At 69.6% G+C, this 55,804-nt stretch carries 57 protein-coding genes and 1 riboswitch (1 of these 58 cut by a window edge); of the genes, 23 read left to right on the forward strand and 34 right to left on the reverse strand.

Features of this window, described 5'->3' with window-relative positions:
• Positions 1–96 precede the first annotated feature (96 nt).
• Positions 97–360 (reverse strand): YciI family protein, encoded by a 264-nt coding sequence (locus KLK06_RS23900; protein ID WP_214637788.1) that lies wholly within the window; start codon positions 358–360, stop codon positions 97–99.
• A 72-nt stretch (positions 361–432) separates the two neighbouring features.
• On the opposite strand from KLK06_RS23900, the gene KLK06_RS23905 reads away from it, so the two are divergent.
• The 3 genes from KLK06_RS23905 to mmuM all read left to right on the forward strand — a co-directional run bounded on the left by KLK06_RS23905 (position 433) and on the right by mmuM (position 2,944).
• Positions 433–1,128, forward strand: a complete 696-nt coding sequence (locus KLK06_RS23905) for a Crp/Fnr family transcriptional regulator (protein ID WP_214637789.1) — start codon at positions 433–435, stop codon at positions 1,126–1,128.
• A gap of 42 nt (positions 1,129–1,170) precedes the next feature.
• Positions 1,171–1,989 (forward strand): trehalose-phosphatase, encoded by an 819-nt coding sequence (gene otsB / locus KLK06_RS23910; RefSeq protein WP_214637790.1) that lies wholly within the window; start codon positions 1,171–1,173, stop codon positions 1,987–1,989.
• An 88-nt stretch (positions 1,990–2,077) separates the two neighbouring features.
• The gene (gene mmuM / locus KLK06_RS23915) at positions 2,078–2,944 is read left to right on the forward strand and encodes a homocysteine S-methyltransferase (protein WP_214637791.1); all 867 of its coding nucleotides are present in this window, start codon (positions 2,078–2,080) and stop codon (positions 2,942–2,944) included.
• Positions 2,945–3,029: 85 nt separating this feature from the next.
• Here the strand turns inward: mmuM and KLK06_RS23920 are convergent, their stop codons facing one another.
• Complete coding sequence (locus KLK06_RS23920) at positions 3,030–3,458, reverse strand: DoxX family protein (RefSeq protein ID WP_214637792.1); 429 nt, start codon at positions 3,456–3,458, stop codon at positions 3,030–3,032.
• Between the two features lie 85 nt (positions 3,459–3,543).
• Here KLK06_RS23920 and KLK06_RS23925 point away from each other — a divergent pair, with 85 nt between their 5' ends.
• A complete protein-coding gene (locus tag KLK06_RS23925; protein ID WP_214637793.1) occupies positions 3,544–3,999 on the forward strand; it encodes a MarR family transcriptional regulator in 456 nt (151 codons plus the stop codon).
• Positions 4,000–4,003: 4 nt separating this feature from the next.
• On the opposite strand, the gene KLK06_RS23930 is transcribed toward KLK06_RS23925, so the two are convergent.
• Positions 4,004–4,705: a 1-acyl-sn-glycerol-3-phosphate acyltransferase gene (locus tag KLK06_RS23930; RefSeq protein WP_214637794.1), complete on the reverse strand. Its 702-nt coding sequence runs from the start codon at positions 4,703–4,705 to the stop codon at positions 4,004–4,006.
• 147 nt (positions 4,706–4,852) lie between these two features.
• Here KLK06_RS23930 and KLK06_RS23935 point away from each other — a divergent pair, with 147 nt between their 5' ends.
• Both KLK06_RS23935 and KLK06_RS23940 read left to right on the forward strand, forming a co-directional pair.
• Positions 4,853–5,611: a carboxylesterase gene (locus KLK06_RS23935; RefSeq protein WP_214637795.1), complete on the forward strand. Its 759-nt coding sequence runs from the start codon at positions 4,853–4,855 to the stop codon at positions 5,609–5,611.
• Between the two features lie 46 nt (positions 5,612–5,657).
• Positions 5,658–6,119, forward strand: a complete 462-nt coding sequence (locus KLK06_RS23940; protein WP_214637796.1) for a hypothetical protein — start codon at positions 5,658–5,660, stop codon at positions 6,117–6,119.
• 25 nt (positions 6,120–6,144) lie between these two features.
• Here KLK06_RS23940 and KLK06_RS23945 read toward each other — a convergent pair whose 3' ends face one another.
• Genes KLK06_RS23945 through KLK06_RS23975 form a run of 7 tightly spaced genes read right to left on the reverse strand, consistent with a single transcriptional unit; the run spans position 6,145 to position 11,732 of the window.
• Complete coding sequence (locus tag KLK06_RS23945) at positions 6,145–7,254, reverse strand: hypothetical protein (protein ID WP_250905888.1); 1,110 nt, start codon at positions 7,252–7,254, stop codon at positions 6,145–6,147.
• A gap of 38 nt (positions 7,255–7,292) precedes the next feature.
• Positions 7,293–7,985: an endonuclease/exonuclease/phosphatase family protein gene (locus KLK06_RS23950; RefSeq protein ID WP_214637797.1), complete on the reverse strand. Its 693-nt coding sequence runs from the start codon at positions 7,983–7,985 to the stop codon at positions 7,293–7,295.
• 13 nt (positions 7,986–7,998) lie between these two features.
• Positions 7,999–8,931, reverse strand: a complete 933-nt coding sequence (locus KLK06_RS23955; RefSeq protein WP_214637798.1) for an ROK family glucokinase — start codon at positions 8,929–8,931, stop codon at positions 7,999–8,001.
• 15 nt (positions 8,932–8,946) lie between these two features.
• On the reverse strand, positions 8,947–9,354 hold the full coding sequence (locus tag KLK06_RS23960; protein WP_214637799.1) for a DUF5304 domain-containing protein: 408 nt from the start codon (positions 9,352–9,354) through the stop codon (positions 8,947–8,949).
• A complete protein-coding gene (locus KLK06_RS23965; protein WP_214637800.1) occupies positions 9,347–10,504 on the reverse strand; it encodes an ArsA family ATPase in 1,158 nt (385 codons plus the stop codon). Before KLK06_RS23965 ends, KLK06_RS23960 begins: the two co-directional genes overlap by 8 nt.
• A gap of 1 nt (position 10,505) precedes the next feature.
• Entirely contained in the window at positions 10,506–10,943 is a 438-nt protein-coding gene (locus KLK06_RS23970; protein ID WP_214637801.1) for an SRPBCC family protein, read from the reverse strand.
• 21 nt (positions 10,944–10,964) lie between these two features.
• Positions 10,965–11,732: a metallophosphoesterase gene (locus tag KLK06_RS23975; protein WP_214637802.1), complete on the reverse strand. Its 768-nt coding sequence runs from the start codon at positions 11,730–11,732 to the stop codon at positions 10,965–10,967.
• A gap of 104 nt (positions 11,733–11,836) precedes the next feature.
• On the opposite strand from KLK06_RS23975, the gene KLK06_RS23980 reads away from it, so the two are divergent.
• Both KLK06_RS23980 and KLK06_RS23985 read left to right on the forward strand, forming a co-directional pair.
• On the forward strand, positions 11,837–13,603 hold the full coding sequence (locus tag KLK06_RS23980; protein WP_214637803.1) for a long-chain fatty acid--CoA ligase: 1,767 nt from the start codon (positions 11,837–11,839) through the stop codon (positions 13,601–13,603).
• Between the two features lie 143 nt (positions 13,604–13,746).
• Positions 13,747–14,298, forward strand: coding sequence for a methyl-accepting chemotaxis protein (locus KLK06_RS23985; RefSeq protein WP_214637804.1), 552 nt, complete (start codon positions 13,747–13,749; stop codon positions 14,296–14,298).
• 57 nt (positions 14,299–14,355) lie between these two features.
• Here the strand turns inward: KLK06_RS23985 and KLK06_RS23990 are convergent, their stop codons facing one another.
• From KLK06_RS23990 to KLK06_RS24005, 4 genes are all read right to left on the reverse strand, one after another.
• Positions 14,356–15,183 carry a carbohydrate ABC transporter permease gene (locus KLK06_RS23990; RefSeq protein ID WP_214637805.1) on the reverse strand — a complete coding sequence of 276 codons (828 nt, stop codon included), beginning with the start codon at positions 15,181–15,183 and terminating at the stop codon, positions 14,356–14,358.
• On the reverse strand, positions 15,183–16,133 hold the full coding sequence (locus KLK06_RS23995; RefSeq protein ID WP_214637806.1) for a carbohydrate ABC transporter permease: 951 nt from the start codon (positions 16,131–16,133) through the stop codon (positions 15,183–15,185). Before KLK06_RS23995 ends, KLK06_RS23990 begins: the two co-directional genes overlap by 1 nt.
• A gap of 63 nt (positions 16,134–16,196) precedes the next feature.
• Positions 16,197–17,489: an extracellular solute-binding protein gene (locus tag KLK06_RS24000; RefSeq protein ID WP_214637807.1), complete on the reverse strand. Its 1,293-nt coding sequence runs from the start codon at positions 17,487–17,489 to the stop codon at positions 16,197–16,199.
• Positions 17,490–17,674: 185 nt separating this feature from the next.
• Positions 17,675–18,442, reverse strand: coding sequence for a DeoR/GlpR family DNA-binding transcription regulator (locus tag KLK06_RS24005; protein ID WP_214637808.1), 768 nt, complete (start codon positions 18,440–18,442; stop codon positions 17,675–17,677).
• A 211-nt stretch (positions 18,443–18,653) separates the two neighbouring features.
• Between KLK06_RS24005 and KLK06_RS24010 the strand changes: the two genes are divergently transcribed.
• From KLK06_RS24010 to KLK06_RS24020, 3 genes are read left to right on the forward strand one after another with little or no spacing between them, the layout of a single operon-like run.
• On the forward strand, positions 18,654–19,946 hold the full coding sequence (locus tag KLK06_RS24010; protein ID WP_250905889.1) for an ABC transporter substrate-binding protein: 1,293 nt from the start codon (positions 18,654–18,656) through the stop codon (positions 19,944–19,946).
• Positions 19,946–20,818, forward strand: a complete 873-nt coding sequence (locus KLK06_RS24015; protein ID WP_214637809.1) for a carbohydrate ABC transporter permease — start codon at positions 19,946–19,948, stop codon at positions 20,816–20,818. Before KLK06_RS24010 ends, KLK06_RS24015 begins: the two co-directional genes overlap by 1 nt.
• A complete protein-coding gene (locus KLK06_RS24020; RefSeq protein WP_214637810.1) occupies positions 20,815–21,732 on the forward strand; it encodes a carbohydrate ABC transporter permease in 918 nt (305 codons plus the stop codon). Before KLK06_RS24015 ends, KLK06_RS24020 begins: the two co-directional genes overlap by 4 nt.
• Here the strand turns inward: KLK06_RS24020 and KLK06_RS24025 are convergent.
• The 6 genes from KLK06_RS24025 to KLK06_RS24050 form a co-directional block, all read right to left on the reverse strand.
• Positions 21,729–22,814: a glycosyltransferase family 4 protein gene (locus KLK06_RS24025; RefSeq protein WP_214637811.1), complete on the reverse strand. Its 1,086-nt coding sequence runs from the start codon at positions 22,812–22,814 to the stop codon at positions 21,729–21,731. The two genes, KLK06_RS24020 and KLK06_RS24025, sit on opposite strands and share 4 nt — an antisense overlap.
• Positions 22,811–24,025 (reverse strand): M48 family metallopeptidase, encoded by a 1,215-nt coding sequence (locus KLK06_RS24030; RefSeq protein WP_308168433.1) that lies wholly within the window; start codon positions 24,023–24,025, stop codon positions 22,811–22,813. The genes KLK06_RS24025 and KLK06_RS24030 overlap by 4 nt, the downstream gene beginning before the upstream one ends.
• A 227-nt stretch (positions 24,026–24,252) precedes the next feature.
• On the reverse strand, positions 24,253–25,164 hold the full coding sequence (locus KLK06_RS24035; protein ID WP_214637813.1) for a hypothetical protein: 912 nt from the start codon (positions 25,162–25,164) through the stop codon (positions 24,253–24,255).
• A 152-nt stretch (positions 25,165–25,316) separates the two neighbouring features.
• Complete coding sequence (locus KLK06_RS24040; protein WP_214637814.1) at positions 25,317–25,832, reverse strand: C40 family peptidase; 516 nt, start codon at positions 25,830–25,832, stop codon at positions 25,317–25,319.
• Positions 25,833–25,905: 73 nt separating this feature from the next.
• Positions 25,906–26,063, reverse strand: a riboswitch (cyclic di-AMP (ydaO/yuaA leader).
• 763 nt (positions 26,064–26,826) lie between these two features.
• A complete protein-coding gene (locus KLK06_RS24045; RefSeq protein ID WP_214637815.1) occupies positions 26,827–27,786 on the reverse strand; it encodes a C40 family peptidase in 960 nt (319 codons plus the stop codon).
• A gap of 99 nt (positions 27,787–27,885) precedes the next feature.
• Positions 27,886–29,208: an NYN domain-containing protein gene (locus KLK06_RS24050; RefSeq protein WP_214637816.1), complete on the reverse strand. Its 1,323-nt coding sequence runs from the start codon at positions 29,206–29,208 to the stop codon at positions 27,886–27,888.
• Between the two features lie 153 nt (positions 29,209–29,361).
• Here KLK06_RS24050 and KLK06_RS24055 point away from each other — a divergent pair, with 153 nt between their 5' ends.
• Entirely contained in the window at positions 29,362–30,438 is a 1,077-nt protein-coding gene (locus KLK06_RS24055; RefSeq protein ID WP_214637817.1) for a phosphotransferase family protein, read from the forward strand.
• On the opposite strand, the gene KLK06_RS24060 is transcribed toward KLK06_RS24055, so the two are convergent.
• Positions 30,413–31,069, reverse strand: coding sequence for a response regulator transcription factor (locus KLK06_RS24060; protein ID WP_214637818.1), 657 nt, complete (start codon positions 31,067–31,069; stop codon positions 30,413–30,415). The genes KLK06_RS24055 and KLK06_RS24060 overlap by 26 nt on opposite strands.
• Positions 31,066–32,262 (reverse strand): histidine kinase, encoded by a 1,197-nt coding sequence (locus KLK06_RS24065; protein ID WP_308168415.1) that lies wholly within the window; start codon positions 32,260–32,262, stop codon positions 31,066–31,068. Before KLK06_RS24065 ends, KLK06_RS24060 begins: the two co-directional genes overlap by 4 nt.
• A gap of 110 nt (positions 32,263–32,372) precedes the next feature.
• On the opposite strand from KLK06_RS24065, the gene KLK06_RS24070 reads away from it, so the two are divergent.
• Genes KLK06_RS24070 through KLK06_RS24080 form a run of 3 tightly spaced genes read left to right on the forward strand, consistent with a single transcriptional unit; the run spans position 32,373 to position 34,617 of the window.
• The gene (locus KLK06_RS24070) at positions 32,373–32,600 is read left to right on the forward strand and encodes a hypothetical protein (protein WP_214637819.1); all 228 of its coding nucleotides are present in this window, start codon (positions 32,373–32,375) and stop codon (positions 32,598–32,600) included.
• Positions 32,597–33,085 (forward strand): PH domain-containing protein, encoded by a 489-nt coding sequence (locus tag KLK06_RS24075; RefSeq protein WP_308168416.1) that lies wholly within the window; start codon positions 32,597–32,599, stop codon positions 33,083–33,085. The genes KLK06_RS24070 and KLK06_RS24075 overlap by 4 nt, the downstream gene beginning before the upstream one ends.
• Positions 33,082–34,617 (forward strand): PH domain-containing protein, encoded by a 1,536-nt coding sequence (locus tag KLK06_RS24080; RefSeq protein ID WP_214637820.1) that lies wholly within the window; start codon positions 33,082–33,084, stop codon positions 34,615–34,617. Before KLK06_RS24075 ends, KLK06_RS24080 begins: the two co-directional genes overlap by 4 nt.
• A gap of 298 nt (positions 34,618–34,915) precedes the next feature.
• Here KLK06_RS24080 and KLK06_RS24085 read toward each other — a convergent pair whose 3' ends face one another.
• The 3 genes from KLK06_RS24085 to KLK06_RS24095 all read right to left on the reverse strand — a co-directional run bounded on the left by KLK06_RS24085 (position 34,916) and on the right by KLK06_RS24095 (position 39,433).
• Positions 34,916–36,427 (reverse strand): hypothetical protein, encoded by a 1,512-nt coding sequence (locus tag KLK06_RS24085; RefSeq protein ID WP_214637821.1) that lies wholly within the window; start codon positions 36,425–36,427, stop codon positions 34,916–34,918.
• A gap of 74 nt (positions 36,428–36,501) precedes the next feature.
• The gene (locus tag KLK06_RS24090) at positions 36,502–37,935 is read right to left on the reverse strand and encodes a serine/threonine-protein kinase (RefSeq protein WP_214637822.1); all 1,434 of its coding nucleotides are present in this window, start codon (positions 37,933–37,935) and stop codon (positions 36,502–36,504) included.
• On the reverse strand, positions 37,925–39,433 hold the full coding sequence (locus KLK06_RS24095; RefSeq protein ID WP_214637823.1) for a serine/threonine-protein kinase: 1,509 nt from the start codon (positions 39,431–39,433) through the stop codon (positions 37,925–37,927). The genes KLK06_RS24090 and KLK06_RS24095 overlap by 11 nt, the downstream gene beginning before the upstream one ends.
• Positions 39,434–39,519: 86 nt before the next feature.
• Between KLK06_RS24095 and KLK06_RS24100 the strand changes: the two genes are divergently transcribed.
• Both KLK06_RS24100 and KLK06_RS24105 read left to right on the forward strand, forming a co-directional pair.
• Positions 39,520–41,220: a DEDD exonuclease domain-containing protein gene (locus KLK06_RS24100; RefSeq protein ID WP_214637824.1), complete on the forward strand. Its 1,701-nt coding sequence runs from the start codon at positions 39,520–39,522 to the stop codon at positions 41,218–41,220.
• Positions 41,221–41,229: 9 nt separating this feature from the next.
• On the forward strand, positions 41,230–41,517 hold the full coding sequence (locus KLK06_RS24105) for an Lrp/AsnC family transcriptional regulator (protein ID WP_214637825.1): 288 nt from the start codon (positions 41,230–41,232) through the stop codon (positions 41,515–41,517).
• A 464-nt stretch (positions 41,518–41,981) separates the two neighbouring features.
• Here KLK06_RS24105 and KLK06_RS24110 read toward each other — a convergent pair whose 3' ends face one another.
• Positions 41,982–42,542, reverse strand: coding sequence for a TIGR03086 family metal-binding protein (locus KLK06_RS24110; RefSeq protein WP_214637826.1), 561 nt, complete (start codon positions 42,540–42,542; stop codon positions 41,982–41,984).
• Positions 42,543–42,610: 68 nt separating this feature from the next.
• Here KLK06_RS24110 and KLK06_RS24115 point away from each other — a divergent pair, with 68 nt between their 5' ends.
• Positions 42,611–43,444 (forward strand): TetR/AcrR family transcriptional regulator, encoded by an 834-nt coding sequence (locus KLK06_RS24115; RefSeq protein WP_214637827.1) that lies wholly within the window; start codon positions 42,611–42,613, stop codon positions 43,442–43,444.
• 132 nt (positions 43,445–43,576) lie between these two features.
• Here KLK06_RS24115 and KLK06_RS24120 read toward each other — a convergent pair whose 3' ends face one another.
• The 4 genes from KLK06_RS24120 to KLK06_RS24135 are packed head-to-tail and all read right to left on the reverse strand — an operon-like array spanning position 43,577 to position 47,818.
• A complete protein-coding gene (locus tag KLK06_RS24120; RefSeq protein WP_214637828.1) occupies positions 43,577–45,235 on the reverse strand; it encodes a ubiquinol-cytochrome c reductase cytochrome b subunit in 1,659 nt (552 codons plus the stop codon).
• Positions 45,232–46,344 carry a ubiquinol-cytochrome c reductase iron-sulfur subunit gene (locus tag KLK06_RS24125; RefSeq protein ID WP_214637829.1) on the reverse strand — a complete coding sequence of 371 codons (1,113 nt, stop codon included), beginning with the start codon at positions 46,342–46,344 and terminating at the stop codon, positions 45,232–45,234. The genes KLK06_RS24120 and KLK06_RS24125 overlap by 4 nt, the downstream gene beginning before the upstream one ends.
• Entirely contained in the window at positions 46,341–47,153 is an 813-nt protein-coding gene (locus KLK06_RS24130; protein WP_214637830.1) for a cytochrome c, read from the reverse strand. Before KLK06_RS24130 ends, KLK06_RS24125 begins: the two co-directional genes overlap by 4 nt.
• A 14-nt stretch (positions 47,154–47,167) precedes the next feature.
• Complete coding sequence (locus tag KLK06_RS24135; RefSeq protein ID WP_214637831.1) at positions 47,168–47,818, reverse strand: heme-copper oxidase subunit III; 651 nt, start codon at positions 47,816–47,818, stop codon at positions 47,168–47,170.
• A gap of 196 nt (positions 47,819–48,014) precedes the next feature.
• Between KLK06_RS24135 and KLK06_RS24140 the strand changes: the two genes are divergently transcribed.
• Positions 48,015–48,413 (forward strand): hypothetical protein, encoded by a 399-nt coding sequence (locus tag KLK06_RS24140; protein WP_214638065.1) that lies wholly within the window; start codon positions 48,015–48,017, stop codon positions 48,411–48,413.
• Positions 48,414–48,422: 9 nt separating this feature from the next.
• On the forward strand, positions 48,423–49,469 hold the full coding sequence (trpD, locus tag KLK06_RS24145) for an anthranilate phosphoribosyltransferase (protein ID WP_214637832.1): 1,047 nt from the start codon (positions 48,423–48,425) through the stop codon (positions 49,467–49,469).
• A gap of 200 nt (positions 49,470–49,669) precedes the next feature.
• Here trpD and KLK06_RS24150 read toward each other — a convergent pair whose 3' ends face one another.
• The 4 genes from KLK06_RS24150 to KLK06_RS24165 form a co-directional block, all read right to left on the reverse strand.
• Positions 49,670–50,911 (reverse strand): Ig-like domain-containing protein, encoded by a 1,242-nt coding sequence (locus tag KLK06_RS24150; RefSeq protein WP_214637833.1) that lies wholly within the window; start codon positions 50,909–50,911, stop codon positions 49,670–49,672.
• A 141-nt stretch (positions 50,912–51,052) separates the two neighbouring features.
• Positions 51,053–51,466 (reverse strand): cytochrome c oxidase subunit 4, encoded by a 414-nt coding sequence (locus KLK06_RS24155; protein WP_214637834.1) that lies wholly within the window; start codon positions 51,464–51,466, stop codon positions 51,053–51,055.
• A complete protein-coding gene (gene ctaD / locus KLK06_RS24160) occupies positions 51,466–53,127 on the reverse strand; it encodes a cytochrome c oxidase subunit I (RefSeq protein WP_214637835.1) in 1,662 nt (553 codons plus the stop codon). The genes KLK06_RS24155 and ctaD overlap by 1 nt, the downstream gene beginning before the upstream one ends.
• On the reverse strand, positions 53,124–53,918 hold the full coding sequence (locus tag KLK06_RS24165; RefSeq protein ID WP_250905892.1) for a cytochrome c oxidase subunit II: 795 nt from the start codon (positions 53,916–53,918) through the stop codon (positions 53,124–53,126). The genes ctaD and KLK06_RS24165 overlap by 4 nt, the downstream gene beginning before the upstream one ends.
• A gap of 174 nt (positions 53,919–54,092) precedes the next feature.
• Between KLK06_RS24165 and KLK06_RS24170 the strand changes: the two genes are divergently transcribed.
• From KLK06_RS24170 to KLK06_RS24180, 3 genes are all read left to right on the forward strand, one after another.
• Complete coding sequence (locus KLK06_RS24170) at positions 54,093–55,235, forward strand: cysteine desulfurase family protein (protein ID WP_214637837.1); 1,143 nt, start codon at positions 54,093–54,095, stop codon at positions 55,233–55,235.
• A complete protein-coding gene (locus KLK06_RS24175; protein ID WP_214637838.1) occupies positions 55,232–55,477 on the forward strand; it encodes a sulfurtransferase TusA family protein in 246 nt (81 codons plus the stop codon). The genes KLK06_RS24170 and KLK06_RS24175 overlap by 4 nt, the downstream gene beginning before the upstream one ends.
• 93 nt (positions 55,478–55,570) lie before the next feature.
• On the forward strand, positions 55,571–55,804 hold the 5' portion of the coding sequence (locus tag KLK06_RS24180; protein ID WP_214637839.1) for a CBS domain-containing protein. 198 nt of this gene lie beyond the right edge of the window; 234 of the gene's 432 nt are visible here — the first part of the coding sequence; the start codon lies at positions 55,571–55,573; the stop codon falls past the right edge of the window.

Raw genomic sequence — 55,804 nt, forward strand, 5'->3', positions numbered from 1 at the left:
CCACTATCTGGCCCGGCTGTGTACCCTGTGGCGGTGTCCGGAAATTTCCGGACACCGCCACCACCGGACACCGCCGCCACCGAGCACCGGACGCGACTACAAGATCGGCGTCCACTCCTTGAGCAGCACCACCACATACCCGTCCACCGCCGTATACGGATCACGCCGCAGGATCTCCCGCAACTCCTCCTCATCGGCCACCTCGTACACATGCAACGCCCCGCTGTCATCCGCCCATGGCCCCGCCGTCACCAACCGCCCCTCATCACGAAGCACCCGCAGATGCTCCCGATGCGCGGGCCGGGCCGCCAGCCGCCTGGGGTCGCCGTCGAACGCCATCTGCACCACATATCTCGCCATGCCCGCACGTTAGGCCCGCCATCGAGACGGCCGCCGCATCACCCGGCACAGCCGTGGTGTATCACCTGATACATGACGCACACGCTGGCCGCCCTCCCGATGTTCCGCGAGCTGGGCGAGGAGGGCCTGCGCAGGCTGGAGTCCGTGGCGCGGCTGCGGCGCTACCCGGCGGGGCAGGTGCTCTGCACCGAGGGCGACCCGGCCGACCAGCTGATCGTCCTGCTCGACGGCCGGGTCAAGGCCGGGCGGGTGAGCGTGGACGGCCGGGAGGTGGTGCTGGCCGTGGACGCCGCGCCCGTGGCGTTCGACAAGACGACGCTCCTGGTGGAGGGCACGCACCGGGCCACGCTGACGGCCGTCACGCCGGTGGAGGTGGCCTACCTGCCGCGCGTGGCCGTACTGGAGGCGATCGCCACCGAGCCGTCGGTGGCGGCCCGGCTGATGCGTACGCTGGCCGAGACCGTGCGCGACCTCGACGAGCGGCTCACCGACGCGGTGGTGCTGGACGTCTCCGCGCGGGTGGCCAAGTGGCTGGTACGGCGCAGCGAGGGCGGCCGGGTGTGGCTGCATGCCGGGCAGGCCGGGCTGGGCGCCGAGATCGGCGCGACCAGGGTGAGCGTCAACCGGGCCCTGCGCTCCTTCGAGCGTCGCGAGCTCGTCGAGATCGGCGACGGCGAGGTGACGGTGAAGGACGTCGAAGCGCTCGCCCGCATCGCGAAGACCACCCCGGCCGACGCCGGCGATAAAGCCCGCCGGAAATACGAATAGGCGTCTATCGGAGTCCGGCGGCCTGTTCTATCGTCACCGTACATGGCGACCTCTCGCGCACCGCTGCGCTTCGCCGAGGCGGTCTCCGCCACCGTTTCCGCGGCTCGGGAATCGGGTTTCTTCTTCGATTTCGACGGCACTGTCGCCCCCGTCATGAACGACCCGGACGCGGTACTCCCCGTCCCCGGGGCGGTGGAACGGCTGGGCGCGCTGTCGGAGCTGTTCGCGCGCGTCGCCGTCGTCTCCGCGCGCCCCGCCGCGTTCCTGCGCGACCGCTTCTCGGCCGCCCCTGGCGTGCGGCTCTTCGGCCTGTACGGCCTGCAGACGGTGATCGGCGGCGAGATCAGGAACGCCGGGGAGGCCGAGCCATGGGCGCCGGTCATCCGCCGCCTGGTCGCCGACGCCGCCCGCGAACTGCCGGGGAAGGTGCTGGTGGAGGACAAGGCGCTGATGGTGGCGCTGCACTACAGAGCGGATCCGGCGCTGCGCGGCGTGGTGGAGAGGTGGTCGTCGGCGAAGGCCGCCGAACTGGGCCTGGCCGAGCAACTGGGCCGGATGGTGGTCGAGCTGAAGCCGCCCGTACCTGGCGACAAGGGCACGGTCGTCGCAACGGAGACCACCGCCCTGACCAGGGCCTGGTACTTCGGCGACGACCTGTCCGACGCCCGCGCCTTCGAGGCCCTGCGTACGCGCGAGGAAGGCGATCCCGAGTTCATCGGAGTCAGAGTGGCGGTGACCAACCCGGAAACAGGAGACGACCTGGCGCGGCAGGCGGATTTCACCGTCTCCGGCCCGGCGGACGTCCCGGCCATGCTCGACGAGATAATCCGCGCTTTCCATGACAAGCGGGATTCCCCATAAAAGTTATGTGGTTCATTAGAGCCGTTCACCTGGCGGTCACCGACCGGGAAAGTCCTGTCCGGTACGCGGGGCACCATACTCTGGACGGGTGAGCACCCTTGTCCTGGACGGCGGCCTGGCCACCCGTCTCGAAATGCTCGGCGCCGACCTGAGCGACGAGCTGTGGTCCGCGCGGCTGCTGCTGGAGGATCCGGCGCTCATCCGGCGCGCGCACGCCGACTACTACGCCGCGGGCGCCGACGTGGGCACGACCGCGAGCTATCAGGCGTCGATCCCGGGGTTCGTCCGGCGCGGGCTCGACGTGGCGCAGGCCGAGCGGCTGATGAGGCTCTCGGTCGAGCTGGCCGGACAGGCCCGCGACGAGGCCGGGGGCGGGCTGGTGGCCGCCTCGATCGGTCCCTACGGGGCCTACCTGGCCAACGGCGCCGAATACACCGGCGACTACGACCTCGACGAGCTGGGCCTGCTCTCGTGGCACCGGCCGCGCTGGGAGATCCTCGCCTCGGTCGGGCCCGACCTGCTCGCCTGCGAGACCATCCCGTCCTACCCGGAGGCGCGGGCGCTGGCCAGGCTGCTCGCCGAGACGCCGTCGGTCAAGGCGTGGGTGAGCTTCTCCTGCCGCGACGCCGGGCACCTCAACGACGGCACCCCGATCGGCGAGGCCGCCGCGCTGTTCGCCGGCAGCTCGCAGGTGGTGGCCGTCGGGGTCAACTGCACCGCGCCGCGCCACATCTCCGGCCTCATCGGCGCGCTCTCCGGCGGCCTGCCGGTGATCGTCTACCCCAACTCCGGCGAACGCTGGGACTCCGGGCAGGGCCGGTGGCTCGGCACCGCCGACCCCGTCGAGTACGGCCAGGCGGCCGAGGAGTGGCAACGGGCCGGCGCCTCGCTCATCGGCGGCTGCTGCCGTACCACTCCCGAGCACATCAAGCAGATCCGCGCCCACGTGTCCTGAGCGCCCCGCCGCGGCGAGCGGCGGGGCGGCAGAACGGGGACCACGACACCGCACAGATCAAGCCGCGCAGGTCAGGCCGCGCAGGTCAGGCCGCGACGTTCTCAGGGGTGCGGCCGCGGGACCGCAGGCGGTCGAGGGCGAGCGCGCCGCCGCCGCTGAAGCCGACGGCCAGCGCGCCCGCGGCCAGCGACAGGACGAACTCGTAGCCGCCCTTGTCCACCCCGAACCCGTTGGCCCCGTGCACGAACAGGATCGCGCCCACCATGTCGAGCGCCAGCAGCGTCCCCACCACGGGCAGCGCCACGCCGAGGATCAGCGCCAGGCCGCCCGCGAGCTCCAACACCGCCACCGCCGGAGCGGCGGCCGCGGCCAGCGGGATCCCGGCCGACTCGAAGAACTTGGTGGTCCCGGCGATCCCCATCGTGGCGAACTTCTGGTAGCCGTGCACCAGGAAGATCCCCCCGACGACCACCCGGGCGATCAGGAGCGCTACGGAACGTGACTGGTCAAGCATGCGATCTCCAAAAGACAGTTGTTCAGATTTGAACCAGCACTCTAGCCGAGAAGTTCAAATCTGAACAACAAGTACACTGGACGGTGTGACGCACCCCCGCTGGCTCGACGAGACGGAGATGGCCGCCTGGCGTGCCTTCCTGTCCACCTCCCACCTGCTCGAGCGGCGCATCGAAGAGCAGCTCAAGGCCACGGCCGGGTTGACGCACCCGCAGTACGAGATCCTGGTACGACTGGCCGACGCCCCCGGCCGCCAGATGCGCATGACGGAGCTGGCCAGGGGCGTCGTGGTGTCGAAGTCCGCGCTGACCTACCAGATCGGGCAGTTGGAGCGGGCGGGGCTGGTCGAGCGCACCACCTGCCCGTCCGACGAGCGGGGCGTGCTGGCCGTTCTGACCGAGGCGGGCGTCAGCTGCCTGGAGCGCGTCGCGCCCGGCCATCTGGAGGTCGTCCGGGCCTACCTCATCGACCGGCTGACCCGCGGCGAGCTGGAGGCGATGACCACCGCCATGTGCAAGACGGAGCAGGCACTGCGGCAGTGACCGCTCAGCCCTTGGCGGCCCGGGCCGCGCGCTCCATCTCGACCTTGGCGCTGGCGGCGTACTTGTCGACGTACTCCTGCTCCGACAGCTCCATGAGCGCGTACATGATCTCGTCGGTCACGGCGCGCAGCACCAGCCGGTCCTCCTCCATCCCGTAGTAGCGGGAGAAGTCGAGCGGCTTGCCGAACCGCACCCCGGGCCGGATCCCGAGCTTGGGCAGCGGGTGGCCGGGCGGCATCATCTCGAAGGTGTTGACCATGGCCCACGGGATCACCGGGACCCGCGACATGAGGGCCAGCCGGGCGACGCCCGTCTTGCCCTTGTACAGGCGGCCGTCGGGCGAGCGGGTGCCCTCCGGGTAGATGCCGAGGATGTTGCCCTCGCCCAGCACCCGCATGCCGGTGCGCAGCGCGGCCTCGCTGGCCTTGCCGCCCGAGCGGTCGATGGGCACGGTGCCGACGCCGCTGAAGAACAGCCGGCTGAAGAAGCCCTTGACGCCGCTCCCCGTGAAGTAGTCGGACTTGCCGAGCGAGATGACCTTGCGGCGCAGATGCAGCGGCCCGAAGAAATGGTCGGCGAACGACAGGTGGTTTCCGGCCAGGATGGCCGGCCCCTGCCTGGGTACGTTCTCCACACCCTCTGCCCACGGCCGGAAGACGACGCGGAGGAACGGCCCCAAGATGGCCTTGACCACCCAGTAGAACACCCGGCCACCTCTTCTCGAGAGCGCTGTCAGCAAGCAAAGTCATCTTCGCATCTCAGGACGGATGCTCCTACCTCACCTCTCGCACAATCCCCCTCGATCGTGCGACGATCGGGCAATTCCGGGATGAAATCCCTTCGAGGAGCTGTTATGCCGCTCATGCCAGGCGCGGAGCCCTATCACCATGAAGCAGGTCAGGTCGGTGTACTGCTGTGCCATGGCTTCACCGGCACGCCGCAGTCACTGCGGCCCTGGGGCGAGTATCTGGCCGGACACGGGGTGAGCGTCTCCCTCCCCCGCCTGCCCGGACACGGCACCACCTGGCAGGAGATGAACCGCACCCGCTGGGATGACTGGTACGCCGAGGTGGAGAAGGCGTTCGAGGACCTCCAGGGCCGCTGCGCGGAGGTGTTCGTGGCGGGCCTGTCGATGGGCGGCTGCCTGGCGCTGCGGCTGGCCGAGGTGCATGGCGAGGCGATCAGAGGCGTCGTGGTGGTCAACCCGTCGATCACCAGGGACGTGCCGCTGCTGATGCTGGCGCCGGTGCTCAAGTGGTTCCTGCCCTCGGTGCCCGGGGTGGCGAACGACGTCAAGAAGCCGGGCGTGACCGAGCTGGCCTACGCGCGCACGCCCGTGAAGGCGGCCGCCTCGCTGCCCGGCCTGTGGTCACTGGTCCAGGCCGACCTGGTGAAGGTGACCCAGCCACTGCTGGTCTTCCACAGCACGGAGGACCATGTGGTGAAACCCGCAAGTGTGGCGATGATTCGCCAGAACGTACCGCAGGCCACGATCGAGGAGCTTACCGATAGCTACCATGTTGCGACGCTGGACAACGATGCCCACAGGATCTTTGCCGGTAGCCTCGACTTCATCCGGACACATGCCTCGGTACCCTTGCAGAGGGACTGATCGCACCCAGGGGGAAGTCGCGATCGCTGCGGAGAGGCCGATCTAGGTGACGCCCCAGAGTGACGAGGACGAGGTCTGGCGGCAGATCGTCGCGTCCTTCAACGACACAGCCGAGCCCGACTCGGCCCATCAGCCATGGCCGGACAGCGAGAACGTCCCGGTCGAGCCCGCCCACCGCGTGCTGAAACCCGCGGCCGACGAGGACGCCGACGTGGAGGCGGAGCAGGGCGACGAGGACGACGACCTCGACGAGGACGGTGAGGGGCGCTTCGAGCCACCGGTGCCGCCGCCCCTGCCCAAGCTCGACCTGGCGACCAAGCTGGCCTGGGTGGCGCTGTTCGGTGGCCCGGCCTACCTCCTGATCGCCGCGATGGCCAACTGGCAGATGGAGGGCTGGGCGCTCTTCACCGCCGTGGCCGCGTTCATCGGCGGCTTCGTGGCGCTGGTGGTGCGGATGGGCGACGGCCCGCCCAACGACTCCGGATGGGACGACGGCGCCGTGCTTTAGGGCCGGCGCACGTCTTGGAGACCGGCTAGGAGTTCAGCGAAGGGTCCCTGGGCCCGAACGACTCCACCACGTCGGTGTAGCGCTCACGGGCGTCCACGGCATGGCCGACCGCCCAGACCGTGCCCTTGCTCGCGAGGTAGGTGGCGGCCTGCAACCGCACGCTGTCCTTGCCCTTCGCGGCGTCGCCCCGGATGATCTCGCAGTCACCCTTCTCGCAGCGCATCATGAACGGCTCGGCCGCCCGTGACGGGTCGAAGCCGGAGATCCAGAAGCGGCCCTTGCCGTCACCGGTGACGCCGTAGAGACGCGACTCGGTCTCGGGCAGCTTCTCCCGCTGCCAGCGCTTGCCATTCCACGACAGGACGAGCGGATCGACCTCGTCGGCCCCGCGATAGACGCCGCCCACGGCCAGCGCCCGCTTGGCGCTGTCGACCTGTACGTCGCGCAGGTAGCCGCCGGGGATCTCGGGCACCGGCATGGCCTTCCAGGCGTCGCCGGAGTAGTGCATGATCAGCGGCGCGCTGCCGGTGTCACCGACGGCGAACCCGTTGGACACCGCGTAGAGCGCGCCCTTCTCCTTGGTCTCCTGGACGCTCCAGGCACCCGCCTGGCCGGTGAGGATGAGCCCGTAGTCGTCGCGGCTGCCGACGGCCACGACCCGCCCCGGGCGGGCGTCGATGCCGCCGAGCCAGTCGCCCGCGCGCATCCCCTGCGCCCTGACCCGGTCGAAGCCGCCCGCGTCGCCGTGGGCGAGGTAGGGCAGGCCGTCGTGGCCGTCGCCCACGGCCCACACGTCGGACGGCGAGGTGGCGGCCACGCCGCGCAGGTTGCCGGCGCCGGTGGCATCGCGCAGGGTCACCTCGGACCAGCTCGTGCCGTTCCAGTGGCGGACCGTGCCGCGGTTCTTCCACACATCCCAGATCTCCTGCTGGCCCACGGCCCAGACATCGCCCGAAGAGAGCGCGGTCACGTCGGAGAGCGAGCCGTCGGCGTCCAGGCGGACGCTCGTCGACTGCTGCCACGCCTCAAGCGTGGCGGGGTGGGGATCGGCATGCGCGGCGGGCGTGACCTGCGACAAGGCCACGGACGTCGCCAAGATCAGGGTGAGCGCACGCCGCTGAAAGCGACGGGTCATGAGCAAATGCTACGGGTTCGCGACCCACCCCTGCTCCGTTAGGGTCCGACTCGCAGTTCGGCGAGCACCGGCAGGTGGTCGGTGGCGGCCCCGAGGTCGGTGTCGGAGGCGTCCGCGCCGCCGCACGAGACGACCGTCAGACCGCGCGCGGCGAACACCGTGTCGATGCGCTCGCGCGGCTGCCGGGCCGGGAAGGTCAGCCCGTCGCCGCGGGGCGCGGCCGGATGGCAGTCGGTGAGCTGCCCGGCCAGATAACGCCAGGTGGGCTCGGTCTCCTGCTCGTTGAGGTCGCCGCCGATCACGATGGCGGCGCCGTACGCGCCCGCCGCCCGCCGCATCAGCGTCATCGCCTCGTACGCGTGCCGCAGCCTGGCCGCTCGGTGCAGGTCGAGGTGGATCGAGCCGACGGCCAGCGGCACCCCCTCGACGCGCAGGACCGCCACGGCCAGCCCGCGGATCTCCAGGCCGAGGAACACCTTCAGCGCGTGGTGCTCGGCCCCCAGCACCTCGATCCCGGGGCGGACGAGCACGGCGACGCCGCCGAGCCTGCCCCCGGCCGCCACCCGCAGCCCACACGCCTCGGCCAGCTCGCGCCGCCGGCCGCGCCAGTTGAGGAAGCGCGGCGCCTCCTGGAGGCACAGGATGTCGGGCCGCATCGACTCGATCACGCGGATCAGCGCGGGCACGCTGTCACGCAGCCCCCGGACGTTGTACGTGGCCACGCGGAGCATCGCGCGGAACCGGTCAGCGCAGCCTGGCGAGGTCGGCCGCGCCGACGACTCCCGCGGAGGCGCCCAGCTCGGCCAGCCGGATCTCGGCGAGCGGCCGGTGCCCCCTGCCCGTGAGCTTCTGGGCGAACGTCTCGCGGGTCCGGTCGAGGAAGAACTCGGCCGCGCGGGAGACCCCGCCGCCCACGATGAAGCAGCTGGGATCGAGGACCGCGGCCAGGTCGGCCATGCCCTGTCCGAGCCAGTCGGCGAGGCTGGCGAACGCGAGCAGGGACGCCTCGTCACCCAGCTTGGCCGCCTCGGTGACCTCCTCGCCCTCGATCTTGCCGCCCGCCAGGCCGAGCAGGATCTCGGCCCGCTTCGGCTGCACGGCGGCGATGTGCCTGGCCTCGGCGACCAGGGCGTTGCCGCTGGCGTACTGCTCCCAGCAGCCGATCTGACCGCACCCGCACAGCCGCCCGTGGGGCACCACCTGCATGTGGCCGAGCTCGGCTCCCATGCCCCAGTGGCCCCTGAACAGCTTGCCGTCGAAGACGAAGCCGCCGCCGATGCCGGTGCCGACCGTGATGCAGACGATGTGCGACTGGCCGCGGCCCGCGCCGAACCTGGCCTCGCCCCAGGCCATGGCGTTGGCGTCGTTCTCGATGACGACCGGCAGCCCGATCAGCCCGCTGATCTTCTTCTGCAGCGGCTCCTCGCGCCAGGCGAGGTTGGGGGCGAACCGTACGATCGACCGGGTCTCGTCGACGAACCCGGCCGCGCCCACGCCGACGGCCTCGATCTCCCGGTCCTGGGCGAGCTCGCGCACGACCTCGGCCACCGTCGCGGCGACCTGGTCGGGCCGGTCGGCCGGAGTGGGCTTGAGCGCCTGGGCGACGACCGTGCCGTCGTCATCGACCACGCCCGCGGCGACCTTCGTGCCACCGATGTCCACACCGATCGTGAGCATGCCCCTGTGTCCCCTCTATCCCAAATCAATGTGTTCTACGTTGTCGCGGCGCTCGCCGCTCCGATCGTCGCGCGGCCTGCGAGGGGCCGGCCTGCTCAGCGCGTCGATCGTCTGGCGGAAGGCGGCGAACAGCTCGCCGCCGGCCGCCACCAGGTGCCCGGCGACGTCGTTGCCGGACTCCCGCTGTGCCGCTATCGCCCGGCAGACCGGGCAGGCGCGGCAGATGTACTCATCGTGGGGCTCGGACACCGCCTCGCTCCACACGTCCTTGTCCTTGCTGCCGCCACCGGCTCCGCCTCCGGTGAAGGAGTTGAGCACGGTCCTGCCGACCTGGCGGGTGGCCCGCCCCTGGATGGTGTCGAACAGCTTGCGCGCCTCGTCCGTGACGGTGCCGATCGGGTCTCTGTCGTTGCGCTCAGTCATCTGGCCCTCCTGCTGTGAACCGTACCCGGAGCACGCCGTCGCGGAGCGCCGCGCCGCTGATCCTCCTGCGTGCCAGCGCCGCCGGCAGGGCCAGGATCCGCCGGTACGGTCCGGCGGTGATGATCAGCTCGTCACCCTTGCGCGCCAGGTCCACATCGGCCCGGTCGGCGCCCGGCAGGGCCAGGGTCAGCTCGTCGGCGGACAGCCGCAGCGGCGGCTCCACGTCGGGGTCGGCGAACGGATCCGCCTCGCCGTACATCGCCGCGCCCACCTCGGCCAGCGCGTCCTTGCCGACCGGCTCGGCCGGAAGGTACGGCACCACGTGGATGGGCAGCGGCGCGAACGACTCCTCGGCCTCGGCGAGCAGTTTCGACTGGGCCGCCACCCACTGGGCGCGCCACTCGTCGGCGCCCTCGGAGGGGAAGACCCGGTTGGCGATCACCGCGTCGACGCGGTAGCCGTACAGGTTGAGCGAGGTGAGGGTCCGCCTGGCCTCGGCGAGCACCACCGACTCCGGCGTCAGCACGAGGCGCACGGAGGCGTGCTCGCCGGTGAGCAGCTCGCGCACCTCCAGCAGGCCGCGGTGGAGGCGCTCCCCCGCGCTCATGACCTCCTCGCCGGGCGCGCTGACATGGGCGACACTGCGCACGAACGGCGAGACGATCTTCATGAGCTTGCGGCCGACCGGCATCAGCCTGGTCATGTGCCAGTCGAGCGCCTCGGGCAGGGCCAGCAGGCGCAGGGTCTCGGCGGTGGGCGCGCAGTCGACGACGATGACGTCCCAGCGTCCTTCGCGGGCGTGCTCACGCAGCTCCAGGAGCGCGATGATCTCCTCGGCGCCGGGCAGGATGGTGATCTCCTCGGAGGTGATCTCGTCCAGGCCCAGCTCGGTCAGCACTCCTCTGGCGTACTCCTGCAGCTCGCCCCAGTGGCGCTCCAGCGTCTTCTGGGTGTCGACCTGGTGCAGGTGCAGCCCCGGCGCGATCTCGCCCGGCTCGACGCCGAGCGCGTCGGCCAGCGAGTGGGCGGTGTCGGTGGACACGATCAGCGTCTTCAGCCCGCGCTTGGCGGCGAGTGTGGCGGTCGCCGCGGCGGCCGTGGTCTTGCCCACGCCGCCCTTGCCGGTGAAGAGCAGAACCCGCGGGCTCACTTCAGCGCCCTTCGACGCGCTTCTTGAGGCCCTTGAGCGCGGTCTCCACGATGACCTTCTCCGCCTTGCGCTTGATCATGCCGATCATGGGGACCTTGAGGTCGGCGGCGAGCTCGTACGTCACCTCCGTACCAGTGCCCGTGTCGGCCAGCAGGTAACTCCCCGCCAGCTCGGAGAGCATCTTGCCCGGCTCGACGACCTGCCAGCGGACGCTCTCGTCGTCCTGCCAGGTGTAGCCGAGGGCGTAGGTGTCGCTGATCACTCCGGCGTCCAGCACGAACCGCACCGTCTCCGGCCTGCCGTCGGCCCCGATGCTCAAGATCTCGGCGTTCTTCACCTGCCCCGCCCATTCGGGGTAGGCCGCGAAGTCGGCGATGACGGCCATCACAGCGGCGCGATCCGCGCCGATGGTGATGCTCGAAGTGGTGCGATCAGCCATGCGACCACCGTACCGGTCTGGTCACCATTCGAGGATGAACGGAACCCCCTTTCCCCGGAAATGACCCACGTTCACGCACTCGGTGCGCCCGATACGGGTGCGCTGGTGCAGTGGCTGGTGCACGTGCCCGAAGAGGGCGTAGCGCGGCTGCGTCCGCTTGATCGCCGCCAGCGTCGCCTCGCTGCCGCGCTCGAAGCGCCTGGCCACCACGTCGTAGAGCAGCTCGGGCACCGCGGGCGGGATGTGGCAGCACAGCACGTCGACCTCGCCGACCGCCTCGACCTTGGCGGCGAACTCCTCGTCGCTGATCTCGTACGGCGTGCGGTAGGTGGTCTTGAGCCCGCCGCCGACGAAGCCGAACCGCCAGCCGCCGATCTCCACGCTCTGCCCGTCGAGCACCCGATGGCCGTCCTGGAGGTAGTCGGGCCACAGGCGCGGGAGGTCGACGTTGCCGTAGGTGAGGTAGGCGGGCTCGGGCATGGCCGCGAAGAGCTGCTCGTACTGGGCGCGTACGTTGCGTTCGATGTGCTCGCGCGGGTCGCCTTCGAGGGTGGACCACAGCCGCGCCGACATGGCTCTGGCCTCGTCGAAGCGCTTGGCCGTACGGAGCCGGATGAACTCCGCGGCCCGCTCGGCGCCGAACAGGTCGGGGAAGATGCCCTGCGCGTGGTCGTCGTAGTCGATGAAGAGGATCAGGTCCCCCAGGCAGATCAGCGCGTCGGCGCCCGCGCCCGCTCCCGCCAGCGCGTCGGCCCTGCCGTGTACGTCGCTGATGACATGGACCCTCATGCGGGAAATCCTATGAGAGTGGCTGCTAGCGTGAGAATCACCCCTACCCGTGGGTAATTCCACGCGATAGCGTCCCAGGCGGTCCCCCGAAGAGGAGTTGATTCGTGCGCGAGTACAGCGTCCCGGTGCTGGTCGACGTACCTGCCTCCGCGAGCCTGCCCGACACGGTGTTCAGGCGGGCCGAGCAGGAGCCCGGCGCGGTCGTCATGCGGCGCAAGTCCGGTGGCGGCTGGCCGGCCGTCACGGCCGCCGAGTTCCGCGACCAGGTGGTCGAGCTGGCCAAGGGACTGATCGCGGCGGGCGTCGAGCACGGCGACCGGGTCGCGCTGATGTCGCGTACCCGCTACGAGTGGACGCTGATCGACTACGCGATCTGGTCCATCGGCGCGGTCACCGTGCCGATCTACGAGACGTCGGCGGTCGAGCAGGTCCGGTGGATCCTGTCCGACAGCGAGCCCAAGGCGGTGTTCGTCGAGCTCGACACGCACGAGGAGACGGTACGCGAGGCCGCGCCCGGCCTGAAGCCCGTCTGGCGCGTGGATGAGACGCTCGACGGTTCCGGGGTGGACGACGCCGCCTTCGAGGAGCGGCGCGCCCGGGTCGGCTCGGCCGACCTGGCCACGGTCGTCTACACCTCGGGCACCACCGGCCGCCCCAAGGGCTGCCAGATCACCCACGACAACCTGCTGTTCACCGCCCGCAACGTGGTGGCGGGCCCCCTGGAGCAGCTCTTCACCACCAAGGGGACGGCGGCCCTGCTGTTCCTGCCGCTCGCGCACATCTTCGCCCGCATGATCCAGGTCGCCATCATCGAGGCGGGCGCGATCCTGGCCCACACCCCGAACATGAAGAACGTGGCCCCGGACCTGGCCGAGTTCCAGCCGACGTTCCTGCTGGGCGTGCCCCGCGTGTTCGAGAAGGTCTACAACGGCGCCGAGCAGAAGGCCATCGCGGGCGGCAAGGGCGCGATCTTCGCCCGCGCCGTCGACACGGCCGTCGCGTGGAGCAAGGCCGAGAGCTCCGGCGGCGCGGGCCTGGGCCTGCGCCTGCGGCACGCGCTGTTCGACCGGCTCGTGTACGGCAAGATCCGCGCGGCCACGGGCGGCCGTCTGTCGGCGGCGGTGTGCGGCGGCTCGGCGCTCGGCGACCGGCTCGGCCACTTCTTCAGGGGCGTCGGCATCGAGGTGTTCGAGGGCTACGGCCTGACCGAGACCTCGGCCCCCTGCTCGGTCAACATGCCGGGCGCCAACAAGATCGGCACGGTCGGCAAGCCGCTGCCCGGCGTGTCGATCCGCATCGCCGACGACGGCGAGATCCTGGCCAAGGGCCGCAACGTCTTCCAGAGCTACTGGCACAACGACCAGGCGACGGCCGACGCGATCGACGCCGACGGCTGGTACCACACGGGCGACGTGGGCGAACTCGACGCCGACGGCTACCTGCGCATCACGGGCCGCAAGAAGGAGATCCTGGTGACGGCGGCGGGCAAGAACGTCGCCCCTGGCCCGCTGGAGGACGCGCTCCGGGCGCACCCGCTGATCTCCCAGGCCATGATCGTCGGCGACGGGCAGCCGTTCGTGGCGACACTGATCACCCTGGACCCGGAGGCGCTGGACCAGTGGAAGACGGCCAACGGCCTGCCGTCGGCCACGCTCAGTGAGCTGCGGACGGATCCGCGCGTCCTGGCGGAGGTCCAGAAGGCCGTGGACACGGCCAATCGGGCGGTGTCGAAGGCGGAGCAGATCAAGAAGTTCGCGATCCTGGATGTGGACATCACCGAGGACAGCGGCCATCTGACGCCGACTCTGAAGATCAAGCGCAACGTGGTGATGCGGGACTTCGCCGAGGATGTGGACGCTCTGTACAAATGACTACGCTGGGTATAGAAACCGCCACCCGTTGTGCCACATTCGCTAGGCAGTCTTGACTTCCTCGCGTTAACCTGTGAAGGCAATCGGGACCGGAGATCCTTTACATCCCCGGTCCCTACCTTCGAAGGTAGGGGAGAAGACCCATGGGCATCAAGGATTCGGCGCTTCAGTTCGGCACCGACATCGAGAACGAGCTGATCAAGATCCGCGCCGACCAGGTCGAGGTGGCGCAGGATCTGACAGAGCGCATCAACGGCGTCGCGGACCGGGTCAAGCGGCTGGACGACAAGGTCACCACTAAGTTCGCCCAGATCGACGCCAAGTTCGAGCAGGTCGACGCCAGGTTCGACCAGATCGACGCCAAGGTCGACCAGATCGACGCCAAGGTCGACCAGATGGGTGCCAAGGTCGACCAGATGGACGCCAAGGTCGACCAGATGGACGCCAAGGTCGACCAGATGGACGCCAAGGTCGACCAGATGGGTGCCAAGGTCGACCAGATGGGCGCCACGGTCGACCAGATGGGCGCCACGGTCGACCAGATGGGCGCCACGGTCGACCAGATGGGCGCCACGGTCGACCAGATGGGCGCCACGGTCGACCAGATGGTCGGGAGAGTCGACCAGATGCAGTCGACTCAGACGGAGATGACCCACATCCTGCTCGCCATCCAGCGCAAGCTCGACGTCAACTAGCGCAGCCACCCGAACGGCCCCCGGCAGCGCAGGCCGGGGGCTGTTCGCTGTGCGGCGTCAGCCCTTCGTCGCACCCCCCGTGAGCCCCTTGACGAACTGCTTCTGCAGCAGCAGGTAGAACACCAGGATCGGCAGCGTCGCCAGGAACATCAGCGCGAACATGCCGCCGAAGTCCGCCGCGTACTGCCCGAGAGACTTGTAGATGCCCGTCATGATCGTGGTCCCCTCGCGCGGCCCGTAGATGATCAGCGGGTTGAGGAAGTCGTTCCAGATCCACACGCCGAGGAAGATCAGCACGCTGGCCGTCGCCGGCCGCAGCAGCGGAAAGACGATCTTCCAGAACGTCTGCCACCGCGTGGCCCCGTCGATGGCCGCGGCCTCCTCCAGCTCCCGTGGCACGCCCTTCATGAAGCCGGAGAAGACGAAGACCCCGAACGGCACGTAGTACCCGACGTTGAAGAGCACGAGGCCCTGCAGCGTCGACATCAGCCCGAGCGCCTTGAGCACCTGCGTGATCGGGATCAGGATCACCTGCGGCGGGATCATCAGCCCGCACAGCAGCAGCACCATGATCACCCGGGACCACCAGGTGTTCTGCCGGGCCAGGTAGTGGCCGAGCATGGCCGACAGCAGCGTCAGGATGACGATCGACAGCGAAGTGACCAGGACACTCGTCCGCAGCGACGACCAGAAGAGGCTGTCCGGGCTGGTCAGCACCCGGATCAGGTTGTCGAAGGTGGGCGGGATCGGCAGCGACATGGCCCCGCTGGCGACCTGCCTGCTCTCCTTGAAGACGTTGATCAGCGCGATGTACAGGGGGATGAAGAACACCCCGCCGACGACCAGCGCGACCAGCGGGCGCAGCCATGGCACGGTGGAGCGCATCAGAGCTGCACCTCCCTGCGCTGCAGGACGCGCAGCGTGATCACGCACAGCAGCGCGATGACGATCAGCATGACGACCGCCTCGGCCGAGGCGTAGCCGGTGCGGTTCTCCACGAACCCCTCATTCAGAATGACGAGCGCCACGCTCGCGGTGGTCCCCGTCCCGGGGCCGCCGTTGGTGATCACCTTCACATGGTCGAAGATCTTGAACGCGGAGATCAGCAGGACCACGGTGTTGATGGTGAGCGCGGGGGCGAGCAACGGCCAGGTGACGCTCCAGAACCTGCGCACCGGCCCCGCGCCGTCGATCGCCGCCGCCTCGGCCAGCTCCTGGGGTACGCCCTGGAGCCCGGCGAGATAGACGACCACGCAGAAGCCGAGCATCTGCCAGCAGACGATCGACGACAGCGAGTAGAGCGCGATGTCCGGGTCGGACAGCCAGCCCGGCGGCTCACTGACGCCCAGCGCCCGGAGCGCCTGGTTGATCGGCCCGTCGTCGGCGAGGATGCGCGTCCAGATGACGCTGATGACCACGGAGCTGATCACCATCGGGGTGAAGAAGACGCTGCGCAGCGCGTTGTAGAGCCAGCCGCGGCGGTCGAGGAGCACCGCGATGGCGACGCCCAGGACGTTCGGCACGATGACCACGATCAGCGTGAGGATCGTGGTCACCCGCAGCGACTGCAGGAACGTGTCGTCCCGCAGGAGCAGTTCGTAGTTGCGCAGGCCGACGAAGTGGGTCTTGGGCCGCAGCAGCGCCTGGTCGGTCAGGCTGTAGCCGAAGCTGAGCGTGATCGGCAGCACGACGAGGCAGAAGTAGATGAGCGTGCCCGGCGCCGCGAAGGACAGGAAGTGCCACAGCCCGGCCCGTTTGCCGCCCGACCGTCGCCGGCGCGCTCGGGCCTGCGCATGGCCGGATTTGTGATGGTGGATGGTGGTGCCAGCGGCCATCAGGCCAGACCCCTCCTAGTCAGGGTGAAGGGGCGGGCGCGCTCGGCGGCCCGCCCCGCCGGATCAGCCGGACTTCTCCCACTCGGTGTCCAGGAAGGCCAATGCCTGGTCGACCGTCTTCTTGCCGCTGACCAGGTCCTGGGCCGTGGACCAGAACTTGCCCTGCATGCCGGGCAGCATCGCCGTGTCTCCGGCCTCCCAGCTGAACGCGGGGACGGTCGCCTTCTCGTTCTGCGCCTTCTGCCACAGGTCGTAGACGGCCTTGAACACCGGGCCCGTGTCCGGCGGAGGCGTGTAGCCCTTGATCGCCGGGAAGAGCGCGTCGGCCTTGACCGAGGCGTCCAGGTTGGCCTTGGTGAGCTGGAAGGCCAGCGCGAACTTCTTGGCGGCGGCCATGTTCTTGGCGGTCGCGCTGACGGACAGCCCGCCGCCGGTGAACGTCGGCATGTGCAGGCTGCCGTCGTCGCCGGGCCAGGCGAAGACCCCGATGTCATCCTTCATGTCCGAGGCGTCGGCCGCGGCGGCGAACCAGCTGCCCATCGGGTACATCGCACCCTTGCCGCCGAGGAAGGCCTCCTGCGTCTTGGGATAGTCCTGCCCGATCTGCCGTTTGTCGAGGTAGCCCTTGGCGGCCAGGTCGGTGAACTTCTGCGTGGCGGCCTTCATGGCCGGGTCGGTCGCGAACTTCACCTCGCCGTTGCGCCGCTTGGTCATCCAGTCGGGCGTCTTGGCGTACAGGTCCGTGGCCAGGATGGCGGTCCACGGCTGGGAGGTGACGAACACGCCGCCGGACACGAACGGGGTGATGCCCGTGGCCTTCAGCTTCTCGGCGTCGGCCAGCAGGTCGGCGTAGGTCTTCGGCGGCTCGGCGATGCCGGCCTTCTGGAACAGCTTCTTGCTGTAGTAGACGTTCGGGATCGTCTGCGTGTTGGTCGGCAACTGGAGGACCTTGCCGTTGACCGCGCCGCAGGTCGGGCAGAGGAAGTCCTTGAGCTCGCCCGGCGTCCACGTCGCCAGGCTCGGCTCCAGGGCGATCAGGTCCTGCATGCCGATCTGTACGTCGGGCAGCTGCCCGGAGGCGGCCAGCTGCTTGGCATAGTCGTTGCGCTCGGACTCCGAGGGCGCGGCGACCAGCTCGACCTCCAGGTCGGGGTTGGCCTTGGTCACCAGATCGACCTGGGCCTTCCAGTACGACTCCGGCAGGTTCGGCGAAGGGAACACCAGGAAGGAGACCTTCTGCTTGCCGCCGGATGCCGGCGCCGAGGATTGGCCTCCACTGGGCGTACCGCTTGAGCAGGCACTCAGTGCGAGAGCGACGGCGAGTGTCATCGCCCCAGCCGCGAACAGCTTGTTCACTGTGCCACCCTTCTCACTCATCCGATCATTCGGTGGGGGCGCGAAACTGATGCGTGCGATAGGTAGGACCACTACTACGGGTAACAGCCAAGCCCTGTCAAGATAAGGCTTGAAGCCGCAGAAAGGTAGGATCACTCAAGCCCAACGCACGCCATGTGATCGGATTGGTATCTCACGCGGCGAGATCAAACGATGACCAGTTCGCCTGCCTGCTCGGCCAGCGCCGTCCTGGCCGTCTCGGGCAGCCCGCCGTCGGAGATCACCACGTCGGCCTCGCTGAGCCGGGCGATCGTGCTGATGCCCACGGTCCCCCACTTGGTGTGATCGGCCAGCACGACCAGGCTGCTCGCGGCCTCGACCAGGGCGCGGTCGGTCTCGGCCTCCATCATGTTCGGGGTGGTGAAGCCGGCCCGCGTGGTCATCCCGTGCACGCCCAGGAACAGCACGTCCACGTTGAGCAGCCGGATCGCGGCCACCGCCACGGGGCCGACGAGCGCGTCCGAGGGCGTGCGTACGCCACCCGTCAGCACCACCGTCTGGTCCGGCCGGCCCCCGTGCTGGAAGACGTCGGCGATCCGCACCGAGTTGGTCACCACGGTCAGGCCGGGCAGGTTCACCAGTTGGTGGGCGAGCGTCCAGGTCGTGGTCCCGGCCGAGAGTGCCACGGCGGTGCCCGGCAGCACCATCCCGGCCGCGCGGCGGGCGATGACCAGCTTCTCGTTCTCCTGCCGGACCGACTTGACGGCGAAGCCCGGCTCATCGGTCGAACCGGTGCCGATGACGGTCGCGCCTCCGTGCACCTTGGCCAGCAGCCCCCGCTCGGCCAGCAGCTCGAGGTCGCGGCGGATCGTGATGTCCGAGACCCCGAACTCGCGCACCAGATCGACCACCTTGACGGCGCCGTTCAGCCGTACGAGCTCCAGAATTGTCTGCTGTCGCTGGACGGCGAGCATCGCATCACCCAGTTCTCAACAGTTTCCGACATGCCATTCGGACGCATCATGACACGCCACCTGCGGAGTTCAAGGCCCGTGCTCGGTTGTGATGGTTCAGGGGGGACGCCGACACCAAATCGTGCGTTGACAGCCGGATAAGTGTGCTCTTCTCTGAAGGAAATCGAGCGAATTCGGGGGAATGTGAGGGTCCGGGCAAGGAGGAACCACCATGGTCCAACGTCTGCCGATCTCCCGTCGCAACCTACTGCTCGGCGCCGCGGCCACCTTCGGCGTCCCCGCCGTGCTCGCGGGCTGCGGCTCCAGCGAGCCCACGGCCGCGCCGCCGGGTGGTAAGTCCGCCGGAAACCTGGGCACGGTCACGCTCGGCTCCAACTACTCCGACGAGGTCCCGAAGAAGTCTCTCGACTCCGTGATCAAGGGCTTCACCCAGGGCCAGGTGAAGATCAACACCGTGGACCACAACACGTTCCAGGAGAACATCAACCGCTACCTCAAGGGCACGCCGGACGACGTGTTCACCTGGTTCGCCGGCTATCGCATGCAGTTCTTCGCCGAGCAGGGGCTCGCGACGGACATCTCGGACGTGTGGCGGGAGATCGGGGGCGACTACACGCCCGCCATGAAGGCCGCCTCGACGGGGTCCGACGGCAAGCAGTACTTCGTGCCGTTCACCTACTACCCCTGGGCCGTCTTCTACCGCAAGAGCGTCTGGCAGGAGAAGGGCTACGAGGTGCCCAAGACGCTGGACGAGTTCACCGCGCTGGCCAAGAAGATGAAGACCGACGGGCTGATCCCGATCGCGTTCGCCGACAAGGACGGCTGGCCCGCGATGGGCACCTTCGACATCCTCAACATGCGGATGAACGGCTACGACTTCCACATCTCGCTCATGGGCGGCAAGGAGTCGTGGACCGACCCCAAGGTCAGGCAGGTCTTCGACACCTGGCGGGGCCTGATGGAGTATCACCAGCCCGCGGCGCTGGGGCGTACCTGGGAGGAGGCCGGGCAGTCGCTGCAGCAGAAGAAGAGCGGCATGTACCTGCTCGGCATGTTCGTCGCCCAGCAGTTCCCCGAGAACGAACGTGACGACATCGACTTCTTCACCTTCCCCGAGATCAACCCGGCCTACGGCACCGACTCCATCGACGCGCCCATCGACGGCTACATGATCTCGGCCAAGGCCAAGAACGTCGACGGCGCCAAGGCACTGCTGAAGCACCTCGCCCAGGGCTCGTCGCAGAACATCGCCACCAAGCTGGACCCCGGCACGCTGGCCGCCAGCTCCAAGGCCGACACCAGCGGCTACAGCGCGCTGCAGAAGCGCGGCGCCGAGCTGGTGTCCAAGGCGACGCACATCGCCCAGTTCCTCGACCGGGACACCCGGCCCGATTTCGCCTCCACCGTGATGATCCCGTCGCTGCAGACGTTCGTCGGCAAGCCGAACGAGATCGACTCCTTGCTCGCGAGCATCGAGAAGCAGAAGGCCAACATCTTCCGCTGATGGCCGCCAAGACCCGTCGCTACTCCGCCCGCGACGTGACCATCCTGGTCATCGGGCTGGGGGTGGCCATCATCGTCAACGTGGGCCTCATCTGGGGGCCCACGCTGGCCTCCATCGGGCTGTCGGGCACCAGTTGGAACGGCATCGGGCCGATGGAATGGGTGGGCGGCCGGAACTACGTCGACCTGGTCAACGACTATCCGCCGTTCTGGTCGGCCATCCGCAACAACGTGCTCTGGCTCGGCTTCCTCGGCCTGGTCGCGACGCCGTTCGGGCTGTTCTGCGCGGTGCTGCTGGATCGGCGGCTGAAGCTGTCGCGGGTCTACCAGAGCGTCCTGTACACGCCGGTCGTGCTGTCGCTGGCCGTGGTGGGGTTCATCGCGCAGCTCGTGTACTCCTCCGACTACGGCGTGCTGAACGCGGTGACCGGGCTGAAGGTGGACTGGCTGGGCGACCGGTCGATCAACATCTGGGTGGTCATGGTGGCGGCGGCGTGGCGACACGTCGGCTACGTCATGATCATCTATCTGGCGGGGCTCAAGGCGGTCGATCCCGCGCTGAAGGAGGCGGCCGCGATCGACGGGGCCAACGAGGCGCAGGCGTTCTTCCGGGTGGTGTTCCCGACGCTGCGCCCGGTCAACGTGATCGTGCTGGTGATCACGGTGATCGAGGCGCTGCGCGCGTTCGACATCGTCTATGCCATCAACAAGGGCAGGAACGGCCTCGAACTGCTGTCGGTGCTGGTGACCGAGAACATCGTGGGCGAGGCGAGCCGGATCGGGTTCGGCTCGGCCATCGCGGTGATCCTGCTGGTGATCACGCTCGGGTTCATCGTGGTCTACCTCTCGCAGCTGTTCAAGGAGGACCGATGACGCTCACCGCGCCCGTCACGCCTCGCGAGCTCCAGGACGGGCCGCCCCCGGTGCGCCGCCCGGCGCGGCCGCTGCGGATCCTGCTGTACGCCTTCCTGAGCCTGGTGGCGCTGGGCTGGGTGCTGCCGCTCGCCCTGGCCGTCTACGCCTCGCTGCGGCCGTACGAGGAGACGTCCCGGCTGGGCTACTTCTCCCTCCCCGAACACCTGACGCTCGACTACTACGGGGAGGCGTGGAGCCAGGCCGAGCTGCCGCGCTACTTCCTCAACACACTGATCGTGGTGATCCCCGGCGTGCTGATCACGCTGTTCATGGCGTCGTTCACGGCGTTCGCGATCGCGCGGCTGCGCATCCCCGGGCGCAAGGCGCTGCTGATCACCTTCACGGCGGGCAACCTGCTGCCGCCGCAGGTGCTGATCACCCCGCTCTACACCCTCTACACGCTGGTGCCGCTGCCGTCGTGGCTGTCGGACTCCCAGTCGCTGTACGACTCCTACCTCGGGCTGATCCTGGTGCACGTGGGGTTCCAGTTCGGCTTCTGCGTGTTCGTCATGTCGAACTTCATGCGCACGATCCCGGAGGAGATCACCGAGGCGGCGCTGGTCGACGGGGCCGGCGTGTGGCGCCGCTACTGGCAGCTCACCCTGCCGCTGTGCCGCCCGGTGCTGGCGGCGCTGGCCACGCTGGAGTTCACCTTCATGTACAACGACTTCCTGTGGGCGCTGGTGCTGATGTCGTCGGGCGACAAACTGCCCGTCACCTCGGCCCTGAACAACCTGCGCGGCCAGTTCTTCACCGACTACAACCTGCTGGCCGCCGGGTCGATGCTGGTGGCGCTGCCGACGCTGATCGTCTTCCAGATGCTGCACAAGCAGTTCGTCGCCGGGCTCACCCTGGGGGCCACCAAGGGCTAGAGGAGAGCGCTGAAGCGGGCGGCCACCAGGTCCCAGGCCCACTCGCCGACGATCCAGTCACGGCCGCGGGCACCCATCTTGCGGGCGCGTTCCGGGTCGCCGAGCAGCTCGATGAGGGCTCCGGCCACCTCGTGCACGTCGGTGCCGTCGACGACGAGGCCGGTCTCGCCGTGCCGTACGGCGTCCGGGGCGCCACCGGACGCGCCCGCGACGACCGGCAGGCCACTCGCCGATGCCTCCAGGAACACGATGCCCAGCCCCTCGACGTCGACGCCGCCCAGCCTGGTCCGGCACGGCATCGCGAACACGTCCGCGGCGGCGTAGTAACCGGCCAGGCTCCCGGCCGGGACCGTGCCGGTGAACCGGACGGACTCCTGCCCCCGCGCCAGCTTCTCCAGCCTCTCGCGGTACGGGCCGCCACCGACGAGCAGCAGCACCGCCTCCGGCACCGCCCGCAGCACCAGGGGCCAGGCCCTGATGAGCTGGTCCTGGCCCTTGCGCGGCACCAGCCTGGACACGCAGACCACCACCGGCCGGCCGGCCAGCCCGAGCTCGGCCTTGACCGCGTCCGGATGGAACTGGCCGGCGTCCACGCCCGGCGCCAGCCGTACCAGCTTCGCCGCCGGGATCGCGGCGGCCAGCCGGGCGCGCGTGTACTCGCCGAGGTAGGTCACCACGTCGGCGTGCTTCCCGATCCTGCGCAGCACCGCCCGGAACACCGGCGCGCTCGCCCACGACGCCTCATGGCCGTGGGTGAGCATCACCACGCGCCGCGCGCCGGCCGCCCGTAACCCCGGCGCGAGCAGACCCAGCGGGGCAGCCGCGCCGAACACCACCGTGTCCGCCCCCTCCTCGGCCAGCAGCCGGGCCGCCCGGCGGGCGACCGCGCGGGTCGGCAGCATCAGCGAGGTGGGATGACGGACGATCCGGTACGGCTGACGGCGGTCGAACTCTGCGCACCCCGGCCAGGCCGGAGCGTAGACGGCCACGCCGGGGGTGCGCAGGGCCAGCCCGTGCACGAACGACTGGATGCCACCCGGCCTGGGCGGAAAGTCGTTCGTGACGATGAGCACACCGGTCACGGCTGCGGCTGACCGTTCAGCGCGGCCCACTCCCGGATCATGGCGATGCGCTCGGGAGCGGAGGGGTGCGAGGCATAGAGCGCATATTCCACCGGATCCGGCGACAAATCGGAAATATTGGTGATTGCCAGGCGTTTCTGCATCGAAAGGTACGTGCCCGGATCCTTCGTGAGGTTCAGGGCGTGGAGGTCGGCGCGGGCCTCGATGTGGCGGCTGATCAGGTTCTGGGCCGGGCCCGCGATGATCGTGGCCAGGCTCATCAAGCCCATGATCACGCCCACCGCCCGCGGGTCGCCCGCCGAGACGATGCCCGTGCGCCGCCGTACCAACCCCAGGAGCAGGAACAGCAGGATCACGCCGAACGCGGCGCCCAGCCCGCCCACCAGCGTGCCGACGAGCACGTCGCCGTACTTGGCGTGGCCCAGCTCGTGCGCCACGACCAGCTCGACCTCGGACTGCGGGGCCCGGAGCAGCGTGTCGTACACGACGATCCGGCGCGTGGCGCCGAAGCCGGAGACGTAGGCGTTGAGCGCGTTCGTCCGGCGCGAGGCGTCGGCGATCAGCACGTCCTCGACCGGGACGTGGGCGCGCTCGGCCAGCGTCATCAGGTTCACCCTGAGCGCGCCCTGCGGCATCGGGCGGAAGTCGTTGAACAGCGGCTCGAACACGACCGGATACACGAACGACCCCAGCAGGGTCAGCGCGAACGCCCCCACGGCGGCCGGAATCCACCAACGCCGCACCTTCCTGGCCAGCGCCACCACGACCAGCACCATGACCGACTGCAGCACCACGCCCACGGCCAGCCCCTTGAGCCGGTCCCCGGTCCAGCCGGCCCAGTCCTGCGTGGACAGGCCGTAGTCACGCAGGACCACCTCGAACCAGACGCCCAGCGGCCACCGGACCGCCTCCACGATCGCGCTCAGCACCATGACCCCGAGCACCACCCGCACCCACCACGGCCCGCGCAGCCTGCCCAGCACCTTGGCCCCGAACGGCGTGAGCACCAGCAGCCCCGCGAACAGCACGGTCAGCCCGAGCGACAGATATCCGGGGACGCTGGTGGCGGCGTCGAACGCGGCGGCCCTGGCGATCTCGCCGGCACTGAAGTCACGCGCCGCATCCGGCGGCACGGTGGGGGTGCCCGGCGGCATCACCCGCCACGGCGTCGTGAACGCCATGACGACCAGGATCACCACCCCGAGCAGCACCAAGGCCCAACCGACACCGGCACGCCAAGGCGCATCGAGGGCACCTGGCGCGACGGTCCCGCTTGGCGTGGCCTGTCCCCCTGGTGCGGCGCCTTCATCTGGTGCGGCCCACCCACCCGATGCGGCGTTCTCACCGGGCTGTGAGCCTGGGTGCCGTGCGGGGGGGTCCGCGTCGTCGTCAGGCGGTATGTCGTTGGTGCTCTGCAGATCGTCCATCCGCGTTCCCCTTACGCAAGCTGGTCCCGCACGTAGTCGCGCCACCGTGCCGTCAACGTCCCTGCCGAGAGCCCGAGCCTGGCGAGCCCCCGGTCGATGCCACCCGTCTGGGCATCACGGTAGAGCCTCACCAGAGTCCCCTCACCGAACCGCTCGGCGATGAAGCGACACGCCAGCCACGCCTCCTGGTACGCCCGTGCCAGCCGTACAGGGTCCCGGGAAGAGGGTGCGAATGCCTCAGGCCCGGGCAACCCGCCCGGCAGACGCCCGGCCCGCACCTCGGCGGCCAGCTCGGCGGCGGCGGCCCGAACCGGCAGCCCCGCGTCGCGGTAGCCCACATAGTCGGCGAACCCCTCATAGAGCCACACAGGCAGCCCCGCCGTCCCGGCGGCGACGTGGGTGAGCTCGTGGGTGAGCACGACGTCCCGCCCGGTCGGGGTCAGCCGGCCGAAGTACTCGGGCACCACGACGACCCGCCCACCATCGGCCACCGCCGCAAGCCCGGCGACACTCCCCACCCCGGCCACCCGCGCAGCCTCGGCCGTCGACTCAGGCACGAGCACCACGGGCCGCACCGGCCGTCCGAGCACGGCGGAGACGCGCGTCCCGGCGGCGTCGGCCCTGCGCGCCAGGTCGCGAAGCAGTTCGGTGCCCGCGTGGTGACCGACCACGACCGAACGCGCACCTCGTACGACATCCGCCCCATCACCCCAGAGGCCCCGCGCCTCGACTGGGAGCTCGCGATGACCGGGCGTCGGGCCGCGACCCTCCACAGGCTGCTCACGACCACCGGACGGCAGGTCATGAACCGTCGCCGCAAGGTCAGCCGTCCCGGCGGCCCGGTGCGGAACGGCACTGGCCGAGGCGAGGGCCAGGAGCAGCACCCCCGCCACCACGACTCGGCGGCTCACCTGCACGGACACGTTCCCCGATGGTAGTCGCCCACCACAGGAGACCGGCCGTCACCGGCAGCACGCCAAGGCCTCATTCGGTGAAGTGGGCCGAGATGCGCGAAGGTCCCGTCCCCAGCGGGACGGGACCTTCGTGACGGTCTTACAGGCCGGAACGCACCGCCTTACAGGCCGGGACGCACCGCGCCCGCGAACGACGCCTTGCGCCATCCGTTGAGCTTCTCGATGCGCACCGTCAGACCTGTTCTCGGCGAATGGATCATCTTGCCGTTGCCGACGAACATGCCAACGTGACCAAGCCCATGGAAGAACAGCAGGTCGCCTGGCTTCAGATTCTTCCAGGAGACCTTCTTCTTGATGTGTGCGAACTGGCTGTTCGTCACGCGTGGGATCTTGACGCCGGCCTTCTTCCAGGCGTACTGGACGAGACCGGAGCAGTCAAAGGAACCAGGTCCTGTGGCCCCGTAACGGTACGGGTCACCGAGCTGATCCTTGGCCACGGATACGGCAGTGCGAGCCTTCGCCTGTTGCCGAGCGACCGCCGTCAGGTGCGCGGCCTTCTTCACGGACTTGACGGTCTTACCCGCCGTGGTGGTCCGGGAAATGCTGGCCGGTTCGCGCGCCGTCGTCGCCTGCGCCGCCGGGGCATGGAGAACCACACCTCCGGCCGTCACGGTCATCGTGAGCGCTGCGCCACTCAGGGCAAGGCGGGACAGACGGGGGTTATGCAGGGAGGTAGACAGGATTTCTCCTTGGATCTTCCACGAACGCCTACCGGGTTAGCTGACGGATTCGGGCCTGGAAGTCGCCCTACGGCGCGTTAAGCGCCGATTCACCCCTGATCCCTGGGACGGGATCGCTGGGTCCCCGGCTCCGTGCTCCTGGCTGCACGGACTCGGCAGGCCACCGCCGCAATTGGTCACATTGGGAAATGGCGGTGGCCGAACGGTTTTTCTATCTGTCCACATCGGAGACCCGATGCCGCGACGCCATGGCTTGTTCGCCGCGAGGCCAGAAGCTACGCCCTCAGTAACGAACTGGCAAAGGCGTCATGGCGTTGTCAGGATCAGGCAGGGCTGTCAGTCAGGACCGCAATCCCAGATGGAGCAGCGGTTGTTGTTACGCAAATGTGACCCTGCTCACACTTGACGATCCCTTTATCTGTCAGGTCCCATTCGTCACTTCTGCACCACTGGTCCCGTTAGCACCAGACCGCTGGTCGCAGCGGTCGCGGCCCTCCGGACACCATTCGCCCTCGATCCAAAAGCGCGCTAGACGATCTCCGGACGCCCCAAGAGATCTCGCCGCAGAAGTCCCAGAACAGCGGCCCCGCCGGGCTTCGCGGATCAGCAAGCACGCGAAAAGCACCCCGAGCATGGCCCCACCGCCGGTATCGTCAGAGCAACAGGCACGCCACGCCCACCCGCTCAGAAGACCGGACACGCCACGCCGAGCTCGCCACACGCGCCGGGAACACGGACACCGACGTGGCATTTCTCACTTTTCAGCACGCGACCCCGGGCGCCGGAATCCACGGACCGGGGCCAAGAATACGCACGTCACGGTGCGAAACCACCTCCACCGGAGGAGCGTGCCCCTGGACAGACCCCGGCCCCGCACGGCGGGCGGGGCCCACCGTGCTTAGCCGTACAAAAGACAACGCTTTTCAAAGCGCTACGGACGGATGGCCCCTACGAGGCTGCCGCCGTACGAGGAGAGGGTGACGACTTTGACCACGTCGCCCGTCTGGGGCGCGTGGACGATCTGCCCGTTGCCCGCATAAATGCTCACATGCCCCAGCCCCGAGCTGAAGATGAGATCGCCCGGCTGCAACTCCTTCAGATCCACCTTGCGAGAGGCACCCCAGGCCCACTGCTGCCAGGTGGTGCGGGGCAGCGAGACGCCCGCCGCGCGCCACGACGCCTGTGTGAGCCCCGAGCAGTCCCACCCGCGCGGCCCTGTACCACCGAACACGTACGGCTTGCCCACCTGCGCGTACGCGAACCTGAGCACCGCGGCGGCGTTGCCGGAGGCCGCGCCCGTGTACTTGATGCCGGTGCTGTTCGGGTCGCCGGTCTTGTAGGCGCCGAGCTTGTCGAGCAGCTTCTTCTGCTGCGCGATGAGCTTGCGGACCTCCGAGCGTTCCTTCTCGACCCCGTCGCGCTCCTTGTCGGCCGCCTGCAGCGCCGTCTCGGCCTTGTCGCGCTCGTCCTTGAGGCCGCGGTTCTCCCGGTCGAAGGCCGCCAGCCGCGCCAGCTTCTCCTGCGACAACTGGCCCGCGAGCGCCAGGCTGCCCAGCATGCCCGTGGGGTCCGGCTGGCCGACCATCGTGGGCCAGGAGCCGGCGTCGGGGCCGAGCTTGTAGGAGTCGACGGCCATCGCGACCACCTGAGCGCGCAGCGTGGCGACCGTCTCCAGCTTGCGCTTGTAGCTCGCGTTCAGCTTGCCGTACTCACCCTGGGCCGTCTTGTACTTCTCGGTCGCCGTGTTGTAGCGGTCGACGACCTTGTCGGCCTTGTCGTTCAGCTTTCTGAGCTTGGCTTTCGCCTGTTTGATCGTGGGCTTCGGCGCGGCCAGTGCCTCGCTCGTTGGGGACAGCAGCAGCCCGATCGCGAGACCCGCAGCCAGTGGCACCCGGCCAAACCTCACAGTGTCGCCTCCCAGGGAATACATCTGGGGCGAAATGGTACAGAAGTGGCGGGTGAGCTTTTACCTGAACGGCCGATTCGTAATCTAGGCGCGGCCCAGTCTGCGCAACAGCAGACCTGACGGAACCGGTCTGGCTCCCATGCGGCGGACGGATTCGGCCACCTCGCGATCGGAGGAGACCACCGCCATGGCCCGGCCGGGCGGCTCGGCCCGGACGAGCTGGCGGATCAGGTCGTCGGCGATCTCGCCGGGCGCGCTGAAGAGCACCCGCACGCCGCGCGGCGCCACCACCTGAACGGGCGCGTTGAGCTCGGCGCCGTCAAAGACCACGGTCACCTCGACCCTGGTCTGCGCGACCAGCCCGCCGAGGCCGGTCATCAGCCGGGTGCGCTGATCGGCCAGGGTCAGCGTGCCGTAGCCGGTCTTGGTCACGTTGTAGCCGTCGATGATCAGGTGCACCTGCGGCAGCGCGAGCAACTGGTCGAGGAGCTGCGGATCGTCGTCGGCCAGGGCGCGCGCGGGCACGCCTCTGACGCCGGGGCGCTCGCCCGTGAGCGCGGCGACCGAGTCGGCGGGCCTGCTGATCATGGTGGGCAGGGCCAGCTCTCTGCGCAGCCCGGCGGAGGCGTCCTGCAGCGCGTCGAGCAGCACTCTGACGCGGGCGTCCTCGATGCTCCTGCCCTCGCGCGCGGCCCGGCGCGAGGCTTCGAGCTGTTTCTCCACGTCGGCCAGCCGCTCGCGGAGCCTGCGCAGCTCCGACTCGCCCGCGCTGCCCGCCGCCGACGCGGCGGACTTGGCGTCGTCGGCCGCGTGCTCCATCTCCTCCGCGCGGCGCACGGCGGCCTTGCTCCGCTCGCGGGCGTCGTGGAGCTTGCGGCGCAGGTCGGAGTTCTCGGCGCGGGCCAGCCTGAGCTGCTCGCGCAGCCGGTCGGACTCCTCCTTGGCGGCGCTCTTCTGGGCGGCGAGCTGCTCCCGCAGCCGGTTGACCGCCTCTTCACGCTCGGACCCCTCGGCCGCGACCGCCGACTGCTCCAGGTCGGCCCGGGCGGCCTCGACCATCTCCGCCCAGCCGACCGGGCGCGTCAGGTAGGCCGCGGCGGCCACCAGCACGGGGTCGGCGGCGGGCGGCACGTTGCCCTCGACCAGCGAGGCGACGAGCTCGGGCCATCCGGCGGCCACCGACTCGGCGACCACCTCGCGGAACTCCTTGTCGTTCTCCAACTGGGCGGCGATGGGCGCGCTGCCCAGTTTGGCGCGCTTGCGCGGATCGAATTTGGCGATCCCGCGCAGCGGCGGCGGAATCGTGGCAGCGGGCATGGACCCGAGGACCTGCGCCGCCAGATCGACGACGTTCAGTCTCACCTGCTCGGGAAGCGGGCGAGACAGGCCTTCACCCGCTGAACTCATCCCACGGTCCCTTCGTGACATGCCCTTTCAGACAAGGGTACGGCTGTCGTGTACCTGACCGTAACGGTAGGTCGCGTATGGACAAGCGCTTGCTAGGGGTATACGACTGTGCCGGGGACCGCGTTCACCCGGTGTTCACCCTGGAGGCCGACCGTGACGGACCAGATGCGTACCTCCACCCGTGACCTGGATGAACTGCGCGATCGGGTGGGAGCCTGGCTCAGTGAACGAGTCGGTCGGCCGGTGACGGTCTCCGAATTGTCGCGGCCCACGGGAAACGGCATGTCGAGCGAGACCCTCTTCTTCACCGCGTCCTGGTCCGGAGAGCGTACCCGGTACGTGGCCAGGATGGCGCCCGCTCAGGAGGCCGTGCCGGTTTTCCCCTCGTACGATCTGCGGGCCCAGTTCGAGATCATGCGTTCTGCCAGGGAAAAAGCTGGAATCCCAGCACCGAGGGCCCTCTGGTTCGAGCCCGACCCCGGTCCGCTGGGCACCCCGTTTTTCGTGATGGAACGTGAGGATGGGGACGTACCACCCGACGTCCTGCCGTACACCTTCGAAAGCTGGCTGCTCGACGCGGCGCCGCACGATCGGCGCCGGCTGCAGGACGCGACGGTGGCGATCCTGGCCGCGCTGCACGACGCGCCGTTCACCGCGCATGACCTGGCCGTGCTGCCCGAGGGCGGGCTGCGCCGCCACGTGGACGAGCAGTACGCCTACTACGAGTGGGCGCACGGCGCGACGCGCATCCCGCTGCTGGAGCGCGGCTTCGACTGGCTGGAGGCGCACTGGCCGGCCGACCCGGGGCCCGACGTGCTCTGCTGGGGTGACGCCCGGATCGGGAACGTGATGTATCGCGACTTCACGCCGGTGGCGGTGTTCGACTGGGAGATGGCGGCGGTGGGGCCGCGCGAGCTTGATCTGGGATGGATGATCTTCCTGCACCGTTTCTTCCAGGACCTCACGGAGTCCGTCGGCATGCCCGGAATCCCGGACTTCATGCGAAGCGCCGACGTTTGCGGGAAATATCAGGAGCTGACGGGGTATCGGGCGCGGGACATGGAGTTCTACGAGATGTACGCGGCGCTGCGGCACGGCGCCATCATGGCCAGGGTGTGGCAGCGCCGGATCCACTTCGGCGAGCAGCCCATGCCGGACGACCCCGACGACCTGGTGCTGCACCGGGCCACGATCGAGCGGATGCTCAAAGGCTGGCGTCGTACACCATGAGCGCGATCTGCACCCGGTTGTTGAGGTCCAGCTTGGTGAGGATGCGCGAGACGTGCGCCTTGACCGTGGCCACGCTCATGTAGAGGTCGCGCCCGATGGCGGCGTTCGACTTGCCCTGGCCGACGGCCAGCGCCACCTCCCGCTCGCGCTCGCTGAGCCGGTCGAGCAGCCCGCGGGCCCGGTCCGTACGCCGGTCCGCGCCGCCGTCGGAAACGTGCGCGATGAGCTGACGGGTCACGGCGGGCGACAGGATCGGCTCGCCCGCCGCGACCTTCCTGATCGCCTCGACCAGCTCGCGCGGCGGGATGTCCTTGAGCAGGAAGCCCGCCGCCCCGGCCCGCAGCGCCCGCACCACCTGGGCATCGGCGTGGAAGGTGGTCAGCACCACCACCTCGGGCGGCGACGTGGCCGTACGCAGGGCCTCGGTCGCGGTGAGCCCGTCGACGTCGGGCATCCGGATGTCCATCAGCACCACGTCGGGCCGGTGCTCGGCGACCAGCGGCGGCACCTCGGAGCCGTCGCCCGCCTCGGCCACGATCCGGATGTCGCCCGTCCCGCCCAGGATCATCGACAGCCCGGCGCGCACCAGGGCGTCGTCGTCGACGATCAGTACGCGGATCGGCGCGGTCATGCGTCCTCCAGGGAAGTCTCCACCGGCCACGGTAGCCAGGCGCGCACCAGGAAGTCGCCTTCCCAGGTCGCGCCGTGTTCGAGTCGCCCGCCCGCGAGCTGGGCCCGCTCGGCCAGGCCGATGAGCCCGGCTCCCGCTCCGGGGATGCGGGTGATCTGCCGTAGCCGGAGCGGGTTGCGGACCTCCGTCGTCAGGCCCGTGCCCGGACCGCCGGCGACGGTGACCGTCACGGGAGCGCCGCTCGCGTGCTTGCGCGCGTTCGTGAGCGCCTCCTGAACGATGCGGTAGACGTTGCGGCCCAGCCCCTCCGGCGCGTCACCGGCGTCCAGGGCGAAGTCCACCTCCATGCCCGCCTCGTGGCACTCCTCGATCAGCGGGTGCAGGTCGGCCAGCGTGGGCTGCGGGCGGTCGGGGACCGGGTCGCCGGCCGAAGGCGCCGAGTGGCGCAGCACGCCGATCACCTCGCGCAGGTCCTGCAGCGCGTGGTGGGCGCTGCTCCTGATCGCCCCGGCGGCCCTGGCGATCTCCTCGGCGGGGGCGTCGGGCCGGAACTCCAGCGCGCCCGCGTGGAGGCTCAGCATGGAGATGCGGTGCGCGAGCACGTCGTGCATCTCCCTGGCGATCCGCTCGCGTTCGAGTCGTTTGGCCTCCTCGGCCGCGATGTCGGCGCGCTGCCTGAGCGACCAGACGAGCTGCCGCCTGGCCCGGACCACGATGCCCCAGGCGAACACCGTCAGCACGATGGCCGTCCCGATGATGGCCGCCCCCAGCGCGCCCAGCTCCGCGTCGGGCCGGAGGATGGAGAACGGGATCAGCGTCAGGAGGCTGAGCAGCACGAGCGGGCCGGAGATCTTGAACGGCCGGTGCACCGCCACGGTGAACAGGGCGACGACCCCGGCCCCGCCCACCAGCGTCAGGTACGCCGACAGCACCGACGTCACCAGCGCCAGCGCGACCGGCCACCTGCGGCGCAGCCACACCGCCGCGCACGCCAGCGCGCCGACCACCTGCTCGATCGCCACCACGGGCGTCGGCTGGCCCTCCAGGTCCGGCAGGGTCAGCAGGGCCACCCCGCAGGCGGTCAGGAACATCAGGACGTCGACGATCCAGTCCCGGGTCGAGCGCCGCACCGGACGCCGCTCGTCGCCGTCCCCCAGCAGGACCGAGGGCAGCACCCACCGGTATTCCGTCACGTTCCCCGAGGCTAGGCCCTTCCCCCGGCCGAAGGACAGCGACCAAAGTCGATACCCGCCGAGACCTACGGCCGACGCGCCGGAGATTGCGCGCACGGAACGCTGGCGGCATGAAGGCGATACTCGACGTGTCCGGCTGGCTGCTGGTGGTGCAAGGCGTCGGCGGCGTGGTCAACACTCTGCTGGGCTGGTGGCGCTGGGCCCACGACCTGCTACTGGTCAACCGGCTGCCGTTCCTCCAAGGCCGCGAGATCTTCGCCGCCATCGTCATCGGCGTCCTCGGGCTGGTGCTGCTGTCGGCCTCGGCCTCGATGCGCGGGAAGGCGGACCGGACGTGAGCACGACACTGCGTCCGCCGCGCAACCAGGCGGACAGGCGGGCGATCTCCTGGTGGACGGTCCAGGCGATGCTCCTGGCCGGCCCGGTGGCCGCCGCCGCGGTGGCGGCCTACTGGCTGTTCACCGGCCGGCCCCTCTGGCTGGGGGTCGCGACGGCCGCGTTCGCGACAGGCTGCCTGGTGCTGGCGGTGGCCGTGCCGCGCGCGTACTACCGGGTGGAGCGCTGGGAGGTCACCGGCGAGGCCGTCTACACGCGGAAGGGCTGGCTGACCCACACCTGGCGGGTCGCGCCGATGTCGCGCATCCAGACGGTCGACACCGCGCGGGGGCCGGTGCAGCGACTGTTCGGGCTGGCCGACGTCACGGTGACCACCGCCTCGGCCGCGGGCGCGATCAAGATCGAGGCGCTGGACCATGAGCTGGCCGCCGAGCTGGCGGAGCGGCTCACCGCGATCACCCAGGCGACGCCGGGTGATGCGACGTGAGCTGGCGGAAGCTCTCCTCTCGGAGTCTGGGCGCGTCGTCGGTCCTGTCCCTGGCGATCGTGGCGCCCGTGGTGGCCGTCCTGGCACGTACGCTGATCGGGCTCGACTGGCCGAGCGGCGCGACGGTCGCGGCGGGCGCGGGCGCCGCGGCGCTGATCGTGGCCGGCGTGCTGGCCTACGACGTCGCGCGGCTCCGCTCGACCCGGTGGCGGCTCACCACGGAGCGCCTGGAGCTGCGCTCGGGCATGGCCGTACGCCAGCACCGCTCGATCCCGCGCGACCGCGTGCGCAGCGTCGACCTCAGGGCGGATCCGGTACGGCGGGTGTTTGGGCTGACCGTCGTCAAGGTCGGCACCGGCGAGCACGCGGGCGAGGGGACCGAGCTCACCCTGGATCCGCTGCCCAGGCGGGAGGCCGAGGAGCTGCGCCGTACCCTGCTGCGGACCGGCGCGGTCCCGCTCGGGGACGGCGGCGCGGTGGCGGAGCTGCGGTGGGCCTGGATCAGGTACGCGCCGCTGACGGTGTGGTCGTTCGCGGGCGGCGCGCTGGTGCTGGGAGCGCTTTACAAGCTGCTCGACGCGTTCGGCGTGAACCTGTTCACCACGGGGACGGCCTCGGACGCCTGGGGCTGGGTCACGGGGCGGCCGTGGTCGGCGGTGCCGCTGCTCGTGGCGGCCAACGTGGTGGTCGGGGTGACGGGCGCGATGCTGCTGTTCGCCGAGTCGTGGGGGCGCTACCGGCTGGAACGCGAGCCTGGCCGGCTCCGGCTGCGCAGGGGGCTGCTGACCAGCCGGTCGCTGACGCTGGAGGAGCGGCGGCTGCGCGGCGTGGAGCTCAGCGAACCGCTGCTGCTGCGGCTGGGCGGCGGAGCGCGGGTCAAGGCCGTCGCCACCGGGCTGCGCAAGGCCGCGGAGAACGAGACGGAGGACGTGGCCGCGCTCACGCCACCGCTCCCCCGCGCGCTGGCCGAGCAGATCGCCGAACGCGTCGCGAGCCTGGGCCGGACTGAGGCGGCGACGCCCGCGACCGAACCGTGGCGGTCCGCGGCGGGTCTGTGGCGGGCCGGGCTGGTGGCGCATCCGGCGGCGGCCGGGCGCAGGCGCGTTGTGCGCGCGCTCGCCGCCGTCGCGGCGCTGACGGCGCTGGCCGGGCTGCCGCCGCTCCTCTGGGCGTGGCCGGACGGCTGGATCTGGCCCGCGGCCGTGCTCGCGATCGGGTTCCCGGCCGGCCTGTGGCTGGCCGGCGACGCCTACCGAGGGCTCGGCCACGCGCTCGGCCCGCGCCATCTGGTCACCAGGAGGGGCTCGGCCGCACGGCGTACGGTCGCGCTCGACCGGAGCGGCATCGTCGGCTGGACGATCGAGCAGTCGTTCTTCCAGCGCCGCGCCGGCCTGCTCACGCTCTCGGCGACGACGGCGGCGGGAGAGGGGCACTACGACGTGGTCGACGTCGGCACGGGCGACGGGCTCGACCTGGCGGCGCGGGCCGTGCCGGGCCTGCTGGAGCCCTTCTTCGCCAGGGAAGAACAGTGAGCCGCGGATCTCCCCCGGCTTGCCCATGCCCCTGTCCTGGACAAGCGAGACCACGCGGCTCATTTGCTGTTCGGGGACCACGTTATTTGGCGCACTTGCAAGCCACTTGCAGCCTTGTTAACCGCTGCCGTCAACATTCCGCCTGGTGAACGACCCGCGCCGGGCCGTACCGGCCACAGGGAGCTGAGCGGCCCCCAGACGTCCGGCGCGGCGCCGTTCATCCTGGTGACCGCGACCGGCCTCGCGGTCCGCGACAGTGGCCGCTGGACGCCCTGGCGGGCGGTCAGCGGCCGCGCGGTCAGCTGCCGATCGGCTTCTTGGCCAGCTCGGCCAGGTACGCCTTGGCCAGGGAGAGCGCACCGCCGCGGGCTTCCTTGTCGGCCATCAGCGTGACCTTGGGCGAGTTGGCGGGCTCGTCCTTGGGCCGCTCGGCGCCCGAGTAGTCGACCACGATCACCATGGCTCCCTGCCGCAGCACCACCGTGCCGGAGGCGGCGTACGTGACGCCGTGCATGATCTGCACGTACTGGCTGAAAGCCGCCTCGCCCAGGCCTTTGACCTCGGACAGCTTGCTCGAGGAGATGCCACCCGCGGTGGAGCCCGCGATGAAGCCGCGGCTGCCGCGCTGGCCCGTGTAGTAGGCGCGGGCGGCGGGCGCGTCCTCGACGCCGGCGCGGTTGGTGAAGCGGTGCGTGGTGATCAGCGCGCTGCGGATCCGCTTGACGTCGTCGCCCACGGGGATGTCCAGGTTCAGCCACCGGCACTCGGTCTGCGCGTCGCCGCCCGCCTCGGTGCCGCGGGCCCGCAGCGTGGGCGAGGGGACCAGCCGGGTGGCCGGTTCGGTCACGGCCTGGCAGGCGGCCGGGAAGACGGCCAGGACGGTGGGCGAGGGCGTCGCCTCGGGCTTGGGCGTGGTGGTGACCGCGGCCTTGTCCGGCTGGGCCAGCACGTTCGGGTGCCGCGCCTTCCACGCGGCGATGCCCTTGGCGATGTGCCCGAGCACGCCGCTGGCCTCGCGGATCGCGTTGGCCTCCGTGACGGACTGGGTGGTCGCGTTGCTGAGGATCTGGGCGTCCTTGCGCTGCTGGTCGGCCTGATACTTGACCTTGATCGTCATGTCGTCGACGCGGGCGTGGGCCTCGCCGAAGGAGTACCACATCAGCTTGCCGGAACGGCGCCAGGTGTACTGGGCGAACGCGGCGTCACCGATGCCCGGCACGTCCTTGATCGGGGAGATGTACTCCTTCTCCCCCTTCTTCGGTGTGGGCTTGGCCGTCTCGGCGTACTTGCCGCTGCCGTAGTCGAGGTCGTAGGAGTTCTGGGCCATGGTCCGGCCGGTCTTGGCGCCGTCGCCGCGGTGCTGTTCGACGCGGACGTCGACCTCCCGGCTGCGCCAGTATTCGCCGAACGAGATGCGGCGGTTGGCCCAGTTGCAGGTGAAGGCGAGCGTGTAGTCGGAGTCCCGGGAGTCCTTGGCCACCGTCGCCTGCGGCACGAGGCGCTCGGCCTCGCTCTTGGGCAGCATCGAGCACACGTCGAGCGCCGCGGCCGTCGCCGACACGGGCGAGTTGACCGGCTTGGTCCCCGTCGAGGGCGTGGACCGGGAGACCTTCCCGTACACCAGGTAAGCGCCCGCGCCGCCCGCGATCAGCACGACCACGGCGACGGCCACCACCGGCAGGATCCACGACCTGCGCGGCGGGGGCGGCGGCGGCCCGGACGGTCCCGGTGGCATGGTCGGCTGCTCGAACTGCCTGCCCGGGATCCGATAGGGGTTGGTCGGCGGCTCGAACGCGCTACCGGGATTCACGAGGGACTCCTGGGGTTGCCCTGACTTAGGGGGAAACATGCTAGTAACACCACTTGCAAGGCGCTTGCAGAGGCTCAGTTGTTCAGCGTCGCGGCGACCACGCGCGCGGACTCGATCGCGGTCTTCCTGTCGGCCGGAGCGCTCGGCGGAACGTCCTCGCGGTGCAGGATGACCTCGCCCACGAGATTACTCGTGCGGAAGAGCAGCGTGCTGTCAGATCGGCCGGATTTGCCACTGGTCATGTAGAACTCGAAGGAGTCCTGGACGAACGCCGCCTCCCCCACACCGGACACGTCGGCCAGGGCGCCGGTGGTCTTGCGGAATACGGTGCCCTTCCCCGCGGCGCGGCTGCCGTGCTCGCTGTCGAACCGCAGCCGGGCCACGGCCGGGCCGCTGTAGTCACCGTCGGGCTGCTCGGCCCTGGTCCGCACGGTGATCGAGCGGGTGATCTGGGAGCCGTCGCGCACCTGCCACACGCACTCGCCCGCCCTGGTGCGTACCCGCTGCACCGTGCCCTTCAGCAACTGCCCGGCCCGCGCGTCACCGATCAGCCCGCACGGGTCCGGGGCGGCGGCGAACCTGCCCGTCTCCTTCGGCCCGTTCAATACGGCCAGGGCGTACCAGCCGCCCGTGCCCACCACCGCGACGGCGGCCAGTGCCGCGGGCACGAGCCACCATCGGCGCCGGCCGGCGCGGGGGGCGGGCGCGCCGCTCAACCGTTCGCCGATCTGCTCGGCCGTCGGCCGGGCCGCGGGGTCCTTGGCCAGCATGGCCATCAGCAGCCCGCCGAGCTCGCGCCCCGCCCTGGCCGGGAACGGCGGTTCGTGCAGCAGCACCGCCGCGGCCACGGCGGCGGGCAGGGCGCGCTCGAACGGCGGCCGGCCCTCCACCGCGGTGTAGAGGCTCGCGCCGAGCGACCACAGGTCGGAGGCGGGGCCGGCGGCATGCTCGTTCAGCCGTTCGGGCGCCATGTAGCCGGGCGAGCCCGCGGTGCCCTGCCGGTCGCTCCGGCCGCCCATCGGGGTGGCGATGCCGAAGTCGGTGAGCATGGCCGAGCCGTCGGCGTCGAGCATGATGTTGGCCGGTTTGACGTCCTGGTGCAGGATGCCGTGCGCGTGCGCCACCCGCAGCGCCGACAGCACCTGGAGCCCGACGCGGGCCACGGCCTCCGGCGGCAGCGGGCCACGTTCCTTGATGACCTTGTCGAGTGAGCGCCCGGTGACCAGGTCCATGACGATCCACGGCTGGTCGCCGTCGAGCACCACGTCGTGGATGAGCACGATGGCGGGGTCACGCAGCCGTCCCGCGGACCTGGCCTCGTGAATGGCCCGGTCGGCGAACTCCGCCCGCTGGCGCGGCGTCAGCTCGGCCGGCAGCCGCATCTGCTTGACCGCGACCTGCCGGTCGAGCGTCTGGTCGAGCGCCCGCCACACGGTGCCCGCGCCGCCTTCGCCGAGCCGCTCCACCAGGCGGTAGCGGCCGGCCAGCAGGTAGAAGTCAGCCTGCACTGCGCAACGCCCGCTCGCTGGCCCGCGCGGCCTTCAACGCGGACTGCCTGATGTCCTCATCGGTGGGCTTGGTGGTGAGTGTGGTGTATTCGACGCTCACCACCAGGTTCGCCAGGCGGTAGTAGATGTGAGCGGAGTGCACCCGGCCCGAGGGCCCGGTCAGCTCGAAGGCGAACGCCTCCTCGCCGACGCCGGTGAGCGTGCGGACCGGGGTGCGCTTGGCCTTGAGCGAGCCCTTCACCCCGATCTCCGGCCAGGTCCAGTCGACCTCGTCGTACTTGGCCCAGTAGCGCTGCTGGTTGCCCAGCAGCGTGTGGGCCGTCACCGGGGTCATCGACCAGGGGTCGGCGGTGTCGGAGTCCTTCTGGAGCTGCAGTCCGACGCCGGTGCCCTGAACCGGCCAGCCGCACTTGGGGCCGACGTCGTCGGAGCCGGGCTGCGGCTTGGGCGGCTGCTGGGTGCGCAGCAGCTCGCCGATCTCCGCCTGGGCGATCAGCGAGCACACGTTCATGGGGACGGTGAAGGCCTCCGGCACCTCATCCTGATTTTTCAGGACATTCAGCACCACGTACGTGCCGCCCGCACCGACCACGAGCACCGCGGCCGCCGCGGCGGCGATCCAGCCGGCCGCCCTGCCGCGGCGCTTCACCCGGGCGGGCGCGGTGATGTCGTGCTGCGTCGCGAGCCGGGCCGTCCGGCCCGCCGCGACCTCCCCCAGCGCGTGGATCGCGGCCCGCGCGTCAGGACGGGCCGCGGGGTGACGCGCCATCATGGCGGCGAGCACCGGCCCGATCGGGCCGCGCGCGACCGGAGGCGGCTGCGTCAGCGTGGCCTTGATCCGCTCGGCCGGCGAACCGGCGTACGCCGGCCGGCCCTCGGCGGCCGTGAACAGCGTGGCCCCCAGCGACCAGATGTCGCTGGCCGGGCCGCCCAGCTCGCCCTCCAGCCGCTCGGGCGCGATGAACCCCGGCGAGCCGATCATCAGCCCCTGCTCCGTCAGCGTCGCCTGCCCCTCCTGCCGGGCGATGCCGAAGTCGGTGAGCACCACCCGGCCGCTGTCGGTGAGGAACACGTTGCCCGGCTTGACGTCGCGATGCTGCAACCCCTGCGCGTGCGCGGCGGCCAGGGCGTCCAGGACGGCCGCGCCGATCCGGGCGGCCTGCTCCTGCGGCATCGCCCCGCGCTCCCGGACCGCGTCCGCGAGCGTACGGCCCCGCAGCAGCTCCATGACCAGCCACGGCCGCTCGTGCTCGACGATGACGTCGTGCAGCGCGACGATGCCCGGATGCCGCAGCCGGGCGGTGGCCTGGGCCTCGCGGACGGCCCTGGTGACGAGGTCGCCGCGCTCCTTGGCGGGCAGTCCGTCGGGCAGCGTGAGCTCCTTGACCGCCACCTCGCGGTCAAGCATCTCGTCCCTGGCCAGCCACACCCTGCCCATGCCGCCGCTGCCTAGCGGCCGCAGCAGTGAGTAGCGGCTGGCGAGTCTTCCCCCGGACATAAACGGAAGGGTAACGAAGGATCAAGCCGAACAGTTATTCGTTCGCAACGGGTAACTGTCGGTCTTCCTCTCTATGGTCTTGGTTCGTGGATCCGGTTCAAGGCACTCTCGACGAGCTCGGCACGCCGCTGAGCGACGTCACGTTCGTCGTGTTCGACCTCGAGACGACCGGGGGTTCTCCGGCCGATCACATGATCACCGAGATCGGCGCGGTCAAGGTGCGTGCGGGCGAGGTGGTCGGTGAGTTCTCCACGCTGGTCGATCCCGGCGGGCCGATCCCGCCGTTCATCTCCGTGCTGACCGGCATCACCGACGCCATGGTGGTGGCCGCGCCGCGCATCGAGTCGGTGCTGCCGGCTTTCCTCGAGTTCATCCGCGGCACGACTCTGGTCGCCCACAACGCCAGCTTCGACACCCGCTTCGTCAAGGCGGCCTGCGCCGCCCACGGCTATCCCCCGCCGGCCAACCCGGTCGTCGACACCGTCGACCTGGCCCGCCGCGTGCTGACCCGTGACGAGACGCCCAACGCCAAGCTCGCCACGCTGGCCAGGTTCTTCCGCAGCCCGACCGATCCCTGCCACCGCGCCCTGCAGGACGCCCGGGCCACCGTCCACGTGCTCCACGGCCTGATCGAGCGGGCCGGGTCCTTCCAGGTCAACACGCTCGAAGAGCTGAAGTCCTTCGTCCGCGCCCCCACCCCCGAGCAGCAGCGCAAGCGCCACCTGGCCGATTCGGTGCCGCACTCCCCCGGCGTCTACCTCTTCGAGGACGAACGCGGCGAGGTCCTCTACATCGGCAAGAGCACCAATCTGCGCAACCGCGTCCGCTCCTACTTCACCGCCAGCGAGACCCGCCCGCGCATCCGCGAGATGATCGGCATCGCCGAGCGGGTCCGCCACATCGTCTGCACCACCGCCCTCGAAGCCGAGGTACGCGAGCTACGCCTGATCGGCGGCGCCAAGCCCCGCTACAACCGCCGGTCCCGCTTCCCGGAGAAGGTCGTCTGGCTCAAGCTGACCGACGAGCCGTTCCCCCGCCTGTCGATCGTCCGCGAGCTCAAGGACGACGGCGCCGCCTACCTCGGCCCGTTCTCCAGCAGCCGCTCGGCCGACGACGCCCGCATCGCCCTGCACGAGGCGGTGCCGCTGCGCCAGTGCACCCAGCCGATCAGCCTGCGCACCCAGCGCGCGGCCTGCGTCCTGTATGAGATGGGCCGCTGCGGAGCGCCGTGCGAGGGCAAGGAGAGCCGGCTCGACTACGCGCTCCACGCCCAGGCCGCCCGCCGGGCCATGACCCTCGACGCCTCGGCCGTCTTCTCCGCGGTGTCGGCCCGCATGGAACGCCTCTCGGTCGAGCAGCGCTACGAGGAGGCCTCCATCGACCGCGACCGCCTCGCGGCCTTCGTCCGCGCCGCGGCCCGCATGCAGCGCCTCACGGCCATCACCCGCATCCCCCAGTTGGTGGCCGCGAGCCCGGCCTTCGACGGCGGCTGGGACATCCACGTCGTCCGCTACGGCCGGCTCAGCGCGGCCGGCGTCATGCCGCGCGGCGCCCACCCCGTCCCCTACGTCCAGTCCCTCGTGGCCACGGCCGAGAACGTCATCCCCGGCCCCGGGCCCGTCCACGCGGCCAGCGCCGAAGAGACCGAGTGCATCCTGCGCTGGCTGGAGTCGCCGGGCGTCCGCCTGGTGGAGGTCGAGGGCGAGTGGAGCCTGCCCGCCCACGGCGCCGCCCGCCACAAAGCCCGCATCGACCTCGCCTACCGCGGCCTCGATCAGGGCCGCTAGAGTTGGCCCATGGTCACGGCTATCGTCCACATCAATGCCGAGGTAGACCGCATCCCGGAGGTCGCCCAGACGATCGCCGAGATCGACGGGGTCAGCGAGGTCTACTCCATCACCGGCGAATACGACCTGCTGGCGATGGTGCGGGTGGCCGCCTACGAGCAGATCGCCGAGGTGATCCCGGGGCGCCTCAACAAGGTGGCCGGCGTGCTCCACACCGAAACCCACATCGCCTTCCGCACCTACTCCAAGCACGACCTCGACGCGGCGTTCTCCATCGGCTTCGGAGAAAGCGACTAACCAAAACCCTTTTTGCTTTTTTACGGCTGGCACGGTGGGCCCCAATGCGGGTGCGGAGCTGGGCTCTGTCCAGGGGTACGGTCCTGAGGTGTCCGGGGCTGGGCGCCGTGACGAGACGGTGAGACCGTGGCTTCCGGTCGGCTGCTCACCGCACATCGGCCCAACGTCGACCCGCGTCGGCCGCACGTCGGCCCAGTGTTCAGCCCACGTCCGGCGCCTGTCGGGCCTTGCGGCCAGCCCTCGTCCGACCCACATCCGGCGTGTCGGCGCTCCGGTCAGCCCGCGTCCGACCCACGTCCGGCTTGTCGGCCGCGCGGCCCCGCGTCGGCCGCTCGCCACAACGTGACCGTCTCGCCTCATCTCCAGCGCTCGCCGACTCTCCACCACTCGCCCCACGCCAGCCGCACACCGCATTTCGGCGGTTGCTCTGCGGCGGGCGTTTGTGTGTCGGGCGTCATGGGAGGTCAGATGGCGCGGCCCAGGAAGGCCAGGAGTCGTCGGTGTGGCGATGCGTCTTCGGTGGTCTGGATCTCGGGGTCGAACACGCCGGGGATCCGGTAGGCGTCGATGCCCATGGAGCGCATCGTCACCAGGAGGTCCCCGCACAGTTCCTCGTCGACCAGGGGCTCCTGGCCGGTGGCGACTGCCAGGTCGGTGCCGTGTACGAGGATCTCCGTCAGGTGGACCACGGCGGCCAGCGGCCCGGGGAGGGCGCCGAGGGAGATGTGCACGGTCTGCTGCAGCGCGTCGGGACGGCGCCACGCGGCGCGGTCGGCCGCCGCCGCCTTCTCGTACGCGCCCACGGGGTCCGCGCCCAGCCAGTCCGCCTCGTGGTCGGCACCGGGGTCGGTCCCGTCGAGCTCGGCGGCGAAGATCTGCATGCCGCCCACCACGTGGTTGAGCAGCGTACGGACGTCCCAGCCCGCGCACGGCGTGGGCCGGTCCCACTGGTCGGCGGCGATGCCGGTGACGATGGTGGCCGTCATGTCGACGGCCCGTTCGATCTGGTCGACTACCTGGCTCATGCTTGATCTCCTTTTAAGTTAACGAGCGTAAGGTTACATCAATGAGCTAACGGATGTAAAGTCATTGCATGAGCAGTGAGACGCACCGCACACGGAACAGGCGCGGAGAGGGCTCCCGGCTGCGCGGCGAGATCATCGCGGCGGCGACCGCGCTCCTGGAGCAGGCGGGCAGCGAGGATGCGATCACGCTCCGGGGGGTGGCACGCCAGGCAGGGGTGTCCGCCCCGTCGATCTACGCCCACTTCGCCGACCGCGAGGAGATCATCGGCGCGGTAGTGGCGCAGGCGTTCACCGAACTCGATGAGGCGCTCGTCACGACCGTCGAGGGCGAGACCGATCCCGCGAGGCGATTGTGGAAGCTGTGCGAGGCGTATCTGGACTTCGCCGAGAGCAAGCCGCATCGCTATCGGGTGGCGTTCGGCAGACACAACACCGCAGAGCCCACCGGCTCAGCGGCGCGGCTGGAGGATCTGTCGGGCGGCCAGGCATTCACCCGGCTGATCGAGGCGGTCGCCGACTACACGAAGAGCGACCGCGCAAACGACGACCCCGCGAACGGCAGCAGCAGGTCAGGGGACTGCAGCGCGACAGACGCCAGCGCAAACGACGGCACCGCGCAGAACAGCCCTGCGCAAGACCGTCGCACAAACGACAGCCCAGCGCAGAACGACCCCTCGCAGCACGGCCGCGCGGAAGACAACCCCGCGCAGCACGACCGCGCGCAGCACGGCCCCGCGAAAAACGGCTACGCGGCGAGCCGGTCGCCGCAGGTGGCGGCCACCGCTCTGTGGGTGTCCCTGCATGGGTACGCGTCGTTGACCGCGAGCGTTCCACTGTTCCCGTGGCCGGATCGGCGGGAGATGCTCAGCACGCTGCTGGCCTCCATAGTCCCCGCCCCATAGGGACCCGCCTGGCTCGGCGGCCGTCTCGAGGCGGCCCGTCCTGGCCACGGCAGCGCACGGAGCACACGGAGCGCGCCAAAAGAGCGGGCCCGGACGGAGGATCCGTCCGGGCCCGGAGATGAAGAGGAAGAACTACCGCGTCAGCGTATGGTCATCGCCGGCGCCGACAGCCGCGTGCTCGTCTTCATGCTCGTGTCCATGCCCATGCCCATCGTCGAGCGGGATCTTCTCCCCGCCGTACGCCTTGGACATGAGGGCGCGCAGCTTGCCGAGCGGGCCACGCATCCCCTTCGGCGGGATGCCCGAGCTGTCGGGCGCGACCGGCAGCATCAGCACCGGCTCCTTGCCCCGCACGTGCGCCTCGAGGTCATCGTCCGGCGGCGTGTGGAGCTCGATGTACTCGCCGTGCGGCAGCCGCTTGATCACGCCGGACTCGACGCCGTGCGAGACGACGGCCGCGTCGTAGCGCTGAAGGCCGAGACACGTGCGATACGTGATCAGGTACGCCAGCGCGGGCCCCAGGAAGATCAGCCACCGCCCTACGATCGTGGTGACGTTGAGGCTGATCTGGAAGTTCGCCGAGATCTCGTCGTTGGCGCCGAGCAGCCAGAGCAGGCCGTAGAACGTGATGGCCGTCATGCCGATCGCGGTGCGGTGCGGGTTGTTGCGCGGGCGGTCGGCGACGTGGTGCTCGCGGTGATCGCCCGTGACCCAGCGTTCGATGAACGGATAGAGCGCCAGGCCCGTCATGATGATGCCCATCGGCACCAGCGCCGGGATGATGACGCTGAGCGGCAGTGTGCCCGCATGGGCCGTGCCGAACAGGTTGATCTCCCACGGCACCATGATGCGCAGCGCGCCTTCGAGGAAGCCCATGTAGAAGTCGGGCTGCGAACCGGCCGACACGTCGGCGGGCGTGTAGGGCCCGAACAGCCAGATCGGGTTGATCTGGGCGAACGTCGCCAGCCCGGCCACCACCGCGAACGTGAACAGGAAGTACGCGCCCGCCTTGGCCATGAAGGCCGGGTAGAAGGGCGCTCCCACCACGTTGTGGTTGTTGCGGTTCTTGCCGGGCATCTGGGTGTGCTTCTGCGTCCACATGAGCACCATGTGGGCGGAGACGAGCGCCAGGATGATGCCCGGGATGAGCAGGATGTGCAGCGAGAAGAACCGGGCGATGACATCCTCACCCGGATATTCGCCGCCGAACAGGAAGAACGTGATGTAGGTGCCCACGAGCGGCAGCGAGATCGCCACGCCCTCGGTGATCCGCAGACCGGCGCCGGACAGCAGGTCGTCAGGCAGGGAGTAGCCGGTCAGGCCCTCGAGGAGCGCCAGCGTCAGCAGCCCGACGCCGATCAGCCAGTTGAGCTCGCGCGGCTTGCGGTAGGCGCCGGTGAAGAACACCCGCAGCGCGTGCACCGTCATGCCGGCCACGAACATCAGGGCCGCCCAGTGGTGCATCTGCCGCATGAGCAGTCCACCCCGGACGTCGAAGCTGAGCTCCAGCGACGACGCGTAGGCCTCGGACATCATGACGCCCTTGAGCGGGGCGTACGAGCCGTCGTAGGGGATCTCCCCCATGCTGGGCTTGAACCAGAACGTCAGGAACGTACCGGTCAGCAGCAGGATGACGAAGGAGTAGAGCGCGATCTCACCCAGCAGGAACGACCAGTGGTCGGGAAAGACCTTGCGGAAATTGCGCTTGAGGAAATTGGCCGCGCCGAGGCGCTCGTCCAGGAAGTTGGACGGGCCCGCGATGGCCTTGGGAACGGTGGTCAGCTCGCTCATGCCTGGCCTCCCTTGGACCTGGCCTCGGCTTCGGCGTCGCCGCGCTCCCAGTAGCTGGGACCGGGCGGCACGCTGAAGTCCCCCTTGGCGATGAGGAATCCCTCGCCGTCGACCGTGATCGGCAGCTGCGGCAGCGGCCTGGCGGCCGGGCCGAAGATGACCTTGGCGCCGTCGGCGGCGTCGAAGGTCGACTGGTGGCAGGGGCAGAGGATGTGGTGGGTGGTCTGCTCGTAGAGGGCCGCCGGGCAGCCCACGTGCGTGCAGATCTTGGAGTAGGCGACGATGCCGTCGTGCGTCCAGTTCTGGTTGACGCCCGACTTGATCTCTTCAGGGCGGAACTTGATCAGGATCAGCGTGGCCTTGGCCAGGGCGTTCAGGTCGTGCTGGTAGCCCTCGGGCACCACCGACAGGATGCCGCCCGGCGAGTTGAAGTCGGCCGCGCGGATCGGCTGGCCGGTGCCCTCCACGACGAGCCTGAGCGGCTTGCCGTCCTTGGTCTTCTCGCCCCAGACCGTGTGCCGCAGCGTCTTGTTGAAGTCGGCGCCGGGCATCTTGGAGTTGTCCAGGTCGCGCAGCAGCACCACCGGGAGCAGGCCCAGCGGCGCGGCCGCGAGCAGCAGCGTGCGGCGCAGCATTTTGCGCTTGACGAAGCCGCTCTCGTTGGCGCCCTGCACGAAGGTCTCGGCGACGTACTCACGGTCGTCCTCGGCGGAGACCATGGGATGGCGCTCCTGGACCAGGGCGTACTTGGGCATGATCATGCGGACCCAGACCACGATGCCGCAGGCCAGCCCCAGCAGCGCCAGCGTCAGCGTGCTGCCGAGCGCGAGGTTGGAGACGCCTGTGCTCTCCGGGCTGCCGACCTGGAAGTAGACGTAGGAGATGATGAACGCGATGCCCGCGAGGAACGTGACCGCGAAGCAGAGCGCCGCGATCCTCTCGGCCTTGCGCGCCTTCGTCTCGTCCTGCAGCGTCACGCCCGGGACTTCGACCTCGGCTTCCGCCGTTTCGGGGGTGCCGAGCATCGAGGTGCCCGGCACAGGAGTGCCGATGACGCGCTTGGGAACGCGCTCGTCCGGCTGCTCGATCTCGTGCTCGTTGTCTGTCATGACTTCTGTCGCTTCTTCGCGGTGATCCAGATGGCTGCGAGGGCGAGGGCGCTGAGGCCCGCGATCCACGCTACGAGACCTTCGGTGACCGGGCCAATACGTCCGAGGCCGAAACCTCCAGGGTCCTTCTGCGCGCGAACCTGGGTGATGTAGGCGATCATGCTGCGCTTCTCTTCAGGCGTGATCGTCGAGTCGTTGAAGACCGGCATCGCCTGCGGGCCGGTGACCATCGCCTCGTAGATCTGCGTGGGAGAGGCCAGGTTCAGGTTGGGGGCGTACTTCCCTCGGGTCAGCGCACCGCCCGCGCCGACCCAGTTGTGGCACTGGATGCAGTTGGCGCGGAAGAGCTCGCCGCCCTTGCCCGCGTCGCCGAGCTTGGCGTCGACCTGCTCCTTGCCGGGCACCTGCGGGCCGCCGCCGAGCGACTGCACGTAGGCGCCGAGCTTGCTGATCGCGTCCGGGTTGACCCAGTCCGGCAGCGGCTTGCGCGGCGCCTGGGCGCCGGAGTCGGCCGCGGGCATGCGGCCCGTGCTCACCTGGAAGTCGACGGCCGCGGCACCGACGCCGATGAGCGTGGGGGCCTTGCCGGTGATGCCCTGCGCGTTGAGCCCGTGGCAGCTGGAGCAGTGTGCCTCGAACAGGGCCTTACCCTCGGCCACGTCGTCGACCCTGCCTGACGCGAGTGCCGCGTCGGCAGGCTTGCCCACCTGGACAAAGGCGGTGTATGCCATCCCGACCAGCGCCAACGCGAAAATCAGGACGGCGTATCTCGCGAGGGGATGCCGCCGCCAAGCGGTGATCCTAGTCACAGAGATCCCGTTCCTTAACGAATAATGTAGATGGTCGCGAAAAGGCCGATCCAGACGACGTCGACGAAGTGCCAGTAGTAGGACACGACGATCGCGCTGGTGGCCTGCTCATGCGTGAAGCGCTTCGCGGCGTACGTGCGTCCCAGCATGAACAGGAACGCGATCAGGCCACCCGTCACGTGCAGGCCGTGGAAGCCCGTCGTCAGGTAGAACACCGAGGTGAAGGCGTTCGCGGACAGGGTCGCGCCCTCTTTCGCCAGCTCGCCGTACTCGTACAGCTGACCGGCGACGAAGACCGCGCCCATCAGGAAGCTGACGACGTACCAGAAGCGGAGCTTGCCGACCTGCCCCTTCTCCGCGGCCCACACGCCCATCTGGCACGTCACACTCGACAGAACCAGGATGATCGTGTTCGCCGTCGCGAACGGGATGTTCAGGTGAGCGCCTTCGGCTTCCACGCCTTGCATGACGAGCGCGGGGCTCCACACGAGGCCCTTGCCCTCGCTCACCGACCGGATGGTGAAGTACATCGCGAACAGCGCCGCGAAGAACATGAGCTCGGAGGACAGCCAGACGATCGTACCGACGCTGACCAGATTGGGTCTGCGGTACGGCTGTGCTGTCGTCGTCGAAGTTATTGCGGATGCTGTCGCCACGGGCAGCATTATTGCGGCTTCTGTAGCCGGTCCGACGCACGACCCCCCCGTAGCAGCGACAAACATGCCAACAACCCAAGAAAATAGGGACAAAACGACCGCTAGAGGCAGCGGCCTGGGTTTGGGGGCCGGGGCACCGGTACGATTCCAGGTGACCATATCGCTTCGACCGATAGTGAGCGCGACCGTGAGCACCGACGACACGATGAGGGTCCTCGTCTACAGCGACGACGCCGCCACCCGTGAAGAGGTACGGCTGGCGATCGGCCGGCGACCCGCCGCCGATGTCCCCTTCGTGGAGATCGTGGAGTGCGCCACCGAGCCCAAAGTGCACCAGTGGCTGGGCTCCGGCGAGATCGACGTGGCCGTCCTCGACGGCGAGACCCAGCCGGCGGGCGGCATGGGCGTCTCGCGCCAGGCCAAGGACGAGGTCTACGACTGCCCTCCCGTCTGCCTGATCATCGCCAGGCGCGACGACCGCTGGCTGGCCGACTGGTCCAAGGCCGACGCCGTGGTCCCGCAGCCGCTGGAGCCCATGGTGCTGGCCGACACCGTCGCCGACCTGATGCGCCGCCGCGCCTCGACCCGACTCAACGCGAAGTAGGTGCCTTCCGTGGATGCCCGGACGACCTGGCCCGCCCTGCTTTCGGCTCTCCTGTCAGGTGAGCATCTGACCGCCGACGAGACGTCCTGGGCGATGCGGGAGATCATGTCCGGCTCCGCGACGTCGGCCCAGATCGCCGGGTTCGCGATCGCGCTGCGGGCCAAGGGCGAGACGGTGGCCGAGGTCGTGGGCCTGGCCCGCACCATGCTGGAGCTGGCCACCCCCCTCCACATCGAGGGCCCGGTCGTCGACGTGGTCGGCACCGGCGGCGACCGCGCCCACACGGTGAACGTCTCGACGATGGCCGCCATCGTGGCCGCCGCCGCGGGCGCCCGCGTGGTCAAGCACGGCAACCGCGCCGCCTCCTCCTCGTGCGGCGCCGCCGACGTCCTGGAGCACCTCGGCATCCACCTCGACCTGACGCCCGAGCAGACGGCCCACGTCGCCCGCGAGGCGGGGATCGCCTTCTGCTTCGCCCCCGTCTACCACCCCGCGCTGCGCTTCGCCGGGCCGCCGCGCAAGGAGATCGGCGTCCCGACGATCTTCAACTTCCTCGGCCCGCTCACCAACCCGGCCCGCCCCGCGGCCCAGGCCATCGGTGTCTTCGACAAGCGCATGCTGCCGATCCTCGCGGGCGTCTTCGCCGAGCGCGGCGTCTCCGCCCTGGTCTTCCGCGGCGACGACGGCCTCGACGAGCTGACGATCGCGACGACCTCCACGGTCTGGATCGTCAAGGACGGCGCCGCCACCCAGACCGTCTTCGACCCCGCCGTCCTGGGCATCCCCCGGGCCGACGCGGACGCCCTCAGGGGCGGCGACGTCGGCTTCAACGCCCAGGCGGTCCATGACCTCCTGCGCGGCAAGGCCGGCCCGGTGCGCGACGCCGTGCTCCTCAACGCGGCGGCGGCCCTGGTGGCGCTGGACGGGCCCGGCGACGACCTCGACGCCGCCATGATCGACGCCTACGCCCGCGCCGCCCAGGCCGTCGACTCCGGCCACGGCTCGGCCACCCTGGACCGCTGGATAGCGACCAGCCGCTCCGTCCGCCCCGCCTGACACGCCGACCCGCTCAGGAGACCGCTGACGCGTCGGCTCTCTCAGCAGGCCGCTGACACGTCGGCCCGCTCAGCAGGCCGCTGGCCCGCTCAGCAGGCCGCTGGCCCGCTCAGTAGGCCGCTGACACGTCGACTCTCTCAGCAGGCCGCCGGGGCGACGTCGGCCGCCCAGGAGGCCGTCACGAGGGCGTACGGGAGCCGTCAGTGGAAGTGCGTCGTCGGTGCCGCCTTGAGCGAGCTCCACTTGAGCCATTCCTTCCAGCTCTCCTGCCAGTGCCCCCACCCGTTGGTCGGCTCCAGCGGGCGGGGCGAGCCCGTGATGATGATCGGATCCCCGATCAGCGTGTTCTTGATGAACCAGGCCGCGTTGTCCGGGCTGACGTTCACGCAGCCGTGACTCACGTTCGAGTAGCCCTGCGAGCCGACCGACCATGGCGCGCTGTGAATGTACTCGCCGCTGTTCGAGATGCGTACGGTGTTGTAGACGGTCAGCTGGTAGTAGCCCGGCGACCCGGGCCCGATGCCGGGTGAGGTCATGACGGTCACCGGCTCCCTGGACATGGCCAGGTGGACGCCGGAGGTCGTGTAGTACTTCCAGGCCCCGCCCTGGCCGGCGCTCATCGGCATGGTACGGATCTTCTTGCCGTCGCGGCGGACTGTCAGCATGTGGACGTTGGTGCTGCCCTTGGTGATCTGCTCACGGCCGATCTTGAAGTTGTAGGCGAAGTCGCGCTTGCCGTACACGCCTTCGGCGCCCCGTACCCCGGCCAGGTGGGCTTCCAGGCGGACATTGGTGTGGGCGGGCCAGTACTTCACCGGCCGGAAGTCCACGTGCCGGTCGTCGAACCAGTGCCAGGCGCCCTCGACCGGCTTCGAGCTGCGGATGGTGAGGTTGCGCTCGACCGCCACCCGGTCGGTGATCGGCCGGTCGAACGTGATCATGACCGGCATGCCGACGCCGACCGTCAGGCCGGTGTCGTACTTGTTGGGCGTCACCGTCTCGAGGTCGAAGAACTTGTCCGCCTTGACCGTCGAGAACGTGCTGGTGGTCTCGGCCGTCTTGCCGTCGGCGCCGGCGGCGACCGTGGTGATCGTGTACGTGGTGCCCGGCTTGGCGATCCGGGTGCTGCGCCAACTGGTGCCGTCGGCGCTGAGCACGCCCGGCAGTTGACCCGCCTTGCCGCCCTGGATGCTGACGCTCTTGAGCGTGCCGGACTGGGCGGCGACGACAACAGTGTGGTCTGTAGGGATATTTTCGGATTTATTGAGCGGGTTCACCACCACTGTGGCCGCCGCCACCGGCTTCCCCGCTCCGCCTGCGGCCGTACCGCTGGCGGTGCCCGCCGGTCCGGCGGTTCCGGTAGTGCCGGTCTCGGACCCCGAGCACGACGCCAGCAGAGCCAGAGCCAGCAGTCCGGCCGATCCATGAGCCAAGCGCCCCACGTGCACTCCCCCGTCCGAGATCGCTCCATTCCCCTCACTTATTACCCTGAGTGATCGATTCGTCACATCCGCCCCCCGGCAAAGAACAGCAAAAAGCGGGCGCCCCCTCCCAGAAGAGGACACCCGCCGTAAGCCTCGCCGTTAGTGCGAGAAGTTACCCCGGTAGTACTGGAACACGAATCCGATCATGGCCATGATGATCAGAAATACACCGATCAGGAACATCCAGAACCCGATCACGAACCCGGCGAACGCGAACGCCGCCGCCAGGCACAGGAACAGCGGCCACCAGCTACTCGGGCTGAAGAAGCCGATCTCACCGGCGCCGTCGCTGATCTCGGCCTGCTTGTTGTCCTCCGGCTGGGCGCCGATGCGCCGCGCCGTGAACATCAGGTAGTAGCCGATCATGAACGCGAAGCCGACCGAGATGGCCATGGCCGTGGTGCCGACCGGCTCTCCGTGACCCGACTCCGCCTTGGTCCAGAACCAGTACGCGACGTCGACACCGGCGAAGAACAGGCCGCACAGCAGGAACAGCCAACCCTGAACCTTCATCAGGCCTCGACCTCCTGGGGCCTCTTGGCGGACACGTGCGGGTAGTGCAGGTCGAACGCGGGACGCTCAGACCGGATCCGCGGCAGCGAGGTGAAGTTGTGCCGCGGCGGCGGGCAGGAGGTCGCCCACTCGAGCGAGTTGCCGTAGCCCCACGGGTCGTCGACCGTGACCTTCTGCCCGCTGCGCGCGGTCTTCCAGACGTTGTAGAAGAACGGCAGCACCGACAGGCCGAGCACGAACGCGCCGACCGACGAGATCAGGTTCAGGTCGGTGAAGCCGTCGGCGGGGCTGTAGTCGGCATAGCGGCGCGGGAACCCGATGACGCCCAGCCAGTGCTGGATCAGGAACGTCGTGTGGAAGCCGATGAACAGCAGCCAGAACTGCACCTTGCCGAGCTTGTCGTCGAGCATCTTGCCGGTGAACTTGGGCCACCAGAAGTAGAAGCCCGCGAACATCGCGAACACCACCGTGCCGAAGACCACGTAGTGGAAGTGGGCCACGACGAAGTAGGTGTCGCTGATCTGGAAGTCGAGCGGCGGCGAGGCCAGGATGACGCCGGTCAGGCCGCCCAGCAGGAAGGTGATCAGGAAGCCGATCGAGAACAGCATCGGCGACTCGAACGAGAGATGTCCTCGCCACATCGTGCCGATCCAGTTGAAGAACTTCACGCCCGTCGGCACCGCGATGAGGAACGTCATGAACGAGAAGAACGGCAGCAGCACCTGCCCGGTCGGGAACATGTGGTGCGCCCAGACCGTGATCGACAGGCCGGCGATCGAGATCGTCGCGGCCACGAGGCTGATGTAGCCGAAGACCGGCTTGCGGCTGAAGACCGGGAAGATCTCACTCACGATGCCGAAGAACGGCAGCGCGATGATGTAGACCTCCGGATGGCCGAAGAACCAGAACAGGTGCTGCCACAGCAGCGCCCCTCCGTTGGCCGCGTCGAAGACGTGGGTGCCGAGCTTGCGGTCGGCCTCCAGAGCCAGCAGCGCGGCGGCCAGCACCGGGAAGGCCATCAGCACGAGCATGCTGGTCAGCAGGATGTTCCAGGTGAAGATCGGCATCCGGAACATGGTCATGCCCGGCGCGCGCATGGTGATGATCGTGGTGATGAAGTTCACCGAGCCGAGGATCGTACCCAGGCCCGACAGCGCCAGGCCCATGATCCACAGGTCACCGCCCATGCCCGGCGAGCTGATCGCGGTCGACAGCGGCGTGTAGGCGAACCAGCCGAAGGAGGCGGCGCCGTTGGGGGTGAAGAAGCCCGACACCGCGATGATGCTGCCGAACAGGTAGAGCCAGTAGCTCACCATGTTCAGGCGCGGGAAGGCCACGTCGGGGGCGCCGATCTGCAGCGGCATCAGCTCGTTGGCGAAGCCGGCGAACAGCGGCGTCGCGAACATCAGCAGCATGATCGTGCCGTGCATGGTGAACAGCTGGTTGAACTGCTCGTTGCTGGTGAACTGCAGCTCCGGCTGCGCCAGCTCGGCCCGCATGATCAGCGCCATGATGCCGCCGATCAGGAAGAAGGCGAACGACGTGATCAGATAGAGGTGACCGATGATCTTGTGGTCGGTGCTGGACATCCACTTCACGATCACCTGGCCCTTGGTGACGGGCCTGGCGGTTGTCGAGAGTGGCTCTTGGATGGCGGTCACTGAGCGCTCCCAGCCTGTGTCGCGATGTACTGGTCGTACTCAGCCTGCGGAACGAGCTTCACCGAGAAGAGCATGCGACTGTGGTCGACGCCGCACAGCTCGGCGCAGCGGCCCGCGAAGACGCCGGTCTTCTCGAGCGTCTTGATCTCGAAGAAGCGGCCCTTGTTGTCCTTGGCCAGGCCGGGGATGACGTCACGCTTGAACAGGAACGCCGGCACCCAGAAGGAGTGGATGACGTCGGGTGACTCCAGCTCGAACTCCACCGTCTTGCCGACGGGCAGCACAAGCTGCGGGCCCGCCTTGTAGTCGCTCACGGGCTGGCCCACGACCGGCTTCAGCGTCTTGCCGTTGACCGTCGTGGTGAACCGCCAGCTCCACTGGAACGCCTCCACCTTGACCTTGACATCAGGGTGGCCGGAGAGCACCTGCAGATCCCGGCTGTCGCGCGCGGTGAAGAAGAAGAACACCGAAACCATGACCAGCGGGATCAAGGTGTAGAGCATCTCGATCGGCAGGTTGTAACGGACCTGCGGCGGGAGCTCGGCCTTGGCCTTGCGCTTCACATGGAACAAACAAGCCCAGATGATCAGGACGATGACCACGGCGCCCGTGGCGAGTGCGGCGACCCAGGCCCCGTTCCAAAGATTCTGGACGATGTCGCCCTGGCTGGTGATGTGCTCGGGAAGCAGACCCTTAGACCAATCGGCCTTGGGAATGTCATTAGCACACGCCGTAGCGGAGGCCAGCAGCAACGCCAAAGCGGCGGCTCGCGGCACTCTGCGCCGGGCCAACGAACGCCGTGTCGAACGGCGAGTCGGACTCACGGATCGCCTACCCCACAGATGAAGCCCAGGAGTCCTCCTGGGCGCTCGTATGTCTAAATGCACAGCTGATTGGAGACACATTAGCGTGCAAGAGCCCCGCCCTCCTGCGCGCCCCCTCAATGGTGCACCGCAAGTGGGACGATGGGTCTCGTGGCGTACTTTGACGCGGCCTCGACCGAGCCGCTCCACCCCCAGGCTCGCGAAGCGCTCCTGGCGGCGATCGATGTCGGCTGGGCCGACCCCGCGAGGTTGTACGGCCAGGCCCGCCGTGCGCACCTGCTGCTGGAGCAGGCCCGTACGGAGGTGGCCGAAGCGCTCGGCGCGCGTCCCGACGAGGTGTCGTTCACCTCTTCGGGCACGCAGGCGGTGCATCTCGGCGTGCTCGGCACCCTACACGGCAGACGGCGGGCCGGACGGCACCTGGTGACCGGCGCGGTCGAGCACTCCAGCGTGCTGCACGCCGCCAGCCTGCACGAACGCGGCGGCGGTACGGTGGAGATCGTGGGGGTGGATCTGCGCGGACGCGTCGACCCGGCCGCCTTCAAGGCCGCCGTGTCCAGGCCCGACACGGGCCTGGCCTGCCTGCAGACGGCCAACCACGAGGTCGGCACGCTCCAGCCGGTGGACGAGGTGGCCGCCGCCTGCCGGGAGCACGGCGTCCCGCTGCTGGTCGATGCCGCCCAGACGGCCGGGCGGCTGCCGATCCCGCAGGGCTGGTCGGTCCTGACCGCGAGCGCCCACAAGTGGGGCGGCCCCGCCGGGGTGGGCGTGCTGGCGGTGCGCAAGGGCACGCGGTTCCGGTCGTTCCTGCCGGAGGACGAGCGCGAGCGGCGCCGGGTCCCCGGGTTCGAGAACGTGCCGGCCATCGTCGCCGCCGCGGCCGCCCTGCGGGCGATGACCGCCGAGGCGGCGCGGGAACGTTCCCGCCTGTCCGCGCTCGTCGACAAGATCCGGCGGACCGTGCCGGAGATCGTGCCCGACGTGGAGGTGATCGGCGACCCCGTCGAGCGGGCGCCGCACATCGTGACCTTCTCCTGTCTCTACGTCGACGGGGAGGTGCTGCTCACCGAGCTGGACAAAGCCGGATTCGCGGTATCGTCCGGGAGTTCATGCACCGCTAGTACGCTTCGTCCATCGCACGTTCTGGAAGCGATGGGCGTGCTCACGCATGGGAATGTCCGGGTGTCACTGCCCAGGGGCGCTTCCGCGGCCGAGGTCGACAGATTCCTCGCCGTGCTGCCCGATGTGGTGCACCGAATCCGGCAGGACGCAGGAGTCGCATGACCGAGGTTATTCAGCCGTCATTGACGATCGACGCGCTCGGGAAGAAGTGCCCGATTCCGATCATCATGCTCGCCGAGCAGATCAACTATGTCCCGCTCAACGCCGTGATCGCCGTCCTGGCCGACGATCCGGCCGCGTTCACGGACGTCCCCGCGTGGTGCCGCCTGAAGTCCCACCGCCACGTGGGCTCCTACGAGCTGCCGCAGGGCGGCTGGTCCATTCACGTACGCCGCAATTACTGACATCCAGTACGTACGGCAGAAAACCGCGTAAACCCCATCAAACGGGTAAGAACCCCCTCGGAGCCATATCGCCGACCTCCGGGGGGAGAAGACATGACGGATGGACACCCGCACGAGACCGCCCGCGACGTGATGAGCGAGGGCGTGGAGTGCATCCCCGCGCATGAGACGCTCGACCGGGCCGCGCAGATGATGCGCGACAACCACGTGGGAGCGCTGCCGGTCTGCGTCGACGACCGCGTGACCGGGATCATCACCGACCGCGACATCGTGATCAAGTGCGTGGCCGAGGGGCGCGACCCGGCCCACATGCGGGCGGGCGACCTG

This window comes from Nonomuraea sp. NEAU-A123, from assembly GCF_018603905.1.
Taxonomy (GTDB): Bacteria; Actinomycetota; Actinomycetes; order Streptosporangiales; family Streptosporangiaceae; genus Nonomuraea.

What these genes read in the sequence shown, in the direction of transcription:
- KLK06_RS23990 (WP_214637805.1), bottom strand. Translation starts at nt 15,183, where the DNA reads ATGCGCTCCACCGTGCCATGGCTGCGCCCGCTGGTCGCGCTGGTCGTC.
- KLK06_RS24120 (WP_214637828.1), bottom strand. Translation starts at nt 45,235, where the DNA reads ATGAGCGAGCTGACCACCGTTCCCAAGGCCATCGCGGGCCCGTCCAAC.
- KLK06_RS24155 (WP_214637834.1), bottom strand. Translation starts at nt 51,466, where the DNA reads ATGAAGGTTCAGGGTTGGCTGTTCCTGCTGTGCGGCCTGTTCTTCGCC.
- KLK06_RS23950 (WP_214637797.1), bottom strand. Translation starts at nt 7,985, where the DNA reads ATGCTCCGCGTGGCCACGTACAACGTCCGGGGGCTGCGTGACAGCGTG.
- KLK06_RS23920 (WP_214637792.1), bottom strand. Translation starts at nt 3,458, where the DNA reads ATGCTTGACCAGTCACGTTCCGTAGCGCTCCTGATCGCCCGGGTGGTC.
- KLK06_RS24110 (WP_214637826.1), bottom strand. Translation starts at nt 42,542, where the DNA reads ATGAGCCAGGTAGTCGACCAGATCGAACGGGCCGTCGACATGACGGCC.
- KLK06_RS23935 (WP_214637795.1), top strand. Translation starts at nt 4,853, where the DNA reads ATGCCGCTCATGCCAGGCGCGGAGCCCTATCACCATGAAGCAGGTCAG.
- KLK06_RS23900 (WP_214637788.1), bottom strand. Translation starts at nt 360, where the DNA reads ATGGCGAGATATGTGGTGCAGATGGCGTTCGACGGCGACCCCAGGCGG.
- KLK06_RS24005 (WP_214637808.1), bottom strand. Translation starts at nt 18,442, where the DNA reads ATGCTCGCCGTCCAGCGACAGCAGACAATTCTGGAGCTCGTACGGCTG.
- KLK06_RS23970 (WP_214637801.1), bottom strand. Translation starts at nt 10,943, where the DNA reads ATGGCTGATCGCACCACTTCGAGCATCACCATCGGCGCGGATCGCGCC.
- KLK06_RS24050 (WP_214637816.1), bottom strand. Translation starts at nt 29,208, where the DNA reads ATGAGTTCAGCGGGTGAAGGCCTGTCTCGCCCGCTTCCCGAGCAGGTG.
- KLK06_RS24070 (WP_214637819.1), top strand. Translation starts at nt 32,373, where the DNA reads ATGAAGGCGATACTCGACGTGTCCGGCTGGCTGCTGGTGGTGCAAGGC.
- KLK06_RS24105 (WP_214637825.1), top strand. Translation starts at nt 41,230, where the DNA reads ATGGTCACGGCTATCGTCCACATCAATGCCGAGGTAGACCGCATCCCG.
- KLK06_RS23995 (WP_214637806.1), bottom strand. Translation starts at nt 16,133, where the DNA reads ATGGCCGCTGGCACCACCATCCACCATCACAAATCCGGCCATGCGCAG.
- KLK06_RS24170 (WP_214637837.1), top strand. Translation starts at nt 54,093, where the DNA reads ATGGGTCTCGTGGCGTACTTTGACGCGGCCTCGACCGAGCCGCTCCAC.
- KLK06_RS24010 (WP_250905889.1), top strand. Translation starts at nt 18,654, where the DNA reads ATGGTCCAACGTCTGCCGATCTCCCGTCGCAACCTACTGCTCGGCGCC.
- KLK06_RS24140 (WP_214638065.1), top strand. Translation starts at nt 48,015, where the DNA reads ATGAGGGTCCTCGTCTACAGCGACGACGCCGCCACCCGTGAAGAGGTA.
- KLK06_RS23975 (WP_214637802.1), bottom strand. Translation starts at nt 11,732, where the DNA reads ATGAGGGTCCATGTCATCAGCGACGTACACGGCAGGGCCGACGCGCTG.
- KLK06_RS24175 (WP_214637838.1), top strand. Translation starts at nt 55,232, where the DNA reads ATGACCGAGGTTATTCAGCCGTCATTGACGATCGACGCGCTCGGGAAG.
- KLK06_RS23905 (WP_214637789.1), top strand. Translation starts at nt 433, where the DNA reads ATGACGCACACGCTGGCCGCCCTCCCGATGTTCCGCGAGCTGGGCGAG.
- KLK06_RS24125 (WP_214637829.1), bottom strand. Translation starts at nt 46,344, where the DNA reads ATGACAGACAACGAGCACGAGATCGAGCAGCCGGACGAGCGCGTTCCC.
- KLK06_RS24015 (WP_214637809.1), top strand. Translation starts at nt 19,946, where the DNA reads ATGGCCGCCAAGACCCGTCGCTACTCCGCCCGCGACGTGACCATCCTG.
- KLK06_RS23955 (WP_214637798.1), bottom strand. Translation starts at nt 8,931, where the DNA reads ATGCTCACGATCGGTGTGGACATCGGTGGCACGAAGGTCGCCGCGGGC.
- KLK06_RS23945 (WP_250905888.1), bottom strand. Translation starts at nt 7,254, where the DNA reads ATGACCCGTCGCTTTCAGCGGCGTGCGCTCACCCTGATCTTGGCGACG.
- otsB (WP_214637790.1), top strand. Translation starts at nt 1,171, where the DNA reads ATGGCGACCTCTCGCGCACCGCTGCGCTTCGCCGAGGCGGTCTCCGCC.
- KLK06_RS23960 (WP_214637799.1), bottom strand. Translation starts at nt 9,354, where the DNA reads ATGACTGAGCGCAACGACAGAGACCCGATCGGCACCGTCACGGACGAG.
- KLK06_RS24040 (WP_214637814.1), bottom strand. Translation starts at nt 25,832, where the DNA reads ATGACCGTGACGGCCGGAGGTGTGGTTCTCCATGCCCCGGCGGCGCAG.
- KLK06_RS24095 (WP_214637823.1), bottom strand. Translation starts at nt 39,433, where the DNA reads ATGTCCGGGGGAAGACTCGCCAGCCGCTACTCACTGCTGCGGCCGCTA.
- KLK06_RS23985 (WP_214637804.1), top strand. Translation starts at nt 13,747, where the DNA reads ATGGGCATCAAGGATTCGGCGCTTCAGTTCGGCACCGACATCGAGAAC.
- KLK06_RS24115 (WP_214637827.1), top strand. Translation starts at nt 42,611, where the DNA reads ATGAGCAGTGAGACGCACCGCACACGGAACAGGCGCGGAGAGGGCTCC.
- KLK06_RS24020 (WP_214637810.1), top strand. Translation starts at nt 20,815, where the DNA reads ATGACGCTCACCGCGCCCGTCACGCCTCGCGAGCTCCAGGACGGGCCG.
- KLK06_RS24060 (WP_214637818.1), bottom strand. Translation starts at nt 31,069, where the DNA reads ATGACCGCGCCGATCCGCGTACTGATCGTCGACGACGACGCCCTGGTG.
- KLK06_RS24135 (WP_214637831.1), bottom strand. Translation starts at nt 47,818, where the DNA reads ATGCTGCCCGTGGCGACAGCATCCGCAATAACTTCGACGACGACAGCA.